The organism is Acetobacterium tundrae (assembly GCF_008086615.1).
Lineage (GTDB): Bacteria > Bacillota > Clostridia > Eubacteriales > Eubacteriaceae > Acetobacterium > Acetobacterium tundrae.
Window position 1 is genome coordinate 57672 of record NZ_RXYB01000005.1, and the last position, 57671, is coordinate 115342.

Genomic DNA, 57671 nt, shown 5'->3' on the forward strand with positions numbered 1-57671 from the left:
TACCTGGCTTTTTGACGGAACAATTGAAGAAAACATCGCTTATGGAAAAAGCGACGCAACCCGGGACGAAGTGATTCTGGCGGCAAAAAAAGCACAATGTGATGAATTTATAAGAAAGCTGCCGCTGGGTTATGAAACGCGTATTGGCGGAGATTTCACCACGTTGTCTGAAGGAGAATGCCAGTTACTTGCCATCGCCCGAACCATTATTGCCGATCCGAAGGTGTTAATTCTGGATGAAGCGACTTCATCGGTTGATACCCGGACAGAAATATTAATCACCCGGGCAATGGAGGAAATGATGAAAGGCCGAACAACTTTTATCATTGCGCATCGTCTCTTTACTATCAAAAATGCCGACAAGATTATTTTCATGCAGGATGGCGATATTCGTGAAGTTGGAAGTCACCGTGAACTGATGAATAAAAATGGTTTATACGCAAATCTTTATTTAAGTGCGTCAGATAATTAAAATACAGGAGGTTATGATGAAAGGTTGGTTATTAAGAAATCCCGGAAAAATGGACGATCCGTCAATTGTTAAAATAATGAAAGTAGTGGAGGCAAATAATATTGATCTCAAAGTGGTAGATCCGCTGAAAATCCATGTCATCTGCGATCATGATTTTGATGGGAAGATTTATGTCGGAGAAGAAGTCCTGGATGTTCCGGACTATGTGGTTGCGGCTTTCTTTACGGAAAAGAATTATCATACCGGATCGGTTTTGAGAATGCTGGAATCTGTCGGCGTTCTCTGCATCAATTCATATGATTGTATTAAGAACGTTGACGACAAACTCTTGACGTTTCAGAAAGTGGCTGAGTCCATTGAAGAAGTTGATTTTCCCAAAACGCTTTTAGTGACGGATGAAACCAGTGCCGAATTTGTCAGCAAACAATTCGACTATCCACTGGTTATGAAGGTTATGCACGGAAGCAAAGGAAAAGGGGTGGTGCTGGTCAATACCGAAAAAGAACTGGATAACCTAATTAGTATGAGCACAGCAAGTGAGGTTGGCGATGAAATTATTATCCAGGAATGCATTGCTGCTTCATCAGGACGGGATTTAAGAGTCGTTTTATGCAACGGCAAGTTTGCCAGTGCGTTTATTCGTCAAAATGAGAAAAGCTTCCGATCAAATCTTGCAAAAGGTGGAAAAATTGTGCAATATACACCGCCCAAATCGGTTATCGAAGCAGCGGAAAAAGTTGCCATCTGCTTGAAAATCAATATGGGCAGTGTGGATTTTCTGTTTGGTGAAAGTGATACCTTTTATCTTTGCGAAGCCAACGCTATGCCGGGAATCGCATTTGATCTCCAGGATATGTTTAAGGATTTAATAAAGCAGGTAGAAAGCATGCCGGAACCGCTTTGGAAGAAACGATTAAGAGAAGGAGGACAAACATGCTAGGTTGGTTTTTAGTCAATCAGGAAACACTTGATGAACCATCGATACAAACCATTATTCAGCTGATTGAAAAGATGAAATTAAACATCAAAACAGTTGAAGTGAGTGAAGTTCAGGTGTTGTGTGAACCGGGAACCAGTAAGAACTGCTTTATCGGAGGCGAGGCAACAGATATTCCGAATTTTGCCCTGAGTGCGTTCTTCGGCGGAAATAATTACCACAGCAAAGCTGTGGTTAAAATGTTGGAGTCTTTAAATGTCCTCTGTGTCAACAGCTCGGAAAGCTTAAACAATACTGCTGACAAATTACTGACCTTTCAAAAACTGGCGGCTGCTTCAAAAACGGTGCTGTTTCCAAAAACGGTGCTGATGAACCCTAAAACGAAAGCGTCGTTTATTGCCACTGAAATAGGATTTCCCTGTGTTGTAAAAGTCATGCATGGAAGCAAGGGAAAAGGTGTCGTGCAAATAAAAACCGAAAAAGAACTAGAAAACATTCTGGATATTTATGCCGCTATGAACTTTGATGATCATATTTTGATTCAGGAATGCATTGCTGCCTCTAAAGGACGGGATATGCGCATTATGTTAAGCGGCGGAAAATACTCAACCGCCTATATAAGAGATAACGGGGATCATTTTAAATCAAATCTCTCTCAAGGTGGAGAGCTTCAGTTTATTACTCCTCCAGATCAGGTCATTGAAATTGCCGAAAAAGCGGCAGAAGTACTGGACATTTATTTTGGCAGCATTGATTTTCTTTTTGGAAAAGATGATACCTACTACATTTGTGAAGCTAATTCGATGACGGGACTAACCTATTCGGCAGGAGCTTCATCGGATAAAAAAAGCAATCCGTTGCTGATAACGCTAAAAAGCATTATGGAAGAAGCCGAAAAAAGAAAGAAGAATTAGATTAGTATTTTGATAATGTGTAAGCGACAATACCTCCGGCATCGTATTGATGCCGGAGGTATTGTCACGTTCAAAGGCACTTTCGGCGAGTTTGGCAAGAATTATAAGCGATTGATCAGCATGTCATGAGCTGTTGCGGTTACCGGGATATTAATGGGCACAGATGTTTCTTTGTCGATAGAACGGATCTTTTATAGTCAGAATAGTAATAAGAATTTGCGCTTTCTGCTTTTTTGCGTTATTATATTGATTGATAAAGAAAAAGAGAACGAAAGAGAATAATACTGGGAAGTGATCATTGTGGGAAAAAAATGGTTTAAAAAATTGTTTCGCGGACGACTATTTGTAATGTTCCTCATCATTTTACAATTAGTCGTCATTATTTACTTAATTGAGAATGGCAGCGAGGAATCGGTGCTGATCAACTGGAGTTTCACCGGGATAAGTTTGTTAGTAGCACTTCATATTATTACCCAAAGAAACAAAGGCGCTTATAAACTGACATGGGTGTTTTTGATTTTGCTGTTTCCGATTTTTGGCGGTTTATTTTATTTGCTGTTTAAATTTCAGACTGCCAATAAAAAAATTCATAAAGAGCTGGAAAAAGTTCAAAGAGAAAGCAAATCGGTATTTTTTCTGCCGGGAAACCGGTATGATGAAGCTTGTGAAGAAGCACCAACTCATATTCCTCAAATCCGATATTTACAGGATTTTGCGGGGTTCCCGGTTTATCAGCATACAAAAACAAAATATTTAACGCCCGGAGAGGAAAAATTCAGAGCGCTTTTGGAAGAACTAAAAAAAGCGGAGCACTATATTTTTCTTGAATATTTTATTGTCCATGATGGTATTATGTGGAGCAGTGTTTTAGAAATTTTAAGAGACAAAGTAAACCAGGGAGTCGATGTACGGCTGATCTATGATGACGTGGGGTGCCTTTTTCTGTTGCCAAAGGATTATCCCAAACAACTGGAAAAAATGGGCATCAAGTGCGCCGTATTTAATCCGTTTCGGCCAATTCTAACGGCAGTACAAAATAATCGTGATCATCGGAAAATTGCCGTCATTGATGGTAAAGTTGCCTTTACTGGCGGGATCAATCTGGCAGACGAATATATTAATGTCATTGAGAAATATGGTCACTGGAAAGATGCTTCTGTTATGATCGAAGGGGAAGCCGCCTGGAGTTTCACCGTGATGTTTTTACAAATGTGGTCTATCTGTAAAAATATTAAAGAGAATTATCAAAGTTTTTATCCGTGGAAGCATGAGCGCTGTGAAATAGCAGACGATGGTTTGGTACAGCCTTATGCTGACAGTCCGATGGATCATGAAAACGTTGGAGAACACGTTTACCTGCAAATAATTAATCACGCTAAAGACTATATTTTTATTAACACGCCTTATCTTATTGTTGATGAAAGCATGGTTTCGGCATTGACGCTGGCAGCTAAAAGTGGGGTCGATGTTCGCATTGTGACGCCCCATCGATGGGACAAACGAATTGTTCATTTTACGACCCGTTCCTATTACCGAGAATTTATTTCTGCTGGTGTTAAAATATATGAGTATACCAATGGCTTTATGCATTCCAAGACCTTTGTTTCTGATGATTGTACCGCTACGGTGGGAACGACAAATTTAGATTTCAGAAGTCTTTATCTGCATTTTGAATGTGGCGTATGGATGTATCACAGTACCGCCGTAATGGAAGTAAAAAACGACTTTTTAAAAACCCTTGAAATTTGTCAAAGAATAAAAAAGCAGGATTGCAGCGAAAATGTTATCACACGCTTTTTTCAGGATGTTTTTCGCTTGTTTGCTCCGTTGATGTGATTGATAAAAGATAAATATTTGTCCTTGAAATGTAATTTTTTTAGTGCTTTGTACAGTATTTTATTGACAAATATAATTTTGCACTGTAAAATGGAAATAATATGAGGGAGTAATTTTCGCAATTTGTGTGATGCAATTTGCGTGATAAGTCAACACGCATGGTATCGTCGTATACCTGGTTTATCTTAATAAGTGAGACTCATGTACAGTTAGAAATCTGTACTTGAGTCTTTTTTTGACCAAGTGCAGATGCACTTGGTCAATTTTATTTAAGGGAGGAATCAAATGAAAGAGTATTTACAAACTTCTGAGGAAGTACTTCTGAAACTGAAATCCAGGTCGGAGGGCTTACTGGATAGTGAAGCTGGCAAAAGATTGGAAGACAACGGTAAGAATAAGCTCACGGAAGCAAAAAAAGACTCTTTAACCGTTCGCTTTTTAAATCAGTTAAAAGATCCAATGATTGTTATTCTGATGGCGGCAGCAATTATTTCAGGGATCACAGCGGTCTATTCAGGAGAATCTTTTGCCGATGTTATCATTATCCTGGCGGTTGTTATTATCAACTCGGTGTTAGGGGTGTATCAGGAGAGTAAGGCAGAAAAGGCCATTGAAGCACTTCAGGCGATATCGGCGGCGACATCAAAGGTTATGCGCGAGGGTGAAATTCAAGTCGTAAAAAGTGAGGATTTAGTTGTCGGTGATGTTATTCTTTTGGAGGCTGGAGATTCCATACCAGGTGATGCAAGATTGCTTGACAGTGCCAGCTTAAAGATTCAAGAAGCTGCGTTGACAGGAGAAAGCGTTCCGGTTGAAAAGGTGATTAATGCCTTGAATTTAGGAGATGAAAAAGATATTTCTTTAGGTGACCGTAGGAATATGGTTTATATGGGAAGTGCCGTTGTATATGGTCGCGGGTCAGCCGCCATAACAGCAACCGGCATGAGCACAGAAATGGGTAAGATTGCCGATGCGATTACCCAGGCCAAAGAAAATCAGACACCGCTTCAGATCAAACTCAATCAGTTAAGTGTGGTACTCAGCTGGCTGGTACTCGGTATCTGTGTATTCATATTTGGAATTAGTTTAATCCGTCTTAATATGGACGGAGGCATTACCGGCATCGGTATTTTAGGTACCTTTATGGTAGCCGTTTCTTTAGCTGTAGCGGCTATTCCCGAAGGCTTGGCGGCGGTTGTAACCATTGTATTGTCAATTGGCGTAACCAAAATGTCCAAGCAAAATGCGATCATTCGCAAATTAACGGCGGTCGAAACCTTGGGCTGTACCCAGGTCATCTGCTCAGATAAGACCGGGACGCTAACCCAGAATAAGATGACGGTAGTCGAGCATTTTGGCTTAGATGAACAGCTTTTAGGTCGTGCGATGACACTTTGTAATGATGCTTATTTAAATAATGCTGAAAAAGCAGAGGGTGAGCCAACAGAAGTAGCCCTTGTAAATTATGGATTTTCACTTGGCCTGACTAAAAGCGATATGGAAGCAGTGACGCCACGGGTAGGAGAAGCTCCTTTTGACTCGGGAAGAAAACTGATGAGTACGGTTCATCAAATGAAAAACGGCGCCTTTGAACAATATACAAAAGGTGCTCCAGATGTTCTGATATCCCGTTGCACGTCCTACTGGGATGGCAACAGCAAGCAGTCGATGACCGATGCAAAACGTCAGGAAATTAAAGAATTCAATAAATCATTAGCAGATCAGGCGCTTCGGGTGCTTTCGGCAGCATTTCGTTCCTGGGATTCGATGCCTGTCCAGCAGACCCCTCAGTATTTGGAACATGATCTTTGCTTCATTGGTTTGACGGGTATGATTGATCCGATCCGACCGGAAGTGAAACCGGCTATAGCAGAATGCAACGCAGCCGGTATTCATACAGTCATGATTACCGGTGACCATAAAGATACCGCAGTTGCGATTGCCAAACAGCTGGGAATCATTTCGGATATATCAGAAGCGATAACGGGAGCCCAGTTAAGTGAAATAAGTGATGAACAATTAGCAACAGATATTGGAAAGTATTCCGTATATGCTCGGGTACAACCCGAACATAAGGTCCGGATTGTAAAAGCATGGCAGAACAAGGGCATGATTGTCGCCATGACGGGAGATGGCGTCAATGATGCACCATCCATTAAGACGGCAAATATCGGTATTGGCATGGGAATCACAGGAACTGACGTGACTAAGAATGTGGCGGATATGGTTCTTGCAGATGATAACTTTGCAACAATCGTACAGGCGGTAAGAGAGGGACGTCGTATTTACGATAATATTCGTAAGGCCATTCAGTTCCTGATATCCTCTAATCTTTCCGAGGTATTGGCCATCTTCGTGGCAACTTTATTAGGTTTTGTTATCTTAAAACCGGTGCATTTATTGTGGATTAATTTGATTACTGACTCTTTCCCGGCGATCGCTCTTGGCATGGAAGCTGAAGAGGCAGACACCATGAATAATCCACCCCGTAAATCCAATGAAGGTGTTTTTGCCGGCGGACTTGGGATCGATGTTATTTGGCAGGGCGTGATGGTTACAATAGTCACCCTGGCAGCATATTTTATTGGACATTTTATGGAAGTGGGCGTTTGGGAAATCACCAACAGTCAGGATGGTGTAACCATGGCATTCTTAACATTATCCATGGCAGAAATGTTTCATTCATTAAATATGAGAAGCCGAAGACAATCAATCTTTAGGATGGGAAGTCATAATAAATTCTTATTCTTAGCGATGGCAGCATCATTATTATTAACAACGATTGTGATCGTGGTCCCTTCAATTAGAGCAGCCTTTCAGTTCGAGCCAATCTCGATTATCGAATACTTTACCGCTTTAGGACTAGCATTTTTAGTAATTCCAATTGTTGAAATAGTCAAATTTTTCCAGAGAAAACATGAACGTAAAATGACAGAGTTAATTGCAGAAAAATCTAAAAATTGCTTAAATAATTGTTAAACAGTGTTGACACAACTCATAAATAAACTTACAATATAACTGTTAGCACTCGAACTGTTAGAGTGCTAATAATAATTTAGTAATGAGAAAGGGTATATACAATGGAAAAAAAGGAGTTTAAGTCAGAATCTAAACGTCTAATGGATTTGATGGTTCATTCAATTTACACAAACAAAGAGATTTTCCTGCGTGAATTGATTTCAAATGCTTCAGATGCAATTGATAAAGTTTACTATAAAACATTAACAGACAAAGATAAGAATTTTAACAAGGATGATTATTACATTCGAATTCATCCAGATAAAGATAACAGAACCCTGACAATATCTGATACCGGCATTGGTATGACTGAAAAGGAACTGGAAGAAAATCTGGGGGTCATTGCAAAGAGTGGCTCTAATGATTTCAAGTCAGAACAGGAAATGGAAGAAGGCTTTGATATCATCGGCAAGTTCGGGGTTGGTTTCTATTCGTCCTTTATGGTTTCCGATAAGGTCGAAGTTGAAACAAAATCAATTGATGAAGATCAGGCATATTTATGGGTTTCCGAAGGCGCAGACGGTTATACAATTGAGCCGGGCGAACTGAAATCACATGGTTCGAAAATTACATTATATATCAAAGAAAATACCGAAGACAACAATTACGATGAGTATTTAGAACCTTATCACATTCAAAATCTGGTGGAAAAATACTCCAATTATATCCGCTACCCAATCAAGATGGTAACTGAAAAGAGTCGGGTAAAAGAAGAAACAAAAGATAATGAAAACCCAGAATACGAAACCTATCTGGAAGACGACATTCTCAACTCGATGGTTCCGATTTGGAGAAAAAATGCAAATGAGCTCACTGATGAAGATTACAACAATTTCTATCAGGAAAAAAGATATGGGTATGACGCCCCTCTGGCTCACATTCATTTAAATGTCGAAGGAATGATGAGCTACAAAGCAATTTTATATATTCCGGGACAACCGCCATTTGACTACTATACCAGAGACTATGAAAAAGGTCTGGAGCTTTACTCCAACGGCGTATTAATTATGGATAAGTGTGGGGAACTGCTTCCTGATTATTTTAGCTTTGTAAAAGGGGTTGTCGATTCAGAAGATTTATCCCTTAACATTTCCCGCGAAATGCTGCAGCAGGATAAACAGCTGCGTTTAATCAGCCGTAAGATTGATTCCAGAATTTCGGAAGAGCTTAAGAAAATGCTGGCGAATGATCGGGAAAAATATGAAGAGTTCTTCAAGGCCTTCGGCAATCAATTAAAAGTTGGAACCTATGACAAATGGGGACAGAATAAAGACAAACTTCAGGACTTCCTGCTCTTTTATTCTTCTAAAGAAGGCAAATTTGTCACCCTAAAAGAATATGTAGAGCGCATGCCGGAGGATCAGAAATACATCTATTTTGCTTCTGGATCTTCCGTGGAACATATTGAAAAACTGCCACAGGTATCCATCGTTAAGAACAAAAACTATGAAATACTTTATCTGACAGAAAATATTGATGAATTTGTATTCCAGACCATCGGTCAATATAGCGAAAAGGATTTCCGCTCTGTGTCCAGCGATAATCTGGGACTAGAGGCGCCGGAAGAGAATGAAGAAGAGGAAAACAAAGAAGCAACCGAAGCAGATGAAAAACTGCTTGAAAAGATGAAGGAAATTATTGGCGATGAAGTGGTCAAGGTAAAGACTACCGGTCATTTAAAAGACGATCTCGTCTATCTTTCGACAGAAGGAGATCTTTCCATTGAAATGGAAAAAACATTAAACTCCATGCCTCAGGGTGGCAAAGTCAAAGCCAAAAAAGTCCTGGAAATCAATAAAAACCATCCGGTTTATGAAAAACTAAAAGGATTTTATGAAAAAGATGAAGAGCAGCTCAAACTTTATACCGAGTTGCTTTATAATCAGGCAAGATTGATTGCCGGACTGCCGGTAGATGATATTGTTTTATTCACCCAAAATATCAGTAAACTGATGTAAAAAAAAAGACGTTTTGTGTTTCATCAGCAAAACGTCTTTTTATGTGGCGGCTATTTAAAAGGAGCATACTTTTGCATCAGCTTTTCGGCTGTTTTCACGCCATCCACGGCTGACGACATAATACCGCCGGCATAGCCGGCACCCTCTCCCATCGGGTAGAGACCGTTAATATTGGAACCATTATTTTCATCGCGATTGATCCGGACAGGGGAAGAGCTTCTGGTTTCAACACCGGTCATAACGCTGTCCGGCATGGCAAAACCATCGATTTTGGTATCAAAATACACAAGGGCTTCTTTCATTGTTTCGATGACATAATCCGGTAAACATTCTTTGAGCTGAACAAAAGTGAGACCCGGCTGATAGGTCGGTTTCACGTCTCCCCATTCGGTACTGGGCTGATCAGCAAGAAAATCGCCGACCAGCTGTGCCGGAGCATGATAATTTTCTCCCCCTAACTGAAAAGCCAGCCGTTCCCACTTTCTTTGGAATGCCACTCCCGCCAGGGGATGTTCACTGCCGAAATCAGAAGGCTGTACGCCGACCAGCAAGGCGGCATTGGCATTTTTCCCATTTCGTTGATGTTCGCTCATTCCATTGGTCACAACGCCTTTTTCCTCTGAAGCGGCAGCAACGACATAGCCGCCCGGGCACATACAAAATGTATAGGCAGACCGTTCGTTTGAGGAATGATAGGAAAGTTTGTAATCGGCGGCCACTAACCCAGGATGTCCGGCAGAATCACCGTATTGGGCGCGATCAATGATTTCCTGGGGATGCTCGATCCGGACGCCAATCGAAAAAGGTTTCGGGGACATGTCAATGCCACGAAGGTGCAAGACCTCAAAAGTATCTCTGGCACTGTGGCCGATTCCCAGTAAAGCGATCTTGCAGGGCAGTTCCTCTTTGTCATTGATGATGAGGGCATTCAGATGGCCATCTTGGATGATAAAATCGGTGACTTCCGATTGGAATCTAACCTCGCCACCGTGAGAAATAATCGCTTGTCTAATATTTTTTACCGTTTCTCTCAGCAGATCCGTTCCGATATGCGGTTTGCTCAGATACAGTATCTCTTCTGGCGCCCCGGCTTCAATAAAGGCTTCTAATATGGTGCGACAACGATTGTCATTGATTAGGGTCGTCAATTTTCCATCAGAAAAAGTACCGGCACCACCTTCTCCAAATTGGACATTGCTTTTTGTATCAAGTATCCCAGTCTGCCAAAATGCGTCGATTTTGGCAGCTCGTGTATCGACATCATCACCTCTTTCAAGAATGATTGGTTCATAACCATTCTTAGCCAGGATTAAGCCGGCAAAAAGACCGGCCGGACCCATTCCAATGATGACAGGTCTTTCGGCCAAACACTGATTTCCCGGTCGCACACCGCGATAGGATAAGTCCGGAGTGATGGCAACATCCTTTTTGCCATGCTTTTTCAGGATGTATTTTTCATTTTTAACATTCGCATCGATGGTATAGATATAAACAATCGCATCCTTTTTTCTGGCGTCGATGGATTTTTTGAAAATTTTGAAATCAATCAAGTCCTTAGGACTGAGCTCGATTCTTGAAAGCAGCGCATTTTGCAAAGCCTGCCTTTCGGCATCACGAGCCACGACTTTATTGATTCCTATTTTGATATTTGAAATTCGAATCATATAATCCTCCTGTGGTTTCTAATCATCAGAAACACGCTCCGGACCCCCAAAAATTCAAAATGCGTATTTCCCGGGGTGTGCGGGTGGTTTCCTTTTTAACTGATATTAAATGATTATAACATGTGCTGATATGAAAGCATAATCAAAAAGTCAAACCGAACACCGCCCAAAAGTCTTTCTAAAACAGCTGTTATTCAATAAAAAAGATTGACAGAGTAAGCGACAAATTGTAGTATGCAAAGATAAGATACAAACATGAATTGAAAGAGGGTAGTTTTAATGAGTACAAGATATGATTTAGCCATCGTCGGCAGCGGAGCGGCTGGTATATCAGCGGCAATAAATGCAAAACTGAGAAACAAGAATATCATTGTTTTTGGGAGTAAAGATCTAAGTGCTAAATTAATGAAGGCACCAATCATTGACAATTATCTGGGACTTCCTGAAATTACCGGAAAACAGTTAAAAGACAAATTTATCAACCATGCAACGGCAATGGGGATCGAAGTAATCCCGGAAAAAATTAATAACGTATATGCCATGGGCGATTATTTTGCTTTAATCGCAAATGAAAATAATTATGAGGCCGTCTCGGTGATTATTGCAACAGGTGTTGAATTCTCAAAAACCCTGCCGGGAGAGTTTGAGTATTTAGGTCAGGGCGTCAGTTACTGCGCTACTTGTGATGCTTCATTTTTCAAGGGGAAAGTTGTTACGGTCATTGGTTATAATCAGGAATCAATAGATGAGGCGAATTTTATCAGTGAGATTGTGGAAAAAACATATTTTATCCCAATGTTTAAGGGAGACTATGCGTTAAACCCTAATATCGAAATGGTTCAAGGAACACCGGTAAGTATTAAAGGAACCGATAAAGTTGAACTGCTTGAGTTGAAGGATCGGGAAATTACAACAGATGGGGTGTTCATTTTACGGGACAGTGTAAGTCCGGAACAGCTTGTGCCAGGACTTGAAATGGAGGGGAAGCATATTAAAGTGACCAGAAATATGGAAACAAACGTGGCCGGGCTTTATGCTGCCGGCGACATTTCAGGAAAACCGTATCAATATATGAAAGCCGCTGGCGAGGGTCAAGTTGCAACCCTTAATGCAGTCAGTTTTATTGATGATAAACGCAAAAATATATAGCGGCCAGTTTTGATTAAAATAGTAAAGGTAGAAGGAGAAAAATCGTGGATCAGGTTATTTTAGGAAAAACAAAAATAGTTGTCAACAAAAATGGATTTGGAGCACTGCCAATACAACGTATCGAAATAAAGGATGCCGTTTATTTACTGCAGAAGGCATTTTACAATGGCATGAATTACTTTGATACAGCCAGATGGTATTCCGATAGTGAAGAAAAACTGGGAGCCGCTTTTTCCTGGATCAGGGAAAAAATAATTATCAGCACGAAAACCGGTGCGCAGACAGCTGATGATTTCTGGAAAGATTTGGATACAAGTCTGCAGAACTTGAAGACGGATTACATTGACATCTATCAGTTTCACAATCCATCTTTCTGCCCAAAACCAGGTGATGAATCCGGTCTTTATGAAGCCATGCTTAAAGCAAAGAAACAGGGAAAAATACGTTTTATCGGCATCACCAACCACAGCCAGTCAGTTGCAAAAGAAGCCATCGAAAGCAAGCTCTATGATACCCTGCAGTTTCCATTTTGCTATCTTGCCAGCGATGAAGATTTGCAGCTTGTCAAGGCTGCTAAAACAAATGACATGGGCTTTATTGCAATGAAAGCCTTATCCGGCGGGTTGATAACAGACTCGAAAGCCGCCTATGCTTATCTGAGTCAGTTTTATCATGTTGCACCCATCTGGGGGATACAGAGAGAAACGGAACTGGATGCGTTTATATCCTATCAGGAAAGTCCACCAAGGCTTACTGAAGAGATGAAAGTGAAAATCGAAGGCGATCGAAAAGAATTATCAGGCAATTTTTGCCGTGGCTGCGGTTACTGCATGCCGTGTCCTGCCGAGATTGAAATCAATAATTGTGCAAGAATGAGTTTGATGCTGCGTCGTGCGCCTGCGGACAATTTATTATCGAAGGAATGGCAGGAAAAAATGAAAAACATCGAGAACTGTATCCATTGCAATCAGTGTAAAGAAAAATGTCCATATGGTTTGGATACCCCTGAACTGCTGCAAAAAAACTACGAGGACTATCAGACTTTTTTATAAGCTGTCAAAACAAAGCGAGCAAAGATAATCATGGCTCTGTAATTTTCGTTATGGGGCTTTTTTATGTGCGCCCGGCATAGGCGCAATCTAACGGGTGAAAGTTCCGAGCTACGGCTAGGTAGTGCCAAAGTGCATAGCTTAAGGCAAGGGTGTCCCCGGCGACGGGGAATCTGAAGGAAGCCGGCAGCAAACTTCCGGTCTGACGAACAGAAATCACATCAGGCACCATCAACTGGGTAAGATTGCTTAACAAACCGAAACCCTAAAACTACTCGGAATTTGATGGTGTAAATACTAGAAACCCATGAAATTAATGGAAAAAATTAAGCCATACAGATTTGATTTCATTGACAAATGTGTATTCGATGTGTATAATATAATTGTCAGGAGGATACTATGAAACGTAGAGACTTGATAAAAAAGCTGGAAAAAATTGGTTTTGAGTTTGATCGTTATGGAGGGAAGCATGATGTTTACCGAAGAGGTAAAGATTTAGAAGAAATCCCACGACATAATGAAATCAATGAACGTCTGGCAAAAGCAATCTTGAGGAAATGGGGCTTATAAACGCCCTGTTTCCACTTGCAAAATATACAAACCAGGAGGATAAACAAATGAAAGCCATTTTTCCCGTGATTTTCACACAAACAGATGATATTGTTCTGGTAGAGGTGCCAGATTTGGGAATTCTGACAGAGGGAACCGATATGGCCGATGCCATTGATATGGCCCGTGATGCCATTGGATTAAAGGGGATCACGATTCAAGACGATGGTGAAGATGTTCCAGTACCTTCAAAGTTCAATGAAATTGACCCCTTAAAAGGCACTTTTGCTCCTGATGGGAGTGGGATTGTGTCATTAGTTGATGTGGACTTTTCAGAATACCGCCGCCGAATTGACAATAAAACAGTTAGACGGAATGTAACCTTACCCAATTGGTTGAATCTTGAAGCAGATAAGGCAAATGTCAATGTTTCCAGAGTATTACAAGATGCTCTTATGGAAAAGCTGCACGTTTCCAACCGAATGTAATCCAATGAGCCGATATATTGAAATAAATGGCGTTGTCAAAGTGCTAGACAATGTGGATCATGACCAGTTTTGAAATGAATTCATACACATTCATTCACTCCTGCACACAAACGCATCCATATTAATTGCAAGCGGTGTGGATCTAAAAACGGTATCCTCACGGCTGGTTCATTCAAATTTGTCCACAACCGGCAATATTTATGCCCATGTGATTAATTCAGCCGATGCAAAGGCGCGTGATGCTCTTGACCATATTCTAGTCACAAAAGCCCGTAAAGCTCAGTAACTTTTGTTATTGGGCTTTAGTTTTTTTAAAAACTGTCCCCAAACTGTCCCCAAGGTAGGGGTATTTCGACCTCTTCCAGCATCAGCACATAAAAAAAAGAGAACCTCAACAGCTCTCTTATGCAATTCTTATTGGTGGAGATGAGGGGACTCGAACCCCTGGCCTTCTGACTGCCAGTAAATTAATCTGAGATTATGCATTTTAATGAAACAGATATATGGCTTTAATAAGCCATTGTTCGTAATTTAAGTCTTAATGTTTTAGTCTAAAAATCTTCAAAATATCACTAATTTTTACAAGCAGTCCCCAAATAGTCCCCAGAACGTGGGTTATTTCAGACTATTTTTGCTCTTACGGGAGAAAGACGTTTTTAATTAATTTGTATTAATATTTCTTTAAATTTATTTCGCAAATCAACTTCGTCTTTTGAATCAAATATAAGTGATCTAAACGAATCAGTCTTATCTTCCATTTTACATTTTTTGATTAAACCATTCAAATTTTTATCTATTTTACTTTCGGCAGGTTTCCAATCGTCACTAAAATCATAATATAGTGAAATTATTTGGAATAATAATGCATCTTGATACTTTTTCTCTTTCCGGAGAACTTTTGACTGAAAATCTCTAATTTTTGAAATTAATTCCGGGTGTTCAACCCCTATTTTATTTAAATATCCCCAAGCTTTATCTAATTGACCTGTTTTATAATAAAGTTCAGCAAGATTTATATAATAACCTTTTCCATTAAAACACAGACCTTCATTTAGAAGTACATCCTCATAAACTTCAATTAATTTTTGAACATCTCCGGTTTCTTTTGAAAATTGAGTTTCTTTTTTCAATCGCTCAAGTTGTTGGTCTCCTTTTTTATTGTATTCATTTATTGGTTCCATAATTTTATCAAACGCTAATGATGTCGCAATACTTCTTTTCTCAATTTCTTTTAACGCTTGTTTCGCTTGTTTTTCTTCAGCAACCATTTTATTTATTTTAGAAAAAAGCCCCATATTAGTCCCCCAATCCCTCAAATCATATATTTTATTGTTACCCTAATCAGCTATTTATAATGACAATATTCAAAAAAAACTAGTGTTTAAGTCAGCTATGATCACTGTCGTGTATATATGGTCGTCTGAACATTGTCACCTGTATGTTTGTATTTTGTAATTGTATTATTTTCAAAACTGTAGGTGTATACATCTGGTGGATTTACATCTATCTCTATTTTTTCATGGCCACCTGAAGTAAATTTATAATAATTCATTTTGTAAGCTTCAACTGTTCCGGATTTTCCATTACGGTTTATATCTGTTATATGGTATCGATACTCATACCACTTAGCCCCAAGCCATAATAATCCAGCATCAGTATTAGGTGCTCCAATCTTCAGAGAAATATTATTTGTTTCATCGTGCCAATCCCCTTTAATAGTGCTTAAAAAAGCATCTGCACTTATATATGAAGATTCTGTTGATCCCGGTGCCTCTGAACCTTTTGGAAGGATAACAATTCTTATTGCTTCCAGTCTTAGTGATAAACCGGCGGTCCCAGCGCTTTCTCCATTTTTTGCCCAATCCAGCCATCCATAGTTTTGAGCATGAACCTGGTAATAAATATCGAACTTATCAGCATCAGTTCCTGTGAGCTTGATCTGAATAGCTTCAAGCCGTTTAGACTCACCTTGCGTACCGCTCATCACTCCGTTACTTTTCCAGCCTCTGCCTGCATCAGCTTCCCAGCCAATATCTTGAATATGTGTTTGATATGATACGCCTAGATCATAGCCCTGTGAATCAAGATTGATCTTAATACCTTCAAGTCTTAATGATCGGCCAGATGTACCGCTTGTGTCTCCATTACTTTTAATCCCAATACCAGCATCGGCTTCCCATCCGATGTTTTCAATCTGGGTTTGGTATGAAACTCCAGGACTTTTCGTTGCAGCTGATACACTGGCTGGTACCAAACCAACGCACAACAGTAAAGCAAATGCTAAAACGAATCCTTTTTTTACACAATTCTTCATTTTTCCACCCTCTCAAAGTATTTAGTTTGCTTAAGAATATATTATCTTCGTTTCGATTTTAATTCAAGTTATTATAAATTTTTGCAAGTCTTATGAAACAAAAAATAAAAAAGCAACGAACCCTCGGTTGGCTCGTTGCTTTTTTCATATTAGGAATGAAAAGAAAAAGAAATTTTTGTTGTGTACTGGTTGTGTACATCTATGATGATACGCATTGAAACTTTATGAAACCTTTGAATCATGTTAATGGTGGGTTAATTAAGAAACTGCTAAGGTTTTTTGTATGATTTGGTTCTGTTTGACTCAGCTTATGATTGATTTAAAACAGGATGTCTAATATACTTGCTAAATTAGTCTATATTATGTCACTTCTATGAAGAGGAAACCATGGGTTTGTTTCCGACGCTTCAGGTGAAAAAATTTGAGAACCCCACATAGTGCCAATGATTTAATGGTTATACGCGCTGTAACCAAAATCGGAATATATAACATAGAATCAATTGGTATTATACCCTTTTGTTTACCCGGTAAAGACATTTTTTAAAAAAGTTGCAACGCTGAATATTATTTTATTATTCTTCATTTATCAAAAAATCAACGAATCTGTCGGGGATCCGCTGCCATTGAGCTTTGGTGATATCGCGCGGAATACAGTTTTCCACTCATTGGGTCCGCTCATTTAAAGATATTGCTCTAAATCTTCAAAATAAACTTCTAAATCTTCTAAACATTCTGGTTTAACTATAATTTCTTGTTCTTCACGGCAATTGGTATAAAATAAAACATCGTTTAAATGTACTTTAGTCTCAAATACTTCCGCATAGTCATTTTCATTAAATTTAAAACGATTGGCAAACCATTCTGCCATTTTTCTATCAGCAGTATAGCTTATTGCATATTCTTCACCTAAATTACGTTCGCCAACACCTCTGTAAACCGTCAAAAAGTTGTCCTTGTCAAGAAAGCCTTTTAACAATTTCTGATTAGCTTTGAACCTTTTTTTAAATTGTTCTGGAGTTTCTTCGTCTAATGTTTTTTTAAGATATATATAAAACTCCGTAAAATCAAAAGGGTAATGAGTGTAAATACTTTCTAATTGAATGTGTAACCGCTGCTCTTGTGGGATTTCATCATAAACATTTTTAAAATATTCCCACGCTCTCAAATCTGGTTTACCATTTAAAGAATTTCCATATTGACAAATAAAACTTTCAAACTTATCAATCATTGGTCTATGCCACCTCGTTTTCAACTCTTTTTATTTTTTGTTCTTCATCATATTTTCTTATATAACCCCTCACAAGCCCTTTTAAGACCTGTGAGGGGCATACTTGATTAATTACATGTATTTTCTAATCGTATTGATTAACGCTTCTGATTCTTTTTGTTTGGCTGCTTCTTCGGCTGCCGCCTGTTCCGCTACTGCTTTATCAGTTTCGGTTTTTTCTGCTTCTGCAATTTTGCTTTTTAAAAATTCCGCTGCCATTTCTTCAGTGGTCATGTTGTTATAACTCATTTCGGTTACCTCCTCTCTTGAGAATCTGATCTTCTCTCTTAATAAATTTTAGGGGCGCTATTCCCACACTGCCCTACTTTAAATCTTCTTACTTCCATTTCTCCTTGGTTCACGTCCATTTCGTCATAACAATAAAACAATTCCGTATGTTTTTCCAGTGCGCTTCTAACAGCATATTTATCAACATTAACGCTTGCTATATCTTCTTTAAAAGCACTTATTTTTTCAATTTGTTCACCAAAAATATCTATGCTTTTATAGAAGTCTTGTTTTGCTTTTTCAATATTGTCTTTAAATTCCTGGAGTTTCAAGCTGTCTATGAAATTATCGATATCACGGGTGATCTCTTCTGGATCCACATGTTTTACAGGTGGAATTGTAATTATTTCATCCGCTGATTTTACATCTAATTCCAATGCTGCCAACTCTTGCTTAAGCTTTAAAAGCGTTTTAAACAAAGTATCAGAAGGCTTCTTGTTATATTCAGCCTGTTTAATGTCAATCTCCTGTGCCTTGTCCGCTGCTTTTTGTTCTAATTTCTTGATTATTTCATTCTTATCTTTAATCGCCTGAGCCACATCATTTTCATATCCTTGCATTTTTTCTACAAAACTAATCATTTATTATCTCCTTTTCAATTTGCTAATTTTATATAATCCGGAATTCTCTTTTTATTGAAAATCCTCATCTTCGTCAAGCACTTCATTTAAAATGTCTACGTCGATAACATCTCTCTCACGTTCTGCGTCAGCATCGACCTTGTTTGACATTTTTCCAAGGCTACGATCCACAAGGTATTGAGCAGCCATTAAGGCGGTTCGCTTGTCTGTGTTGCTAATAGCAATCTTATGGATAACCTCGATGTGGCTTAGGGTATAGGCCGTTATATAGGCGTTGCCTTCTTCCACGATCTGTTTTTTTCTGGCTTCCATCTCATCTTTGAATTCTTTATCACTCAACCAATTGTAAATGGTCGACCGTGATACATTGACCGTCTTTGCAACTGTGGTAATTTCGTTACCAGCGATAAGACCGGTAATAGCATCTTCTTTAATTTTATTTAAAATAATAATCATCTCCTCTTTTTAATAATTTATACTTCTTTTATGCGGTGACAATAGTTACGGTCCAATTTTAGGCCAATGTTCAAATGTTTTTCTGTTTTCGCTCCATCAACCATGGCCAAAATGCGTCCAAATTGATCACCCAACTTCTGCCCTCTTTAATAGCGGGGCAAGTAGGGTCTTGCAATAGATTCAGCATTTTTTTACCACCGATTTTATAAATTTTCATTGCCTGAGATTTGTTTACGATATTTGGTATCATGACATTCACCTCCTCTGATACACCTTCACCCATACCGGCTTCTTTTGCAAGTTGCTTTCGGGTGGAACCTTTAGACGAATTCGTCTTAATGTTAAGATCCGTTCTGGCCCCTTGATTTTTCTTTGCCATTTCAGCCACCACATCTTCCAGTTTTAATATCAGTAAACCCCTCTGCATCAGACCTAGATTCCTTCTCCCAAACTGGTTTCTGATAATCCACTCAATAACATCGCCTCTTTCGGGCTTTAAAAAAATGTGGGAAAAATGTGTTGTCGAAGGTAGGAATGATCTCATCGTCCTGAAAAAGAAGGGCACCCCCTATGAAGTATTTTGAACATCATGTTGTGGATATGATCAATCAAAAACACTATATACTGTGTTTATAGTTTCAACCACCAACTTATCAAGAAATCAGTTAAAAGGTCTTAAATGGCATCCTGTGATCAATTAAGACCATATACACTTACTATTGTTCTTCCTTGCCGTCCATACTCATGTGATTACCTTCAATTTTTCTATTGTATTGTTTAATCAATTTATAGAACGTATTCTTCTTTAAGTTGAGCAACTCCATTGCCTTGACACTGGTAATGTCCTTACTCTTAACCTGTTCATATACTTCTTTAAAGTTATCAGGATATTCTATCTTAGGTCTGCCAATACCATGACCGTTGTTCTTACTCTTCAGTACGGCAATGCCTTCTGCCTGTCTTTGTCTGATACTTACCCGTTCATGTTCTGCCATTGTACTGAGTACTTCAAGTAATAGATTGTTAATCATATCTATTAACCACTCTTGACCTTCTTGTATATCCATCATTGTTGTTGGTATATCGAGTATCTTTACTCTTACACCTTCTGACTTATAGTATTCTAACTCAACCTTTATCTGCTGCTTATTGCGGCCTAATCTGTCAAGAGACTTAATATATATAACATCATCAGTCTGCACTATCCTTTTCAACAGCTGGTATTCTGCTCGATCCATATCTTTGCCGCTCTGTTTATCAGTAAAGATATAAGCAGAATCAACATATTTGCTTAGTTCTACTAATTGCCTGCCTAGATTTTGTTCTTTAGTACTCACCCTTGCATAACCATATGCTCTCATATCAATCAACCTCCGTATACTTTATAGTACAATTATATACTATTCGTTTGTAAAGGTCAATGTTTATTTACAAACGTTTATAAATATATAATTGTACCTTTGCAAACATTACGAATGGCTTAGAATGGTTAATTGCATTCTATCCTTTAAGGTATACCTTTATAAACAACTACTTTCCCCAAATGATGATAAGCGGTTATTTATGGGTTTCTGGTATTGAATTACCAGGTGGGGGAGTGCTCGATAGAATCAACCTTATTTGATGGCCCATATTGCCGTTTTAAAGGGTTTTTATTCCATTGGTGATGTAGTTGCACATTCCAACGGCTCTATGGGCTTATGATTGGCTATGGTCTTTTAAAGTTCATGGTAATTACGGGAAGAATCTTGACTTGACACCTAAACAGCTGAATCATTATGATACTTATGTTAGTTTCGCCTTACAATATGCTGTTTTAACGAGCTTTTATCTTTAATTGAGATTTAGGCGACGTGTCCACGTCTGTTGGGCTTGGCCTTCATCCATCCCTAATATAATTAGAATCCTCAATCATTGATTATTCAGCACTTCATCACTTTCCAATACATTATTATCATCCATAAATTCTGCCGCCGTATCAAAACCAAATTTAGCAGCCGTTTCTTCTGCTTCAACAACCTGGGCTTCCACCATGCCAACCAATTGATTATTTTGTTCGGCACTTAATGGCAATGATTTTATAAAAGCGCTTAAACCCTGCGCCATCTCATGGAACCGGCTTGATCTTGTGATGGTTAGGGCAATATTTTCTCCAACTTCCATTTCTATGTAAGGCAAATCTACTGCTTCATGTATTGCTTTTTCCAGTTTAGATTCTTGTTTCAATTCAGCGCCTAACGATTTTTCACTTCCCATATCATTACAAAGATCGGCAAAATCAAACATTGCACTTTCCAGAAAATCATGTGCGACCTCCGCATTATTTTTGACCATTTCATCTGTTGACGCTGCACCATTTCTAATTGCTTCAACACAATCTTCTGCTGCAACAATAGCATCTTCAATGTTTTTGGCTAGTTTATTAATATCATTCATTACACTAATTCTCCTCTTTCATATTTTTCATATACTTCTGGGTGATTTCTCTTTGATTCTGCTGCTAACTCATGCCATCTTTCGTCAGATATTTGTGGAAGATCAATCAATGGAACCATGCTTCCCGCTACTTCCGATTCAACCATTTTGTGATCGAATTTTGATTCTCTGACTTTTTCGTACTCATCATTTATAAATTTATTGGCAGCCTCAATGGCTTTTTTTATACTACAAATATAATCTCCAATAATATCTGCTCTGGTCGAATAGTCTGCATATTCGTGCTGAATTTGCCATAAGTTTTCTTTCAAGTCCTCTGGTCGGGTCGAAAAATAATTTTCAGTTAGATCCGAGAGAATGCACCCTGCACGTTCGACCTTTAGCGATAAATCAATCATAAAACCTTCCATTTTGCTCAGTTTTTCAAAAGATATTGTATCTGCTGGTTTCATTTGTTTTCCTCCATATATTCATTAAATGCCGCTGCCATTTTAACACCTTCTCGGTAAGCATTGGCTTCTGCCTCGGTTACTTGTTTGACCATCAGATATACCAGGTCATCATTCTGCTTTTGATCTAAAGGCAATGTTTTAATTAAATCACCTAAATCATGAGCGATCTCAACAAATTCTTTTGACCTTGTAATCTCAATTTCAAAATCTTCTATGTTTCCTGCTTCCGGGAAATTCACTATCTTTTTCAATTGCTATTCTCCTTAAAATTATTTTTGTAAACTGCTGTCGTATTTGTCGCAATTGTCGTAATTAAAAAAGAATTATTAATTTGCGACATTTACGACAATTACGACATGGTTTCTAAAATCTGAAATGCAACGGATTTAACTTGTACTCTAAATCTGGCTTCTTGCCTGGTCTAACAACTACTTTTTGAACAACTTCATACAAATAACCATATTCAACTAGAATTGATAGTGGCTGTTCAATATCCGCTGTAACATTTATTTTTGAATTTCGGCTGATAAGATATATATCATGCTTCTTATATTTTTCTTTTGGCTTCTGCTCCAATCTCTTTAGAACGAATTTTGCCAGTTGAATATTTTCATCTACCCCCATAAGCTGATAGGCTGCTCTTGAATGTTCAATATAATAATTGGCAATATTAATCGCATTGATCATGGTGTCAATATCTACCGGAACATTATTGATCAATTTTTCATAATCCATACAATGAAGTATGCCTGCAATTCTAAGGGTGGCCCCGATAAGTTTTCCTGCCCAATCTCTCATTTCTTCAAACTCACCGACTAATTCCGGCTCAATTAAATCAAAATAAGATTTCAGCATTGAATAAGCAGCAGGGGATAGGGTTATTGTCCTGGGCGCTTCACCTGTTATAATAGGGATATCATGTAGTTTGTACAAAAGCTCCTTATATAGTATTTTAGATTCTTCAGGTATTGGCTTTGTTTCAAAGCTTCGAGTGCCAATTTTTGAAATTGGCTTACTGTATAAGAACCGGGCGTTCAATCCACGACCTTTAAAGGTCCCATTATCAAACAGCCCTCTAATTACGTCATTTTGCACAGACAAAAGTATTGTCAATGCTGGGCTTCTAATGTATTCTTTTGGCCGCCCTTTCCTGTCAACATTTATATCGTCGCCGGGATGCGCTTTCAAAATCGTATCAATACATATGGCATTTGAATATCTGCCAGCCAACGTATCGAAAAAGCCGCCCTCACTCGACATTACAGATAAAGCTCCATTATTTTCTGCTAATAAAGTAGTCAATGCTTCCGGAGTAATATCATCAGCAATTAACCTTAATGGCCTTATCGCTTGATCTTCTAATTCTCTACATTGTTTTTTTAACTCAATCGCCTCGCCAACTTCTCCATTTTTTTCGCATTTTGAAATTTGGTTCAGCTTTGAGTTGATTTCAATCGTTTGGCGGTCGATGATTTCCCGTCTATCTTGGTTGACCTCTCGCTCATATTCCTTTGTATATTTTGTCATTTCACGCATAACGCTAGATTTGCGCTCTGCCGGATCTGCGATGATTAAGGTATAAAGATTCAGCGGCTCAAAATAATCCGGTTTCCCTCTAATTTGATACTTTTTCTGTACTGCGCTGGCGACAACCGCTAATGCAGCCACCGCCGCCATATCAATTGCTGTCGCTGTGCTTTCGGCAACCGCTTCCACATAGTTTCTGATAGTTTCTGGTAGAGATTCTAAGGGGAAGTGGGGAAGCACTCGTTCTTTCTCCAATGGTTTAGGCTGCTGCCATTCAAAGGCCTTTTTTTCTTGTGCTTCCTGATCATCCGTGGTAAAATTCGGGTGTAAAATGATTGTCAGATCATCATTACCCTGACCGTCCAATTCGACTGGATGGTCTTTTTTTTCCATTATTTCTTTTAGATTCCTAATATCGCTTTCATTCATCAACCGCTTTCTCACCTCCTTTTATTGCTAAATCTTTGTATAAATTAATCTTGTCCTGATCGCTGCCTTCGAATAAAACATCAAGAATGAAATTTATTGTTGGAAGTCTGTGAACAGCCTCCACATATTTTGGATGGTATGTTCCATCATCTAATACCGGTTTATATCTCTTCATGTTTTCAATATAATGTTTCGCTAATATCGCATATGACGAGTATGTTTTATCAATCCATTTCTGAAAGGACTTAACAATTGCCTGATCTTCCCTATGTGCTTGTATTTGCTCCATATTCGCCGTATAATCGGTTTTTAGATCAAGCCCCAACGAGAAGTCGTCTGAAATCTTTTTAACGGCTTCAATCGGCTCTAAATTAAACAACTTCATCACGATATCAATTGAAGAACCTTTGGCACCACATCCAAAACAGACGAAACGATTATTTTTAAAACTTAAACTTGGCGTATCCTCTGTATGGAAAATACAGAGTGCTTTTTTCTGACGATTAATTTCAATGCCGTATCTTTCCGCCACATCTAATATATTAAGATTGTCTTTTACACATTCAAATGGGTCTGAAATAGTTCATCACCTCTGTTTCTGTTTTTCTTTTGCAATGATGTTTGCCACGGCGAGCCTTGGGGTAGGATCGTTTTTCCCGTACTCGTTTTTTCGCTCAAGGGCTTCTTCAGCTTTCTTTTTTTCCCGCGATCTTCTTCTTGATTTTGACATATAATTATCCTTTCATGCTCGAATACCTTATCAGGCATCTACAAGACTTATTTATCTCATTCCAATATTTTTTTTGAATTCTTGCATCCTATCCATCGGCACATGGCTTTTTTCATCTGGGGTAGTATTGATTATTGTTACTGGTGGTGGTGTGTTTAGAAATTCGATAACAGAATCCAAATTGATTAAGTGTCGGTTGCCAATTTGAACACTTTCTAACTTTCCTTCCTTCACAAGCCGCCTGATAGAGCTTTCACTCAATCCTGTGTTAGGATCTAAAGCCTTTATTTCTTTGGCGATTTCTTTTGCTATACGCATTCTCGGAATATCCATGTTGTTACTCTCCTTCCTTTAATTTTTTAATTGCTAATCTCTTCCAGTAATTAGCATTGTTTTTTTTAACCTTTTCCTTATTTTCGGCTCTCCATTTTTTATGATATTCTCGTTTAGCTTCAGCCGCCAATTCATCAAGATTTAAATTCTTTTCTAAGCATTCATTTATTTTTGTTTTCATTAATAGTGCTCCTTTCTCTTTATTTTTTTTCTTGCTTATGTTCGTCTTTCTTGCTATACTCATTATAAGGCAAGATAAAGTAAAACGCAAGCATAAAATGCGTAAAATTTATAGTGCAAGAATATATAACATTTAGGAGGGCTAAAATGGATAAAGTTATTATTACTGGACATGATGGAATTTTTGCGGTTAGACTAAGAAAATTGATGGAGGAGCCTAAAACAACACAACAAGAACTTGCTAGTAATGTTGGAGTAACGAGACAAGCTATTTCACAGTATATGGATGGTTCTGTTCAACCAAATATAGAAAAGTTTTATAAAATAGTTGATTATTTCAAAGTTTCAGCTGATTATTTATTAGGAAAAACTAATGTTAAAACACTTGATACGGATATTCAAGCAATAAGCGATAAAACAGGCTTATCAGAAGAGGCAATTGGAAATATTAAAGTAACTGCAAACACCCCGGAAAGAAAAGATATACTAAATCAATTTCTAAAAAGTGCACAGTTTAATAAATTGATATTAGATATTGAATATGCTGGAAAAGATTATATTTTAGCGCAAGAAGAGAAAAACACTATGGAAAACGCAGCAGTCCAAATTTTACCCAACGCAGTGGTTGATGGATATGAAATAAAACTATGGATCGCAAATAAAACTGCTAGTGAACTCATTTCTTACGTCATAAGATGCTATACTTCAAAAAAATGAGATATAAGTGTAACACGCTGAGGAGATAACAAATGGCTAATATAGAAAAAAGAGGTAACTCTTATAAAATAGTAGTATCTGGCGGTTATGATGTTACTGGCAAAAAGATACGTCACTCTAAGACCTACAAGCCCCCTGAAGGTTTAAACCAAAACCAAATTGATAAAGAACTCAATAAAATAGCCGTGGAGTTTGAAGAGAAATGTTCTCTGGGGTATGTCATGGATAGTAATATAAAATTGATTGATTTTATTGAAATCTGGTTTAGGGATTATGTAGGAAATCAAAATCTTTCTCCGGTAACGATAAAAGGGTATCAAGACAACTCTTTAAAAATAGCTGAAGAATTAGGTCATATCAAAATAGGGAAGATCACTGCAAAACAGGTTCAAGACTTCTACGCAAAAATAAAATGTAGTACAGGGGTAAGAGGTGGAGAAAAGTTCATGGTTACGGCTGAATATTTGGAAATTGTCTCTAAACTCAAACAAAAAGATATTTCCAGTAAAGCTAATATTAATGATGATACCCTTAGACGATTAAAAAAAGGCGGTCATACAACGCTTGAGGTTGCTCAAAAAATAGCTGAAGCAATAGAAACTGATTTTGATATACTGTTTACTTCTACCAACGAGAAAAAACCTGTTTCTAATAATACAGTCCTCCATTATCATAAGTTATTAAATAATATTATGAATACGGCGGTTAGGTGGGGTGTGATCCCCTTTAATATTATTGAAAAGCGTGTAGAGCTACCAAAATTAGAAAAAAAAGAAGCTTCATTTCTTGACGATAAAGAAGCCCTGGAATTTTTAAAGCTGCTTGATAAGGAACCTATAAAATATAAAACGGCTTTATATCTATTGATTTTTAGTGGATTGAGAAGGGGAGAAGTGTGCGGATTAAAATGGTCTGATATCGATTTTGATAGTAATGTTCTTTCTATTAAACGTGCGTTGAAGTATGTGCCAGGAGAAAAGGCTTTTGAAGGCAATACTAAAACATATAAATCAATGAGAAGTATTAAATTGCCATCATTCATTTTTGATATGTTAAAAACTTATCAGTTATGGCAATTAGAACAAAAAATTAAGGTAGGGGATCAATGGAAAAATAAGGATTATGTTTTTACCGGGTGGAATGGTGAAGCTCTGAACCTAGACACAATTGGTAATTATTTAAGAAGGTTTATTGCCAAACATAATCTAAAAAATATTCATTTGCATTCATTAAGGCATACGAACGCTTCTATATTAATAGCGAGTGGTGTAGACCTAAAAACAGTTTCCACCCGGCTAGGCCATTCTAATGTTTCGACAACTGGTAATATATACGCTCATGCAATCAATACGGCTGATGCAAAAGCAAGCGATGCCCTAGAAAATATCTTAATAAATCCTGATAATAAAGCTCTATAACTTAGGTTGTAGAGCTGTTTTATTTTGTAAGTAGTCCCCAAACAGTCCCCAACACGTGGGTTATTTGGCTAAATAATACTTTCAGACAATAAAAAAAGAGAACCTAATCGGCTCTCTTATACAATTCTTATTGGTGGAGATGAGGGGACTCGAACCCCTGGCCTTCTGACTGCCAGTCAGACGCGATCCCAACTTCGCCACACCCCCACAAGGTACGATCTTCAAGACACTTTTATAGTATAAGTGAGGTGTCTTTTATTTGCAAGTGTTTTTTGATAAATATGAATTCTTTTGACGAATTGATGTCGGAAAAAGGATTGGCTTATGAAAACGATATCGTATCCAAAAAATATCAGTTTCACCTAAAACAGCATTAAATTCAAAAATGTAATACAATATAATGCTACTTGGAAGCAAAATATTCTAAAATTCTAAAAAATATGCCAAAAATTTCCTGCATGTGTTATAATATTATACATTAGAAACCGTTTTGCATTAGAATTATGAGATTATTGTTTAAAGGGGTTGTTTTATGAGAGTCTTATTAAAGATCACTGACATTATTGACGTAGAAGTCTTGCAAAAAATACAGGATTCATTCTCTGACGCGACTGGACTTGCCGCAGTTACCGTTGACTACAAGGGCAATCCAATTACAAAGTATAGCAATTTCTCGGAATTCTGTAATTGTGTCAGAAAAGATAGTAACAATCGAGATTGCTGCTATCATTCGGATGCCCATGGTGGCATTGAATCAGCACGATCGGGAAAACCATCAATTTATCTTTGTCATGGCGGTCTGGTTGATGTAGCCGTTCCGATCATGGTAAAAGGTAATTATCTCGGGGCGATTATGGCTGGTCAGGTAAAAATTGACGCGGAAGAAATGAAACGGCTGCCATTAGGTGCAGGCCACGAATTGACAGATTTTTCCGGGCATTCTGAAATTACGGAACTGTATGAAAAAGCAATAACGACAACATTGACACAGGTAAAGTCAGCGGCTGATCTTCTTTATACCATCGCAAACTATCTTGTGGAAAAACAGATGATCCATATCATTCAAGAAGAACTGCACAATAAAAATATTGAATTAATGGAAGAAGTTAAACTGCGAAGTGAAGTTGAGGCATCCTTAAAAGAAGCGGATCTGAAGGCTCTCCAGGCCCAGATCAATCCGCATTTTCTTTTCAATGTTTTAAACACGATCGGTCGTTTAGCACTTCTCGAGGGAGCTGAAAAAACCCAGGACATGATTTACGCCTTTTCAGATATGATGCGGTATACGCTGAAAAAGGAAAAAAATAATGTTGTGTCACTAAAAGAAGAAATAGAACATGCTCAGAATTATTTATCCATTCAGAAAATGCGTTTAGGAAACAGATTGAATTATTCAGTCCAAATAGATGAGATGACAGAAGATATTTTATGCCCGTTTATGACAATTCAGCCATTTGTGGAAAATGCAATTATCCACGCTATTGAGCCTAATGCCAAGGGTGGAACAGTTAAGATAACGGCAGAGATTCAAAAAGAAGGTGCTATTTTAAAAGTTATCGATGACGGAAAGGGAATTCCCAAAGATCAAATACAAAAAATACTAGAGGGAACATACGAAGCAGACGGACGGGAAAAAAATACTGGAATTGGTATTAACAATGCGAACAAGCGGCTCATGTATTATTATGGTGTAGATTACGGGGTTGAAATAAAAAGTGAGTTAGAACAAGGTACCGAAATCACCATTAAAATACCCCGGAAATCTCTAGTAGGGAGGGGATTATAAAAATGTATAAACTGTTTATAGTTGAAGATGAACATTTGGAGATTGAAGCGATTAAACTTATTATTAATCAACACAGCGATAATATTGAAGTTATTGGGGAAGCATACTCTGGGTTAGTAGCAATAGAGGAAATTCGCCGTTTGAATCCAGATATTATTCTTTTGGATATTAATATTCCTGAAATTAATGGCATTGATGTTTTGAAAATGATCAAAAAAGAGGATCATGAAAAGAAAGTTATTCTCATTACAGCATTTAATGAGTTTGACTTTGCTCATCAAGCTATTAAAGCACGGGTAGATGATTTCCTTCTAAAACCCATCCGTCCGCAACAACTAATGGATTCAATCAATCAGAGCATCGCATCATTAAAAAATAATGCCAAAGAGCGATTCGATGAAAAGATGAATGAAGTTATTTTTGCAGTTATTCAAAAAAAATACAGTGATGCAAGAAATGCCCTAATCAATTATCTGGATATGATTTATGATTATTACACTTACGATATCATATCCGTTCAAGTCGAGATTCGCCATTTCATGGAAGAACTTAATATTGTGACTAAGGATATGTGTGGTTATGAACTGACAAGTCCGCTATGTTCCAATAACAATATGCAAGTTATTAACGGATTTAAAAATCGTTATGATTTAAAGATAGAAATCATGAAAACAATTGATAAAGTATTTGATAAAATGCTTGATAATAAGGAAACAAGGAAGAATAATATCGAAGATATTCTAAATTATATTGACCGGAACTGTTACAAAGACATTTCTTTGGATCAAGTGGGGGAATATGCAAATATGAGCTCTTATTATCTGAGTAAAATTTTCAAAAAAGAAACCGGTGTAAACTTTGTGACTTATCTCACTGAACGAAAAATTGAAATAGCAAAGGATATGCTGGCCAATACAGACGTTCCAATTATTAACATTGCTTTGGATCTTTCGTATCATGAACCAAATTATTTTAGCAAAGTATTTAAAAAGAGTACCGGCATGACGCCAACTGAGTATCGAAAGGAACGAAGAGGTGAGCTGCTGGAAGAGAACAACATGGGAAACCTTGCAAAAGACGAAAAGTATTCAGAAAAGCAACGAGAAGTTTCCTAATTAAGTCGCAAATTAAAAAGTTGAAAATACAGGACAGGAAAGCCTTTAGGCAGACCTGCCCTTTTTTTTCCTGTAAAAAAAAAACGACTGCAATAAAGTGTAAGTAACAGACAAAATATTCCATGTGTATTTTGACAAAGATAATAAAAAAGAGGTATATTTTGAAGTTTTCATGGCAATCAAAAGAAAGGGTCAATAATTTTATAAGAATAGCACAAGTAATTACCATAGACTTTGCATTAAAATATAGGTAGTTTCAGAAACAAAATCTTGAAATTAAGGAGGATGAAGCTTATGACAAACGAAGCTTTAGGGATGATTGAAACCAAAGGTTTAGTTGCTGCAATTGAAGCAGCAGATGCTATGGTAAAATCAGCCAATGTATCATTAATGGGCTACGAAAAAATCGGTTCAGGATTAGTAACCGTTATGGTTCGTGGAGATGTAGGAGCTGTTAAAGCAGCTGTTGATGCAGGTGCTGCTGCAGCTGATAAAGTTGGACAAGTTGTTTCAGTACACGTAATCCCAAGACCACATGGTGATGTGGAAAAAATTTTACCAAGCATATAAAATTTTATAATTACGGAGGTGTAAATTAATGAAAGATGATTTAATGAACAAATTGATGGAAGAAGTTATGAAGAAAATGGATGAGGTTAAGGAAACGGGCACGGTTGCAGCTGCTACTGGTACTGGTGTTTCCGGATTGACTGAATTCGTTGGAACAGCAGTTGGAAACACGATTGGTTTTGTAATTGCAAACGTGGACAAAAGCTTGCATGAAGCGATGAAAATTGATCCTAAATACAGATCTATCGGTATCCTCTCCGCTAGAACTGGTGCTGGTCCTCAAGTTTTCGCTGCTGATGAAGCTGTAAAAGCTACCAATTCAGAAATCGTATCAGTTGAATTTGCAAGAGATACTGAAGGCGGCGCAGGTCATGGCTCTTTAATTATCTTTGGCGCTGAAGATGTATCTGATGCTAAACGAGCTGTTGAAGTCGCATTAAATGATTTAAACAGAACCTTCGGAGATGTATACGGTAATGCTTCAGGCCATTTGGAATTCCAATACACAGCAAGAGCAAGCTTTGCTTGTAACTACGTATTCGGCGCTCCTATCGGAAGAGCTTTCGGTATCATTGTTGGCGCTCCAGCTGGTATCGGCGTTTTAATGTCTGATGCTGCTTTAAAAGCTGCTAATGTAGATCTTGTTGGTTATTCTTCACCTGATAATGGCGGAACAAAATTCTCAAACGAGTCAATGATCTTCATAACAGGCGATGCTGGTGCAGTCCGTCAAGCAATCTATGCTGCTAGAGAAGTTGGAAAACAAGCTTTAGAAGCTCTTGGCGGTCCATGCCCATCTACTACAACTCCTTATATTTAAGTAGCTGTTTGTAAGTTTTCGATAGAAAGAAGGAGGAATGAAGACAATGAAGTCAAAAAGATTTGAAGCTTTAGCAGCTCGTCCAATTAAAAAGGACGGTTTCGTTAAAGAATGGCCAGAGGTTGGTTTAATCGCTATGAATAATCCTGGAGATCCTACTCCAAGTTTATGCATTGAAAATGGTGTTATCGTAGAAATGGATGGTAAAAAACGAGCAGAATTTGATATGCTTGATACTTTTATCGCTAACTTCGGTATCCGCAAAGAAAAAGCAGCAGAATATATGGCAATGGATTCTCTGAAAATTGCCAATATGCTTGTTGATATAAATGTTCCAAGAGCAATATGTGTTGATATTACAACATCCATTACTCCTGCTAAAATAACAGAAGTACTTGGACTTATGACAGTATTAGAAATGATGATGGCTCAAAGTAAAATGAGAGCGCGTTTAATGCCTTCTAACCAATGTCATGTTACCAATGTAAAAGATAATATGGTTCAAATCGCTGCTGATGCTGCTGAAGCTGCTATCCGTGGATTTGATGAAATGGAAACAACCGTTGGGATCGCTCGCTATGCACCATTTAATGCTTTAGCTATTATGGTCGGTGCAAATGTTGGACGCCCAGGTATCTTAACACAATGTGCCGTTGAAGAAGCGACTGAACTTGATCTGGGTATGAGAGGCTACACCGCTTATGCTGAAACTATTTCTGTATATGGTACAGAAGCAGTTTTCATGGATGGTGATGATACGCCTTACTCAAAAGCTTTCTTAGCATCATGCTACGCTTCTCGTGGCTTGAAAATGCGTTTTACATCTGGTTCTGGATCAGAAGTACAAATGGGTTATGCCGAAGGTAAATCAATGCTTTATCTGGAAGCAAGATGTTTATATATTACTAAAGGTGCCGGCGTGCAAGGCAGCCAAAACGGTTCTGTTTCTTGTATCGGTGTTCCAGCAGGGGTTCCAGGTGGTATTCGTGAAGTATTAGCTGAAAACTTATTAGCTGCATGTTTAGATTTAGAATGTGCTTCTTCTAATGACCAAACTTTTACACACTCTGACTTAAGACGAGTTGCTCGTTCATTAATGCAGATGGTACCAGGAACTGATTATATCTGTTCTGGTTACAGCTCAACTCCAAACTATGATAATATGTTTGCCGGTTCTAACTGGGATGCAGAAGATTATGATGATTGGAATGTCATTCAACGTGACTTAAAAATCGATGGTGGTTTGCAACCTGCTGATGAAGAAACTGTTGTTGCTGCTCGTGCTAAAGGTGCCCGTGCAATGCAGATAATCTTCAAAGAATTAGGCTTGACAGAAATCACTGATGCAGAAGTAGAAGCTGCAACTTATGCAAATGGTTCAAAAGATATGCCTGACCGTGATGTCGTAGCTGATTTAAAATCGGTAGAAGATTTATATGGACGCGGCGCTACTGCAATTGACTTTATTAAAGCTTTGGAACGTGGCGGCATGCATGATGTTGCTGAATCGATCTTTAATATCCAGCTGCAAAAAGTTGCTGGTGACTACCTACACACCGCTTCAAAATTAAGTTCTTCATGGGAATGTATTTCTGCTGTTAATTATCCAAACGATTATCATGGAGTAAAAACTGGTTATGTTATCAGTGATGAAAGATGGGCACAAATCCAGGATATTCCATGGGCTATTGACCCAGCAAGCATTTAAGGAAAGGGGTGTAAAAAAATGGCTATAAATGAACAAATGTTAAAAAGCATTATTGAAGATGTATTAAAAGAAATGACTGGCGCCGCTCCAGCCGCAAGTGCTCCTTCTAAAGTTGCCGCTGCTGCAGGTTCTGTTAAGCTTACTCCAATTGGAGATGCAAAACAAGGCGTTGCATCCGATGAAGTTATCATTGCTGTGGCTCCTGCTTTTGCAGAATACCAACATGAAACAATCGTTGGTATACCACATGACAAAGTTCTTAAAGAACTGATCGCCGGGATTGAAGAAGAAGGTCTTAAAGCTCGTGTGATTAAGGTTTATAGAAGTTCTGATGTTGCTGTATGTGCTCATACCGCTGCAAAATTAAGTGGATCAGGTATCGGTATTGGCATCCAGTCAAAAGGAACGACTGTAATTCATCAGAAAGATCTTCCGCAATTAAGCAACTTGGAATTATTTTCTCAAGCACCATTGATCGATTTAGAAACATTCCGAGCAATTGGGAAAAATGCTGCTAAATATGCTAAGGGTGAAAGCCCAGCGCCAGTTCCGGTTAAAAATGACCAGATGGCTCGTCCAGCCTATCAAGCTAAAGCAGCATTGTTGCATATTAAAGAAACAGAACATGTTGTAGAAGGCAAAAAGCCTGTCGAACAACAAGTTTCATTCGTATAAGTGGAGGTGACCAGAATGACACAAGAACAAATGTTGGAACAAATTGTTAAACAAGTTATGAGTTCTATGGGTACCGCTGCAGCTCCCGCTACATGTGCTACAGGAACTGTTACCAAGGAAGATTACCCAATCGGAGATAAAAGACCAGAATTGATCCACTCTGCAAGCGGTAAAGGATTCAAGGATCTTACATTAGATAAATTATTATCTGGCGATTTAAAAGCAGAGGATTTAAGAATCAGCCCTGAAACCCTTGAATTGCAAGCACAGGTTGCTGAATCAGTAAAACGTGGCGCATTCGCATTGAATTTAAGAAGAGCTGCTGAACTGATCGCGGTTCCTGATGCTCGTTTGCTGGAAATCTATAATGCAATGAGACCTTACAAATCTACTAAAGAAGAATTGCTTGCTATTGCTGCTGAACTAAAAGATCAGTACAAAGCACCTATTTCGGCATCATTAGTAGCTGAAGCAGCAGAAGTATATTATGCAAGAAAGAGATCAAAAGAATTCTATTAAGATTATCAGTATAGGATTTGTTTGGAGGAATAAAATATGATTATTGCAGGAATTGATATTGGCAACGCAAGTACTGAAACAGCGCTTGCCCGATATGTCGACGGAAAACCTGAGTTCCTTGCCAGTGGTATCGTGAATACTACCGGCATGAAAGGAACACGCCAAAATATTCATGGAGTTTTCGCCTCATTAAAACAAGCCTTAGAAAAAGCTGGTTTGGCTGTAGAAAATGTTGATTTAATCCGTATCAATGAAGCTGCACCCGTTATTGGTGATGTAGCCATGGAAACAATTACTGAAACAATCATTACGGAATCCACCATGATCGGTCACAATCCCTCTACACCAGGGGGATTGGGGATCGGTGTTGGTGTGACTGTAGACATAAGGGAAGTTAATAGTTGTGATAAAGGCGCATCAGTGATCGTTATTATCCCGAAAGAAGTTGATTTTGACGCTTCTTCTCAAATTATTAACCATGCTGTGAAGAATGGCATATTTGTGAATGGTGCCATTGTCCAACGTGATGATGGCGTTTTAATTAATAACCGTGTTGACAAAAAGATCCCGATTGTTGATGAAGTTTCGCTTATTGATAAGGTACCGATGAACATGCGTGCTGCTATTGAGGTAGCTGCACCGGGTGCGGTAGTTGAACAATTATCAAACCCATATGGCATTGCCACCGTATTTGATTTAACTTCTGATGAGACAAAACAGGTCGTTCCTGTTTCCCGAGCGCTCATTGGAAACCGTTCAGCAGTTATCATTAAAACTCCGGCAGGAGATGTAAAAGAAAGAAAAATACCAGCCGGAAAAATTATTATTCAGGGAACTAATAAAAAGGCCGAGATTAATGTTGATGATGGTGCTGAAAAAATTATGGAGGCAATACGCTCCGTGGCTCCGATAGAAGATATTAAAGGTGAAGCTGGCACAAATGCCGGCGGAATGCTTGAAAAGGTTAGACAAGTTATGTCAAATCTGACAGAGCAGCTTCCCAGTGCGATCAAAATTCAAGATTTATTAGCTGTCGATACGTTTGTTCCACAAACCGTAAAGGGTGGAATGGCAAATGAATTTTCGATGGAAAATGCAGTAGGAATTGCTGCCATGGTAAAAGCCGATAAATTACAGATGAACATGATTGCACATGAATTGGAAACTGAACTTGGCGTGAAAGTTGAAGTAGGAGGCGTTGAAGCCGATATGGCGATTCGCGGCGCACTTACAACACCAGGCAGTGACAAACCTTTAGCAATTATCGATATGGGTGCTGGATCGACAGATGCAGCAATAATAAATAAGGCTGGCGAAATCAAGTCTATCCATTTAGCAGGTGCCGGCAACATGGTTACCCTGCTGATCGCATCCGAATTAGGATACGAGGATATGGGCTTGGCGGAAGATATAAAAAAATATCCATTAGCAAAAGTTGAAAGTTTATTCCATATTCGTCATGAAGATGGAACCGTTCAATTTTTTGATAAACCACTTGATCCAACGGCATTTGCACGTGTTGTTATCTTGACACCTAATGGAATGATGCCGATCCCAGGCAATGTTTCCCTGGAACGGATTCGAACGATACGTCGAGATGCGAAAACAAAAGTGTTTGTTACAAATGCAATTCGTTCATTAGAACGAGTTAGTCCCACCGGAAACGTGCGTGATATTGAATTTGTTACTTTAGTTGGAGGTTCAGCATTAGATTTTGAAATTCCCCAATTGGTAACCGATGTTTTGTCGAAACACAGCATTGTAGCAGGTCGGGCAAACATTAGAGGGATTGAGGGCCCACGTAACGCAGTAGCCACTGGCTTAGTTCTTGCTTACGAAGAAGGTGTGTAATATGCGTATGAATTTCGATGCCCCAAAACCGGAAATTATGGTATTGCATGGTAAAAATATTACTTATCAAAAGGTCGTTGACAATGTATTAAATGGTATTGAAGAGGAAGGCATACCCTTTTTAGTTGTAGAAATGGAAGAAGCCGATCCCGTGGAGCTTGCCTTTAGAGGAGCAGAGTTATCAAATCTGGGGGTTGGCATCGGGATTACTGAAAAAGAAGTGGTCCTTCATTTTATCAAATTAAAAGAAGATCAACCAATCTTCAGAATACCGGCTTACAGTGATGATACGACGCTTCGCGCAATTGGAAGCAATGCGGCTCGTCTGGTAAAAAGGATGCCATTTAAAAATCTTGATAATACAGAACTGTCGTAAGGAGGGGCTAATTTGAGTAGAAAAGAGGCTGTAGGCCTAATTGAAGCTATCGGGTTGGCCACGGCAATAGAAGCAGCAGATGCGGCAGTAAAGTCAGCAAATGTAAGACTTCTTGGTTATGAAGCGTGTCGCGGTGATGGTATGTCAACCATAAAAGTGGTTGGCGATATTGGCGCCGTAAAAGCAGCTGTTGAAGCTGCCACCGCTGCTTGTGCAAAAGGTCGAGGCTGCTTTACAAGTATTGTAATTGCACGACCGAGTGAAGACATTGAAAAATTAATTTACAATAGCCAAACAGTTGGATATACATTGCCTGAAGAGCCAGAAGCAGAAGTCGCCATTCAAGAAAAAAGAGAAGAAACTGAAGAAGAGTAAAATGTTAATTGCTATTCTCAGCGATTCAGACATAAGTGATCTTTTGTAGAAGAGGTGTTAATTATGAACGAAAATGAAAAAAAAGTAATTGAACAGATCGTCATTAATACGGTCAAAAAACTAATGAATGAAAAAGATAGTCCAAATCGAGTCGTTTTAGGAATATCAAACAAGCACATTCACCTATCTCAAGAGGATATTGAGACATTATTTGGGGCGGGCTATCAGCTAACCAATATAAAAGACCTAAAGCAGCCCGGACAATATGCAGCAAAGGAAACTGTCAAAGTTATCGGATCAAAAGGGTGCTTTGAAAAGGTTCGGATTTTGGGGCCGGCCAGGCCAGAAAGTCAAATTGAAGTTTCTTTAACAGATGCCAGAATTTTGGGTATCCAAGCACCAGTATGTGAATCAGGTAAACTTGAAAATACACCAGGAATTACTTTAGAAGGTCCAAACGGAAAAATTGCACTTGATAAAGGCGTGATAGTCGCACTTAGACACATTCATATGCCTCTTGATATAGCAGCTAGGCTTAAAATTAAAGACAAGGACTGGGTCAGTGTAGAGACATGTGGTGTTCGTAAAACAATTTTCTGTAATGTGCTGGCAAGGGTATCGGATAAATATGAGTATGAAATGCATCTTGATACGGATGAGGCAAATGCAGCAGGACTAAAGAATGATGATTATTTAAAAATAATCCCCAACAGGTGAAATAATGGATTGGAAATCTGGTAATGACGCAATATTGGAGTTTGCAGAACTAATCCGTGAAAAAAAAGCCAACCCTTATACCGGCGAACTGAAAGTTGGCGTGGATCTTGGTACTGCAAATATCGTTATCGCAGTGGTTGACGAGAATAATCGTCCCATTGCCGGAGCTACTCAAAGAGCGTCAGTTGTCCGCGATGGGATTGTCGTTGACTATATCGGAGCGAGTCAAATTGTACGAAAACTCAAAGCTGAGGTAGAAGCAATAATAGGTGTAGATTTATCTTATGCCAAGGCCGCCACAGCCATCCCACCTGGAATCATGGCCGGAAATGCAAAGATTATCTCTAATGTTGTTGATTCAGCAGACTTCATTGTCACAAATGTTGTCGATGAACCAACGGCTGCAGCTACAGTTCTCGGCATCCAGGATGGTGCTGTTGTAGATGTCGGTGGTGGAACCACCGGGATCAGCATTCTCAGACATGGTGACGTAATTTTCACAGCCGATGAAGCAACAGGGGGTACTCATATGAGTCTTGTACTGGCCGGTTTTCATCATATAAGCTTTGAAGAAGCAGAGGAACTTAAGAGGAACGAAGAACAAAGAAAAATATTTCCGATTATCAAACCGGTTGTAGAAAAGATGGCATCCATTGTCAATCGTGCTATTTCGGGATATGATGTCGATGTGATTTATGTGGTTGGCGGTGCCTGTATTTTCGATGATTTTGAAAAAGTATTCGAAGCCGAAACGGGTATTAAAACGATCAAACCAGTAGAACCATTATTGGTAACTCCATTAGGGATCGCCTTTAATTGTCAAAGGTAAGAAATGTGGTGATAGAATTTGGACATGAAGAAAATGCTCGACGACAGTTTGATGGATATTTTAATCCAGAAGATTGTTGATGAGGTTATCAGGCGAATAAAAAATCAGCCTAAAAAAGCAGTTGTGTTCTTTACCGGAGGCGCAATTGGTTTTAGGCAGTCGATGGATTCACTGTTGAAATTACAAAAAGATGGTTGGCAATTAAAAGTTGTCCTTTCTGACGATGGCATGAAGGTATTAAATCCGGATGCTATTCAAAAAGAATTAAATCTTGATAGTGTTTATCACAGTGGAAATATCAAAAGCCAAAAGGAACTGTACAGTTCCGCGGAAGTTCTTATTATTGGAACAATGAGCATCAATACTGCTGCAAAAATTGCAACAGGGGTAACGGATTCGGTTTTCCTAACAATTATTAACCATGGCATTATGGCTGGTATTCCGGTGATTGCGGCGAAAAATGCCTGTGATCCCGATGATCCGCAAAGAGCGGAACTGGGAATGGGAAAATCGTCTCAGAAGTATCGACAAATGTTAATCAATAATATGGATACACTTTCTGATTTTGGAATGCAATTAGTAAATGGTGAAGACTTATACACTACTTGTGTTAGTGGAACCCCCACAGTAAACAAAAAATTAATTGTAGCAGGCACAGCTGTTCCAGAAAATATAGAACCAGCAGTAAGACCAGCGGTCACCGCAAAAAGTGGCGAATGTGTTTTAGATAAAAAAGTTATCTCGCGTTCGGACATTTTAAAAATACGGGATGCAGAAGTGGTTAAAATACCGGCTGGATCGATTGTGACAGAATATGCTGTAGAAGCCATTAATACATTTGGACTACAAATTATAAGGATTTAACGAGGGTGGTGAATTTATGCAGTTAGCAAAAGTAGTTGGAAACGTAGTATCAACTCAAAAAGATAAAAATCTGGTGGGCTGTAAACTATTGATAATTAAAAAAATTGATGAATATGGCGAATATGAAAAATATTCAAGTCAATCAACAGCCGTTGCGGTAGACTCCGTAGGGGCAGGCATTGGCGAAACAGTTATTGTGACATCAGGCAGTAATGCCCGCTATGTTTACGGTGATAAGATGGCGCCACTGGATATGACTATCGTTGGTATTGTTGATGAAATTCAGATCGTTTAGTGAGGTGAAATAATGCCGAATGTGTACACCCGAAGCGGGGACAAAGGTGAGACAGGCCTGTTCGGGTCGAGTCGGACACCGAAGGATGATATCCGTGTTGATGCATATGGAACCATGGACGAAGCAAATTCAGCCATCGGGCTAGCCTATTCACTAAGCGAAGACCAGGAAATCCGTGAAATTCTGCACTATTTGCAAAAGCGAATTTTTGTATTAGGGGCGGAGCTTGCCAGTGATGAAAAAGGGAAGTTGATGTTAACGGATAGAATTACCCAGGACGACGTTGATTATATGGAAGATGTTTTGGATCATTATTTAGCAATCATCGGACCGCAAAAGAAATTCATTATACCCGGTGCTAACCCATCATCGGCAGCACTCCATGTTGCTCGAACCGTCGTAAGAAGAGGCGAGCGATTAATTGTAACATACAATCGCGAGAGTGAAGGTAGCCGACCGGAACTGGTGAAATTTGTGAACCGATTGTCGGATACACTTTTTGTTTTGGCGCGCACAGAAGAATTTTACGGGTTGATCAAAGAAGTTGTCAGCCGGGTTGAAGATAAATTAGCAGCGTTAGGACAAACCGAAGAAGCTGAAGTTGATTCAAAATGTCAGAAGTTTGACTATTCATTACTGACATTAGCAAAGAAAATGGCTGCGGCAGCCAGAGTTAAAGCAATAGAAATAAATGTCCCAATCGTTTTTTCAGTTGTTGACACGGGTGGAAATCTGGCCTACTTCGAACGGATGGAAGATTCACTGTTGGGAAGCATTGATATTTCAGTGAACAAGGCATTCACAGCCAATGCACTGAAAATGCCAACTGATCAACTTCCCGGACTTGTAAAAGAAAAGGGTTCTCTTTACGGTATTCAATGGACGAACAATGGTCGCATGGTGGTATTTGGCGGAGGATATCCGTTGAAATATAATGGCAAAATCATTGGCGCGATTGGTGTCAGCGGGGGAACGGTTGATGAAGATATGACCATTGCACAAGCTGGACTAGCAGCATTAAAATAAGACAAAAAAATTAACTTGATCCAGGAGGTACCTAGTATGAATATTGATACAACAGGTATAGAATATATTGTAAAAAAAGTGATGGCAGAAATTGATTGTGCAGAGGAAAGTGACAAGGCCTTAAAAGATGGTGAGTTAGGTGTATTTAATGATATGCAAAACGCCATTGATGCAGCATATATTGCACAAAAGTCATATATGCAAGAGACATTAGCATTCCGAAGTAAATTAATTGCAGCCATGAGAGCAGAAATGCTGAAAAAAGAAAATATGGAAACAATATGCCATATGTCTGTTGAAGAAACAGGCATGGGTAATTATGAACATAAGTTGATTAAACACCAGCTGGCGATTAATAAGACACCAGGTGTCGAAGATCTTGTTGCTGAAGCGTGGACCGGAGATAATGGTTTAACTTTAAATGAACAATCTCCATTTGGTGTGATCGGTGCTTCAACCCCTTCAACAAACCCCAGTGAAACAGTTATTAATAACTCAATTGGTATGTTGGCTGGCGGAAACACTGTCGTATTTGCTCCCCATCCAAGTGCGAAACGAACAAATGCTTTGTGCGTAAAACTTTTAAACAAAGCGATTATAGCAGCAGGCGGACCGGAAAACTTAATCGTAACGACGGCTAATCCAACGCTTGAAAGTGCTAATTTAGTATTTTCAAGCGATAAGATCACCATGCTTTGTGCAACCGGTGGTCCTGGGGTTGTAAAAGCGGTATTACAAAGCGGCAAAAAAGGAATTGGAGCAGGTGCAGGTAATCCTCCGGCATTAGTAGATGAAACAGCAGATATTGAAAAAGCGGCTAAAGATATTGTTGATGGATGTTGCTTTGATAATAATCTTCCCTGTATCGCTGAGAAGGAAGTTGTTGTTGTTGATCAGGTGGCGGACTATCTTATCTTTAATATGAAAAAGAATGGCGCTTACGAATTAAAAGATGCTAAAAAAATTGAAGAATTAGCTGAGCTTGTTTTTCCAAATGGCCGCTTAAGCCGAGATTATGTTGGCCGAGATGCAATAACAATTCTTAAGGGCATTGGCATTGAAGCAGATCCTTCAGTTCGTGTTGTCATGATGGAAACAAGTAAAGATCATATCTTTGCTGTTGAAGAGTTAATGATGCCGATTCTGCCGATTGTTCGAGTTAAAGATATTGAAGAAGGCATCGAAGTTGCCGTTAATTTGGAACATGGAAATAGACATACAGCGATTATGCATTCGACAAATGTTAACAACTTAAGTGAAATGGCAAAAAGAGTGCAGTGTACTATTTTTGTTAAAAATGCTCCTTCTTATGCTGGTATCGGTGTTGGAGGTGAAGGATATACAACCTTTACAATTGCCGGACCTACAGGTGAAGGTTTAACATCTGCTAAGACATTTACTCGAAAAAGAAGATGTACATTAGTAGGAGGATTTCATATTAAATAATAGAGGTGTTGTTCATGAGCGCAAATTTAGTTGAATTGGTACAAAACGCCGGCATCGTTGGTGCTGGCGGGGCGGGGTTTCCGACCCATGTCAAAATAAATTGTACAGTTGACACAGTTGTTGTCAATTGTGCAGAATGCGAACCATTATTGCGCGTTGATCAACAATTAATGGCGTTGGAGACTGTTAAAATATTAACAGCTCTTCAAGCTGTTATGGATCACACACAAGCAAAAGAAGGTATCGTTGGTCTAAAAAAGAGTTATAAACCGGCAATTGAATCATTGAACAAAGAATTGTCCGCATTTCCCAGAATTAGAATGCATCAGCTTAAGAGCTTTTATCCGGCAGGTGATGAACAGGTTCTTGTTTATGAGACCACAAAACGAATTGTACCAGAAGGTGGAATTCCGTTAAACGTCGGTACTTTAGTCATAAATGTCGAGACACTTTTGAATATTTATGATATACTAATCGACAATATTCCTGTTACGGATACTTATCTAACACTAACAGGAGAGGTTAAGAATAAGATCACAACAAAAGTACCTTTGGGTATCACTGTTCGTGAAGCATTGGAATTAGCCGGAGGAACGACCATTGATGATTATGTTGTAATAAATGGTGGCCCAATGATGGGAAAAATCGTTGATATAGAGTCAATGATTACAAAAACCACAAAAGGACTTATTGTATTACCAAAGGATCATTCTTTGATTCTTTCCAAGACAAAGTCTATAAAGGAAACCATGAAAATGGCGGGAATGGCTTGCATGCAATGCAATTATTGCACCGAATTATGTCCACGATATGCATTAGGACATGATCTGCAACCGCATAAACTTATGCGAATTGCTGCCTATGGTTCAACCTGTGATACGACCACCCAAGCTACAAATGCATTTCTATGCTGTGCATGTGGCTTATGTCAATATGCATGTGTAATGGACCTACAACCTTGGAAGTTCAATACCATGCTCAAACAAGAACTTGGAAGCAAAGGGATAAAAAATCCTCATCACAATGCTCCGACGGAAACCGAACCATTCAGAGAAGGCAAACAGTTTGATGTTCACCGTTTAATATCACGATTGGGACTGACGAAGTATGATCTTCCGGCGCCAATGGTTGAAACGGATAAAACATTCACTAAAGTCAACCTATTATTGTCACAACATATAGGTGCTCCTGCTATGGCTGTGGTAAAAGTTGGAGATCAAGTGGAAAGAGGACAACTCGTCGCTGACATTCCAGACGGGAAACTAAGCTCAAAAGTTTTTGCAAGTATTAGCGGTAAGATTATTACCGTGGATAGTGAAAAAATCACTATCGAGGCCTGAAATTTTATTTTTAGAAGGAGGATAATTATGGACTTTACTTTATTAATCGCTGCTTTTGGTGGCGGTCTGCTGGCAACAATGCTTGGTGGGTTAAACTCATTCATTTTCTGTGGTCTTCTTGCCCTGGCAGCAATTTTGGGCGGACAAGCTGGCGCACCAGCGATTGGAATTTTTGCTTTCGGTCCTGTATTCGGACCACATGTTGCATTTGCTGGTGGCGTAGCCGCTTCAGCATTTGCAAAAACAAGAAATCATATTGAAAACGGTCAAGATATCGTAACACCACTTTGTACAACTGGTGATCCGATGGTATTACTCGTTGGTGGTATTTTCGGTATGATCGGCTTTATCATTCAATACATTGTTTCTGCACTGCTGGGACCAGTTCTTTTCTCTGGTATCCTTGGTACTGGAGCAACATCTTGGACTGATACTGTTGCTTGTACCGTTGTACTTTCCGCTATTATTGTTCGTTTAGTATTTGGCAAAACTGGCCTGACAGGAAAAACTCCGGCTGGAGAAACGCGTGAATACGTAGCTAAAGGTCAACGTTTAGGATTTGTTCTTTTAATGGGTCTGGGTCTTGGACTTCTAAGTGGTGGCGTTGTTTCTGCGTTAGGAAACCTTGGTTTTGGCGGATCTGAAACAGCTCTGTATCTATTTAAAATGTCACCAACAATCTTCTTTGCTATTGCTGCTATTACTCTAATATTTATTACTTGTGGATTTGGATTTGAATGCTGGCATCATGTTGGTTATCCAGCTGCGTCAACTGCAGTTATCATATTCACAGTAACAAGAAGCCCATTTGCAGCAATTATTGGTGCAGCAATCACAGGAATGTTCACAATGTGGTTCGGTGATTTTGTTCTTAGAACTTTCAATAGTCATGCAGATACTCATATTGACCCCCCTGCCTGCACAATCTTTGTTATGCAAACAATCAACTTATTAATTTTAGGCGGATTAATTTTCGTCGCATAGACAAATTTGTTATTGATTTAGTCTAAATTCATTCACAGTATAGAAAGAAGTGGTATTTTGAATAAAGCAGTTGGTTTTATGGAATTTAAGAGTATTCCACTTGGCATAGAAGCCACTGATGAAATGCTGAAATCCGGAAATGTTGAGCTGCTGATGGCGTCACCTCTTTGTCCAGGTAAATATGTAAGTATTATTGCTGGAGATGTTGGGGCCGTTGAAGCGTCAATAAAGAATGGATCGCATGTAGGCGGTATCTTTGTATTGGAATCCTATGTAATACCAAATATTCATGATGATGTTTTACCCGCCATGTTAGGTGCAGGTGAAATCAGCGATGTGAAGTCTCTTGGTATTGTTGAAACGATTAATGCAATCTCTTCTATTTTAGTAGCCGATATTTGTGCGAAAGCCGCAAATGTCGAGCTTATTGAAATACGAATTGCTAGAGGCTTGGGTGGTAAAGGCTTTGTATTAATCACTGGTGAAATATCTTCTGTTAAATCAGCCATACAAACGGCTAAAAATGATATGGCGGAATCGAACCTCATAACGAGTTACTCGGTTATCGCATCTCCTCATAAGGATATTCGAAATATCCTGTTTTAACAAAGATAACAAATTATAATGTAAAAAAAACAAATGGCTTCGGTCATTTGTTTTTTATACACAAGATTTTTATTTTTTATAAATGCTCCAAGGCCATTTATAAAAAATAGAACGAAATAAATATAAAAGCATATAAGGAGATTATCATGGCTAGAAAAAGCAAACCTAAATCACAATTAATTAAAGAAACGGCTGTTCAAAATAGTTCTGAAACAACGAATTCAAGTGAAGTGGGGAATGAAGAAGTGGGGAAGTTTGATGATTTTCTAAAAAAAGTAGGAAGTACTTTTAAAGTCTATGATGAAAAGTCTGAAGCAGCCATTGACAACAATTCGAAAACGGAAGAAGCAGAAGAAAAAAAAGCGGCGAAAGCAGAGGCAAAAGCGAAAGCAGAGGCAAAAGCGAAAGCAGCGGCAGAAGCGAAAGCAGCGGTAGAAGCGAAAGCAGCGGCAGAAGCGAAAGCAGCGACAGAGGCGAAAGCAGCGGCAGAAGCGAAAGCAGCGGCAAAAGCAAAGGCAGCGGCAGAAGCAAAGGCAGCGGCAGAAGCCAAAGCAGCGGCAGAAGCGAAAGCAGCGGCAGAAGCAAAGGCAGTGGCAGAAGCGAAGGAAGCGGCAGAAGCAAAGGCAGCGGCAGAAGCGAAAGCAGCGGCAGAGGCGAAAGCAGCGGCAGAGGCGAAAGCAGCGGCAGAGGCGAAAGCAGCGGCAGAAGCGAAAACAGCGGCAGAAGCAAAGGCAGCGGCAGAAGCAAAGGCAGCGGTAGAGGTGAAAGCAGCGGCAGAGGCGAAAGCAGCGGCAGAGGCGAAAGCAGCGGCAGAAGCGAAAGCAGCGGCAGAAGCGAAAGCAGCGGCAGAAGTGAAAGCAGCGGCAGAAGCCAAAGCAGAAGCCAAAGCAAAGGCAGAAGCTAAAGCAAAGGCAGAAGCTAAAGCTAAAGCTAAAGCTAAAGCGAAAGCTGAGGCAGAGGCCAAAGTTAAGGCACAAGAAGAGGCTGAAGAGAATAGCAGAAAAGAGCTAAAAAGAAAAGCGAAAGAATTGCAGGAAATGACAACTAAAGCGAATGAAAGAGCAATTGCGAAAGAAAAGAAGATTAGGGAGGAATTGGCTCAGAAACGTCAAAAAGCACAAGATGAAAAAGAACGTGAAAGACAAGCCAAAAAAGAAAAAGAATTACCTTTCTTTCTAATGTAGCGATTCATTTATAATTGATCGGTATGGTGAAGATCATCATCAACTTGAAGTTCCTTGGATAATGGGGAGCTTCTTTTTTATTGATGAACTATACAAATAAAGGGGATTGTAATATAATTAAAGAAAAGAAAAAAAGAAGAAGAGGAAAATATGGCATATTTAGCACTCTATCGAAAATATCGACCCAAAACCTTTGATGAAGTTGTGGGACAGGATAGTATAACACGGATATTAAAAAATCAAATCCAGTATAACCGTGTCGGACATGCCTATCTTTTTTCTGGCATCCGGGGTACTGGAAAAACGTCATTAGCTAAAATATTTGCGAAGGCAATTAATTGTCCCAATAGCATTGATGGAAACCCCTGCAATAAATGCGAAGTTTGCTTAAAAGTAGATCGTCCCGGGGTAATGGACATCATTGAAATAGATGGGGCATCCAACCGAGGCGTCGATGAAATTCGTGAAATTCGTGAAAAAATAAAATACCCCCCAACCGTTGGGCAATACAAGGTCTACATTATTGATGAAGTGCATATGTTAACAAAAGAAGCATTCAATGCCTTGCTGAAAACATTGGAAGAACCTCCGGTACATGCCGTATTTATATTGGCAACCACGGAACCAAATAAATGTCCGACAACGATTTTATCACGATGTCAACGCTATGAGATTCGTCCTATTCCGAAAGCATTGATCATTGGACAAATGAAAAAGATCTGTAATGATCTGGGCGTTACCATGAGTGAACAAAGCTTTGATTTTATTGCAACTCGTGGCGAAAATTCCATGCGTGATGCGCTCAGCTTATTGGATCAAATCATCGATTTAAAAGACAGTGAAGGGTGCGTTTCATTTGATGAATTACTGGCATTTACCGGTATGGCGGATAAAACGAACATTCATGATCTGGTATTAAAAATAATAAAAGGCGATAGCAGCGGCGTTTTAGTAAGTCTCAGAGATTTAGTCAGTCATGGTAAAGAAAGTCTGTTATTAATGGATCAACTGATTGAGTATCTCAGGGGGATATTAATTACAAAAACAGCTAAGGAGACAGCGAAAGATATTTTGATTTGTACGACCGAAGATTTTGAAGCTTACCGGGAAATAGCCGAAAAAATAACCTTCGCTAAGCTTTATCAAATGATTACCCAATTAATTGATGAAAAAAATAAATTGAAATATAGCAGTCTGCAAAGTATAATCGTAGAAATGGCGTTATTAAAACTCTGCCTTGAAGATGAAGCGCCAGATACTGAAAAACAAAAAAAAATGCATAGTACAAAAAAAGAAATAAAAACAATTGAAGAAGAACCAAAGGCAAATTATAAAATTGATCGTTTGACAATTGATGAGAAACATAGCGATACACAAAAACCAAGTGCGGAGGAAATCTCACCTGAAATCATCAAGATTGAAAACGATGAAGAAAAGAAAGAAATTCCACAACAAACAAAGGCAATAGCGGAATCACAAAAGAAAGTTCAAAATGAAGAAAAGAAGCTTCCCCAAAAAAATGGGTCAAAACATGATGAAATGAGGCTTTTCAAAAAATTATGTGATGAAATAGGAAAGACAAATTCAGCTCAGGCCATGTTTTTAAAACGTGGTGAAGCAATATTACAAAATGATGATCACCTGGATATTATTTATACAGCTGAAAATAAAAATTATTTTCAGTTTGTCAACAAACCGGAATTTATCAAAAGTTTCGAAACCATTTTATCAGAAGCAACAGAGAGAAAAATAACAGTTGCGGTAAGACTTGAGGAAGACAATTTCAGCAAAATGGATTTGACTGAAAAAACACGACGCATTGTGAATAATGATGACGTAAAGATAATAAAAAACGAATGAGTAAAGAAGAAATCTGCTAAAAAAAAGATAGTGATATCCGTGATGCTTTAGTGATATAATAGTCTCGATATTAAGATTGAAAAAGAACGTAGGAGGATATATAATGGCTAAAAGAAAAATGCCTGGCAGTATGCCCGGTGGTATGGGTGGCGGAAATATGAATAATATGATGAAACAAGTGCAAAAAATGCAACAAGATATGGAAAAACTTCAGAGTGAATTGGAAGAAAGAGAAGTTGAAGCCACTGCTGGTGGTGGCGCCGTTAAAGTAGTGGCCACAGGAAAGAAGACCGTCCTGTCAATAAAAATCGACCCTGAAGTTATTGATGAGAATGATATTGAAATGCTGGAAGATCTTATCATAGCAGCAGTCAATGAAGCAATAACAAAAGCTGAAGACATGGTCAATACGGAGATGGGAAAAATCACCGGTGGTATGAACATTCCGGGTCTTATGTAGGTTTATTGATGGGTTATTATCCGCAGACCCTGGAACGCTTAGTTCTTGAACTAGGAAAGCTGCCTGGTATTGGCGAAAAAACAGCGCAGAGACTGGCGTTTCATATTATTAATTTATCTGACGAAGAAATATTAAGCCTCTCTGAAGCGATCGTATCAGCAAAACAAAAAATTGTATTGTGTAAAAAATGTTTTAATATTACGGATAAAGAAATCTGTGATATTTGTGAAAATCCCAAGCGTGATCAAGAAACAATTTGCGTTGTGCAAAATAGTCGGGATATCTTCGCAGTTGAAAAAACACGAGAGTACAACGGTCTGTATCACGTGCTGCACGGTGCAATTTCACCTTTAGACGGTATTGGTCCACAGGATATCAAGGCTAGGGAACTTTTGCTGAGAATCGGAGAAAACGATATTAAAGAAGTTATTATGGCAACAAACGCAACTGTTGAAGGCGAAGCGACGGCCATGTATTTAGGTAATCTTATCAGCCCCCTGGGAGTAAAGGTGACACGTCTTGCTAAAGGGATTCCTATCGGAGCTGATTTAGAATATACAGATGAAATTACATTGATCAAAGCATTTGAAGGAAGAAGCGAGATCTAAATACCTTTAAAAAAAGGAGCGTTAAAAAATGTTTGTTAAAGAAGGAATTATTGCATCACCTGGAATTGCGATTGCAAAAGCATTTGTTTACGAAAAAAGTGTGGTAGAGGTCAATCAGAACAAAGTAAATGATGCTCAGAGAGAACTGGAAAGATTTCATTGTGCATTAAAGGAAAGTCATAAACAAATTGAAACCATAAGGCAGAAGGCTATCAGTGAGTTTGGAGATGAAGAGGGCGCTATTTTTGAAGCACATGCCATGGTTTTAGAAGACCCGGAGTTTACAGATGGTGTCGAAGCTGAAATTAATGATAATCATTTAAGTGCAGATTATGCTGTTAAAATTGTGACTGAGCGATTTTGTGCGATCTTTGATCAAATGGATGACCCTTATTTTAGTGCCAGAGCACTCGATATAAAAGATGTTGGGACGCGGGTATTGCAAAACATTTTGGGTATTGTTCAGGCTGATTTATCAAGGCTGGATGAGGATGTGATCATCATTGCAGATGATCTTACCCCATCGGATACAGCTCAGATGGATAAAAAACGAGTCAAAGGTTTTGCGACAAATATTGGGAGTCGGACATCACATACGGCTATCATTGCAAGAAGCTTGGAAATACCTGCTGTACTGGGACTATATGATATCACAAAAACAGTAAAAACGGGAGATATCGTTGTAGTCGATGGACTGGCAGGTAAGGTGACAGTAAATCCAAATGCAGAACAAACGGAAAACTTCAAAATAGAAAAGAAGAAATATCAAGAATACCGCAAAGAATTAGATGAGCTGAAAGATTTTGAAGCGATCACTCTGGACGGACACAAGGTAGAATTAGTGGGAAACATCGGCGAAACAAACGATATTGATGGCGTAATAAAAAATGGTGGAGTAGGAATTGGTCTCTTTCGCACCGAGTTTTTATACATGAACAATGATACGATGCCAGGGGAAGAAAAACAACTAGCAGCCTATCGCTCGGCTTTGGAAGCATTTCCCAATGGCCCGGTTATCATCAGAACATTAGATATTGGTGGTGATAAAAAACTTCCATATTTATCGATGGATGATGAAGCTAATCCATTTTTAGGCCTTCGCGCAATCCGTCTTTGTTTCAAAGAGGTGGAACTTTTCAAAATTCAACTTCGGGCAATATTAAGAGCAAGTGTTTATGGAAATGCGCATATCATGTTTCCGATGATATCCTCAATTACAGAAGTTAGACAGGCAAAAGCAATTTTAACAGAGTGTATGAAGGAATTGGATGAAGCCAATATATCCTATGATAAAAAGATTAAAATTGGCGTCATGATTGAAATTCCATCGGCAGCCATTGCTGCTGATATTATTGCAAAAGAAGTCGATTTCTTCAGTATCGGTACCAATGATTTATGTCAATATACTCTTGCTGTTGATCGGATGAACCAGAATGTGGCCTATTTATACGATCCATTTAATCCTGCGATTTTACGCCTTGTCAGGCAGGTAACGAATGTTTCGGAGAAAAAAACCGATTGTTTTACAGGGATGTGTGGCGAAATGGCGGGAGATCCCATGGCCGCCATTCTGCTATTGGGACTGGGTCTTGACGAATTTAGTATGAGTGCCCTTTCCATTCCGAAAATTAAAAAAATTATTCGCAGTGTTCGATTTGAAGACGCCAAAGCCATTGCGCAAACAGCCCTAAATCTGGAAACCGGCGAAGAAGTGACGAACTATATTCTGGCAGAAATGAAAAAATTAAAAATAGATATTTAAATAAAATCATGAGGAGGAAATACAATGATAAAAAAAGAAGTGACGGTGTTGAATGTTACTGGTTTACATGCCCGACCTGCTTCGATGTTTGTTCAAACAGCAGGTAAATTTAAATCAAAGATTTTCGTCATAAAAGAAGGTAATTCAATTAATGCAAAAAGTATCATGGGGATTATGGCCGGAGGAATTGCCCAAGGAACGACAATTGAGATTCAGGCTGAAGGGGAAGACGAAACTGAAGCAGTGGATGCATTGATTCAATTGATAAATGATAAATTTGGAGAATAGTTGCAACCAAATAAAAAATAAAATAAAATGCTGTCAATTAGAGGTTTGTTAGGGTAAAATGTAGTCAATATCACAATGAAAAGTGGAGGAATAAAAATGAGCAGTAACAAATTATATTTTGTTGGTGGACTTTTTCTAGGAACCATCATCGGCGGTACTCTAGGTGTGTTAATGGCCCCTACATCAGGGCTGGAAACTCGAAAAAAACTGGCAGAAGGTACAGAAGAAGTTCTGGGAAATGCTTATGATCAAGCCGTAGAATATGGGGAAAACCTCAAAGAACAATTCCAGGATATGCAGGAACAATTTACCGAACGTGTAAATGAATACAAAAATCAGATTGAAAACAAAATACAGGAAATTCAAGATGAAGTTGAACAGGATATTGCAGATTTAAGCGACGAACTTGAAGCGCTTGAAAAAGAAGATAGTGAACTGGCTGCCGGTGCTAAAGTTATCACAAGCGAAGATACTAAACTGGATGCTGAAGCAATAAAAAAAGAAGCAGAGTAAGGGTAAATAGGAAATCATAGATGATAACATTAAATTTCAGCTTGTGGGAATTGGCTATATTATTAGTGGGGATTGCCTTTATCATTGGAACCATTTATTTGGTGAAGCTGTTTAAAAGTATCGCAATGACCTTTGACATAACCACGAAGCTTATGGAAGATAACCGTTTGGTGCTTCAAAGGATCATGGAAAATACTGATGATATTACAAAATCCTCAGCTCATGTGGTTGAAACGGCAAGCGACATGGTCGATGAAGTGGGAGACGCCTTAAACACGATCAAACAGGATATCATTGATCCCGTTGTAAAAGCGGCGTCGGTACTTAAAAAAGGATTAGGAATTTTTCAGACGAAAAGTAAAAAAGAAAAAATATAGGCCGTGATTTATAGCTCTGGGCCCAATGATGGTAGTCGCCCTCATTGGGCCTAGTTTCAAATTTACGCCTACCCATGACCCCAAAAACTCTTTGGCGGTATTATGTGAGAAATGGAGTTCTATATGGATAAAAAAAACAAAACAGGAACCGAACAGGCAACCATGATTAGCATAAAAGGTGAAATTGATATTTATTCTATTGGAAAATTCAGGGAATTGATTGAAAAAAAAATTGCAACACAGGCGCCTCAAATCATTTTGGATTGTACGGAACTATCCTATATGGATAGTACTGGGATGGGCGTGCTGATTGAATTAAGAAATAAAGCAAAAGAAATGGGTCAAAAGATTATCATGATGAATCCGCGCCCCAATATAAAAAAATTATTGAACATCACCGGCGTTGACAAAATTATCGATATTATTGAAAACCCGATTAATCAAGCATAAGAGAAGAGGGATGAAAATGGATAGGATTAGACTGACACTGCCAACAAAGCCGGAATATGTAAGTCTTGCACGTCTTACAATAGCGTCAGTAGCAAACAATATGGGCTTTTCCATTGGCGATGTTGAAGATCTTAAGGTTGCCGTCTCTGAAGCATGCACAAATGCTTTAAATCACAGCATGAATCCAGACTCGACCTATGATTTGATCTATATTGTCGAAGAAAATAAGAAACTTAGTTTCACCGTTACAGACAGAGGGGTTGGTTTCGAACCGGAGACAGTGGTTGAACCAGATCTAAACGGAAAAAAAGTAAATGGTTTTGGACTGTTTATCATCAAATCACTAATGGATAGGGTAGACATTGTTAGTGAGAAGGGAGCAGGAACCTCTATAACCATGATTAAAAACCTATCGACGGCCAATGAAATATGAACGCAAGATCAGTAAAGAAGATGTCAAGAAGTTATTTGTCGAGTATGAAAAAACCAGAGATCGAGAATTAAGAGATCGATTGATTGAGAATCATCTGTACATACCTAAAATACTTTCAAGAAAATATGGACATAAAAATGGCGATAATGATGATATATTTCAGGTGGCTTGTTTAGGCTTGATGTATGCCGTAGAACGGTTTGATGTAAACCGGGGATATGAGTTTGATACCTTTGCGACGCCGACGATTGTCGGTGAAATCAAACGCTATTATCGGGACCGGGAGTGGTTGATCCGAATCCCGAGAAAAATTCAGGACCTGAATCGGGAAATTAATCAAACCCGGACGATGTTGGAACATAAATTGATGCGCTCACCGACGATTACAGAAATTGCTGTTTATCTTGAAATTTCTGAAGAAAGTATCATCAAAGCAATGGAAAGCAGCAATGCCTATTATCCAAAATCTCTTTCAATGGAATATGAAAGCAATCAAGACGGACAAGAAGTAAGCTTGATGGATTTATTGGGCAACCTGGATAATAATATGGAAAATGTTGAAAACATCGACCTCTTGAAGAAAAAGATACAAGCTCTAAATCCGGTGGAAAGAATCATTGTTGAACAACGCTTTTTTCAGGGGAAAACTCAAAAAGAAGTCGCTGAGTACATCAATAAATCACAAATGACAGTATCGCGGATCGAAAAAAAAATAATGATAAAGATAAAAGAGGATTTATAAACAACGCTTGTTGAACTTTTATAAATCTTTTTGTAGATTATTTTTACAAAATATTATAGAATAGCATTATATAAAAACCAATAGAATCATTGGCAAAAATAAGCGAGGGGGAAACATCATGAAAACGTATCCAACTAGAAGCATTCGTAACATTCTTATACTAGGTCACGGAGGAAGCGGTAAGACAACTTTGACCGAAGCATTGGCATTTAATGCCGGTGCCATTGATCGTATCGGAAGAATTGACGAGGGAAATACCCTATCGGACTTTGATCCAGAAGAGAAGAAACGAAAATTTTCAATTTCTTCAGCTATTATTCCATTAGAATTTGGTGGACACAAGATCAATCTTATTGATGTGCCTGGTTATTTTGATTTTATTGGTGATGCCTATGCAGCTCTGCGCATAGCGGATGCCATTGTTATTGTAATTGATGCCCTTTCAGGCGTGCAGGTAGGAACCGAAAAAGCGATTGAATTATTAGAAAAAGCAAATATACCGGCATTTATTGTGGTTAATAAAATGGACCGAGAAAATGCCACCTTTGCCAAAGTAATGGACGAACTAAAAGAAACCTTTGGAAACAAGGTGGTCCCGTTTGAATTACCAATGGGCGAAGCTGAAAACATGAATGGGGTTGTTAACATCGTTGACATGACCGGGAGCGAACGAAAAGAAAACCGTTGCTTTGATGTCGCCATTTCAGATGAGATGAAAGCAGAATTAGAACCATACCGGGACATGATTATGGAATCAGTTGCGCAAACCAGTGAAGACCTGATGGAAAAATATTTTGAAGGGGAAGAGCTGACCCAGAATGAAATACATACGGGTATTCGTAAAGGAATTGATAATGGTGAATTAATACCGGTATTATGTACATCTGCGACATTAAACATTGGGGTTGAAACGCTGGAAAACATGATCATCGAATATCTTCCTTCGCCTGGCAACGGAAAATTTGAAATAGGTAAAGATCCCCGAAATAAAAAAGAAATTGAACGAAAATGCAGTAATAAAGAATCATTTTCAGCATTGGTGTTTAAAACCATTGCGGATCCATTTGTTGGCAAACTGTCTATTTTCAAAGTCATGTCCGGGGTTCTTGATCATTCCATAGAAATATATAATTCGACCCAGGAAATCAAGGAAAAGACCAACCACATTTATGTCCTGAGAGGAAACAAACAGATTGAAGTTGAAAAGCTGGAATCGGGGGACATCGGCGCATTTTCTAAATTAGGCAGTACGATTACCGGCGATACATTATGCAACGTTAAAGATCCGATTGTCTATGATAAAATTGATTTTCCGAAACCGATTATTTCAATGGCAATTGAACCAAAAACAAAAGCCGATATCGATAAATTATCGACGGGACTCCACCGCTTGGTTGAAGAAGATCCGACAATGACATTTGGGCGAAATAGTGAAACCAAACAAACTCTGATTTCAGGTTTGGGAGAAATGCATCTGGAAATTATTTCGCAGAAGCTGAAACAAAAATTTGGCGTTGAGGTAAACCTGGTCGATATGAAGGTGCCGTACCGAGAAACCATTAAAAAGAAAGCAACAGCTGAAGGTAAACATAAAAAACAATCTGGCGGCAGCGGTCAATTCGGACATGTTTGGATTACATTTGAACCTGGTGATTCACCGAATGCGCCATTTGAATTTGTCGATAAAGTAGTTGGCGGAGCCGTTCCCCGAAACTTTATACCAGCGGTTGAAAAGGGCCTTGAAACCTGTATGCTTGAAGGCGTTCTGGCAGGGTATCCGGTTACCGGAGTAAGAGCCATTCTTTATGACGGTTCATATCATGCGGTAGATTCTGATGAAATGTCCTTTAAAAGTGCGGCCACTTTGGCTTATCGAAAAGCGATGAAAGAGGCATCACCCGTTCTGCTCGAACCCATTTATCACATCGATATCGTGATACCGGAAGAATACATGGGGGATATCATGGGGGATTTAAACAAAAAACGCGGACGTATTATGGGAATGGAACCGACGTCAGGCGGAAAACAGCGAATTCTGGCAGAAGCGCCGTTAGCAGAAATGTTTAAGTATGCAACTGAACTGCGATCGATGACACAAGCCAGAGGCGAATTTTCAATGGAATTTGTTCGTTATGAAGAAGCCCCAATTCTGAATGCGGAAAAGGTTATTGCCGAAGCACAAAAAGAAAAAGAACAAAAATAGAGTCAAGGCAGATGTATTAAATGGCATCTGGGTTTTAAGAAACCCAGATGCTGTTTGGTTTTAATAAAAGTTTAATTGTTAATTCCTTGAGGCTAAAATAAATTATTTTGCCGAGAGTCTCAGAGACGTGAAGAAATTCACGTTATTTTTTTTATTTAAAAACCTTTGGATTATGTTATAATAATGCGATCAGGTTATGAAGGAGTTGCGAATGGAATTATTAGAAGAAAAAATTAGAACAGAAGGTTGTGTTAAAGGTCAGGGAATACTTAAGGTTGATTCGTTTTTGAATCACCAGTTGGATGTGGCCTTATTTGAAGAAATGGGAAAAGCCTTTGCCAAACGCTTTGCCGGAGAGGGAGTCAATAAAATCTTGACAATTGAGTCATCAGGAATTGCGATTGCAACCAGCACGGCCAGATATTTTGACTATTGTCCGGTGGTTTTTGGAAAAAAGGTTGTTTCACTAAACCTCGACAATGAAATCTATTCCAGTGACGTGTATTCCTATACCAAGCAGCAAGCCTATAAGATTATGGTGTCAAAAAAATATATTAATAAAAACGATCGTATTTTAATTATCGACGATTTTCTGGCCAACGGAAAGGCGGTCGATGCATTAATTAATGTGATCAATCAGGCCGGGGCAACATTGGTGGGCGTTGGCATTGCCATTGAAAAAGGATTTCAAGAAGGCGGTGCGTTGCTGCGACAACAGGGAATTGCCTTGGAATCGCTCGCAATTGTGGATGAGATGAGTGTCGAAAAAGGAATCATATTTCGTGATCAATTGGAAAAGAAGTAAAAAAATGGAAAAAAATGGACCCATTGGACTCATCGATTCAGGTATTGGCGGCTTCACCGTTTTGAAAGAACTGCAGGACCGTTTACCCAATGAAAACTATCTCTATTTTGGAGATTCAATGCGCATGCCTTACGGTGAGCGAGAAAATGACGAGATCATTTTTCTAGCCAACGCAATCATCAGAGAGCTGGAAAACAGAGGCGTTAAAGCAATTGTTTTAGCCTGCAACACCATTTCATCCTTAATATCCGAACTAACCTCCCGGGTTCCCTTATTCAGCGTGATTGAAGCCGGTGTTCAGGAAACGCTCAATTGGCGAAAAAGTGGTCTGGTTGGGCTTATTGCCACCACCGCGACGGTGAAAAACAGAGGATATGAACGGGAAATGGAACTTTGGACAAAAGACGTGAAATACATTGCCCAGGGAACATGCACACTAGGCAAAGTTATTAATGACGGCAATGGAAATTTGAAATTATTAAAAAAAAATATTGAGGAAGCGGTCGAGCCGATTATTTTGAAGGGAATCAAAAGAGGAATCGTCATTGAGGAGCTTTTGCTGGGATGCACCCACTTTCCCATTGTGTCCGGCACGATCCGGCAAATGTATCCGGAACTGACGCTCATTAATCCGGCCAACGGTCTGGTCAGACAACTGGATAAGCATCTTAAAGAATTTGATTACTACAATACCGAAGAAACAGCTGAATCGGGCAGCACCAAAATTCTTACGACCGGCGATTATGATATTTTTGAGAGAATGATTAAAGAACTTGACCTCAACTGTGATGCACTGGAAATGACAGAATTGAAATTATCTTAAGAAAAAAGGAGTTAGATATGGAAACACCAGCAAAAAAAATAGTATATAGCGGCATACAGCCGTCAGGAACCTTTACCATCGGAAATTATTTTGGAGCCA

64 protein-coding genes and 1 tRNA gene (2 of these 65 cut by a window edge) are annotated in these 57671 nt (G+C 38.8%); 47 read left to right on the top strand and 18 right to left on the bottom strand.

Translation table 11 applies throughout. The features are described from left to right. The 6 genes from FZC40_RS05745 to htpG form a co-directional block, all read left to right on the top strand. Nucleotides 1-472, top strand: partial view of an ABC transporter ATP-binding protein gene (locus tag FZC40_RS05745; protein WP_243135761.1) — the end only. Its footprint begins 1307 nt before the window's first position; the window shows 472 of its 1779 coding nt (coding positions 1308-1779); the start codon falls outside the window, past its left edge; its stop codon occupies nucleotides 470-472. Between the two features lie 16 nt (nucleotides 473-488). Further along, nucleotides 489-1412 (top strand): ATP-grasp domain-containing protein, encoded by a 924-nt coding sequence (locus FZC40_RS05750; protein ID WP_186843802.1) that lies wholly within the window; start codon nucleotides 489-491, stop codon nucleotides 1410-1412. Beyond that, nucleotides 1406-2323 (top strand): ATP-grasp domain-containing protein, encoded by a 918-nt coding sequence (locus FZC40_RS05755; protein ID WP_148602971.1) that lies wholly within the window; start codon nucleotides 1406-1408, stop codon nucleotides 2321-2323. The genes FZC40_RS05750 and FZC40_RS05755 overlap by 7 nt, the downstream gene beginning before the upstream one ends. Before the next feature lie 348 nt (nucleotides 2324-2671). Next, on the top strand, nucleotides 2672-4159 hold the full coding sequence (cls, locus tag FZC40_RS05760; protein WP_186843803.1) for a cardiolipin synthase: 1488 nt from the start codon (nucleotides 2672-2674) through the stop codon (nucleotides 4157-4159). Nucleotides 4160-4444: 285 nt separating this feature from the next. Next, the gene (locus tag FZC40_RS05765; protein WP_148602973.1) at nucleotides 4445-7138 is read left to right on the top strand and encodes a cation-translocating P-type ATPase; all 2694 of its coding nucleotides are present in this window, start codon (nucleotides 4445-4447) and stop codon (nucleotides 7136-7138) included. A gap of 101 nt (nucleotides 7139-7239) precedes the next feature. After that, nucleotides 7240-9135, top strand: a complete 1896-nt coding sequence (htpG, locus tag FZC40_RS05770; RefSeq protein ID WP_148602974.1) for a molecular chaperone HtpG — start codon at nucleotides 7240-7242, stop codon at nucleotides 9133-9135. Nucleotides 9136-9185: 50 nt separating this feature from the next. Here the strand turns inward: htpG and FZC40_RS05775 are convergent, their stop codons facing one another. Further along, complete coding sequence (locus FZC40_RS05775; protein ID WP_148602975.1) at nucleotides 9186-10799, bottom strand: NAD(P)/FAD-dependent oxidoreductase; 1614 nt, start codon at nucleotides 10797-10799, stop codon at nucleotides 9186-9188. Between the two features lie 279 nt (nucleotides 10800-11078). Between FZC40_RS05775 and FZC40_RS05780 the strand changes: the two genes are divergently transcribed. The 5 genes from FZC40_RS05780 (at nucleotide 11079) to FZC40_RS05800 (ending at nucleotide 14320) form a co-directional block, all read left to right on the top strand. After that, complete coding sequence (locus FZC40_RS05780; protein ID WP_148602976.1) at nucleotides 11079-11948, top strand: NAD(P)/FAD-dependent oxidoreductase; 870 nt, start codon at nucleotides 11079-11081, stop codon at nucleotides 11946-11948. A gap of 44 nt (nucleotides 11949-11992) precedes the next feature. Next, nucleotides 11993-13000, top strand: a complete 1008-nt coding sequence (locus FZC40_RS05785) for an aldo/keto reductase (protein WP_148602977.1) — start codon at nucleotides 11993-11995, stop codon at nucleotides 12998-13000. A gap of 396 nt (nucleotides 13001-13396) precedes the next feature. Beyond that, complete coding sequence (locus tag FZC40_RS05790; protein WP_148566423.1) at nucleotides 13397-13567, top strand: type II toxin-antitoxin system HicA family toxin; 171 nt, start codon at nucleotides 13397-13399, stop codon at nucleotides 13565-13567. A 47-nt stretch (nucleotides 13568-13614) separates the two neighbouring features. After that, nucleotides 13615-14034 carry a type II toxin-antitoxin system HicB family antitoxin gene (locus tag FZC40_RS05795; RefSeq protein WP_148602978.1) on the top strand — a complete coding sequence of 140 codons (420 nt, stop codon included), beginning with the start codon at nucleotides 13615-13617 and terminating at the stop codon, nucleotides 14032-14034. Between the two features lie 88 nt (nucleotides 14035-14122). After that, the gene (locus FZC40_RS05800) at nucleotides 14123-14320 is read left to right on the top strand and encodes a tyrosine-type recombinase/integrase (protein WP_279233315.1); all 198 of its coding nucleotides are present in this window, start codon (nucleotides 14123-14125) and stop codon (nucleotides 14318-14320) included. Between the two features lie 370 nt (nucleotides 14321-14690). Here FZC40_RS05800 and FZC40_RS05805 read toward each other — a convergent pair whose 3' ends face one another. The 16 genes from FZC40_RS05805 to FZC40_RS05870 form a co-directional block, all read right to left on the bottom strand. After that, nucleotides 14691-15329 carry a hypothetical protein gene (locus FZC40_RS05805; RefSeq protein WP_148602980.1) on the bottom strand — a complete coding sequence of 213 codons (639 nt, stop codon included), beginning with the start codon at nucleotides 15327-15329 and terminating at the stop codon, nucleotides 14691-14693. Nucleotides 15330-15430: 101 nt separating this feature from the next. Next, entirely contained in the window at nucleotides 15431-16348 is a 918-nt protein-coding gene (locus FZC40_RS05810) for a hypothetical protein (protein WP_148602981.1), read from the bottom strand. Between the two features lie 679 nt (nucleotides 16349-17027). After that, the gene (locus FZC40_RS05815) at nucleotides 17028-17576 is read right to left on the bottom strand and encodes a hypothetical protein (protein WP_148602982.1); all 549 of its coding nucleotides are present in this window, start codon (nucleotides 17574-17576) and stop codon (nucleotides 17028-17030) included. 111 nt (nucleotides 17577-17687) lie between these two features. Further along, nucleotides 17688-17864, bottom strand: a complete 177-nt coding sequence (locus FZC40_RS17055) for a hypothetical protein (protein ID WP_186843734.1) — start codon at nucleotides 17862-17864, stop codon at nucleotides 17688-17690. Between the two features lie 38 nt (nucleotides 17865-17902). Continuing rightward, entirely contained in the window at nucleotides 17903-18484 is a 582-nt protein-coding gene (locus FZC40_RS05820) for a hypothetical protein (RefSeq protein ID WP_148602983.1), read from the bottom strand. Nucleotides 18485-18535: 51 nt separating this feature from the next. Continuing rightward, on the bottom strand, nucleotides 18536-18940 hold the full coding sequence (locus FZC40_RS05825; protein ID WP_148602984.1) for an IS630 transposase-related protein: 405 nt from the start codon (nucleotides 18938-18940) through the stop codon (nucleotides 18536-18538). Nucleotides 18941-19010: 70 nt separating this feature from the next. Continuing rightward, on the bottom strand, nucleotides 19011-19367 hold the full coding sequence (locus FZC40_RS05830) for a hypothetical protein (protein WP_148602985.1): 357 nt from the start codon (nucleotides 19365-19367) through the stop codon (nucleotides 19011-19013). Nucleotides 19368-19656: 289 nt separating this feature from the next. Beyond that, a complete protein-coding gene (locus FZC40_RS05835) occupies nucleotides 19657-20301 on the bottom strand; it encodes a recombinase family protein (RefSeq protein WP_148602986.1) in 645 nt (214 codons plus the stop codon). A 550-nt stretch (nucleotides 20302-20851) separates the two neighbouring features. Continuing rightward, nucleotides 20852-21376 (bottom strand): hypothetical protein, encoded by a 525-nt coding sequence (locus FZC40_RS05840; RefSeq protein WP_148602987.1) that lies wholly within the window; start codon nucleotides 21374-21376, stop codon nucleotides 20852-20854. After that, on the bottom strand, nucleotides 21376-21828 hold the full coding sequence (locus tag FZC40_RS05845; RefSeq protein WP_148602988.1) for a hypothetical protein: 453 nt from the start codon (nucleotides 21826-21828) through the stop codon (nucleotides 21376-21378). The genes FZC40_RS05840 and FZC40_RS05845 overlap by 1 nt, the downstream gene beginning before the upstream one ends. Further along, nucleotides 21825-22079 (bottom strand): hypothetical protein, encoded by a 255-nt coding sequence (locus tag FZC40_RS05850; protein WP_148602989.1) that lies wholly within the window; start codon nucleotides 22077-22079, stop codon nucleotides 21825-21827. Before FZC40_RS05850 ends, FZC40_RS05845 begins: the two co-directional genes overlap by 4 nt. A 112-nt stretch (nucleotides 22080-22191) precedes the next feature. Next, nucleotides 22192-23784 carry a YfjI family protein gene (locus FZC40_RS05855; protein WP_148602990.1) on the bottom strand — a complete coding sequence of 531 codons (1593 nt, stop codon included), beginning with the start codon at nucleotides 23782-23784 and terminating at the stop codon, nucleotides 22192-22194. Beyond that, a complete protein-coding gene (locus tag FZC40_RS05860; protein WP_148602991.1) occupies nucleotides 23777-24364 on the bottom strand; it encodes a CHC2 zinc finger domain-containing protein in 588 nt (195 codons plus the stop codon). Before FZC40_RS05860 ends, FZC40_RS05855 begins: the two co-directional genes overlap by 8 nt. 6 nt (nucleotides 24365-24370) lie before the next feature. Then, nucleotides 24371-24514, bottom strand: coding sequence for a hypothetical protein (locus FZC40_RS17060; RefSeq protein WP_186843736.1), 144 nt, complete (start codon nucleotides 24512-24514; stop codon nucleotides 24371-24373). Nucleotides 24515-24565: 51 nt separating this feature from the next. Further along, nucleotides 24566-24847 carry a helix-turn-helix domain-containing protein gene (locus tag FZC40_RS05865; RefSeq protein ID WP_148602992.1) on the bottom strand — a complete coding sequence of 94 codons (282 nt, stop codon included), beginning with the start codon at nucleotides 24845-24847 and terminating at the stop codon, nucleotides 24566-24568. A gap of 4 nt (nucleotides 24848-24851) precedes the next feature. Next, nucleotides 24852-25028 (bottom strand): phosphatase, encoded by a 177-nt coding sequence (locus FZC40_RS05870; protein WP_148603087.1) that lies wholly within the window; start codon nucleotides 25026-25028, stop codon nucleotides 24852-24854. 146 nt (nucleotides 25029-25174) lie between these two features. Here FZC40_RS05870 and FZC40_RS05875 point away from each other — a divergent pair, with 146 nt between their 5' ends. Together FZC40_RS05875 and FZC40_RS05880 are read left to right on the top strand one after the other, a co-directional pair. Continuing rightward, on the top strand, nucleotides 25175-25744 hold the full coding sequence (locus FZC40_RS05875; RefSeq protein ID WP_148602993.1) for a helix-turn-helix domain-containing protein: 570 nt from the start codon (nucleotides 25175-25177) through the stop codon (nucleotides 25742-25744). 32 nt (nucleotides 25745-25776) lie between these two features. Then, nucleotides 25777-27162: a tyrosine-type recombinase/integrase gene (locus FZC40_RS05880; RefSeq protein ID WP_148602994.1), complete on the top strand. Its 1386-nt coding sequence runs from the start codon at nucleotides 25777-25779 to the stop codon at nucleotides 27160-27162. 131 nt (nucleotides 27163-27293) lie between these two features. On the opposite strand, the gene FZC40_RS05885 is transcribed toward FZC40_RS05880, so the two are convergent. Beyond that, nucleotides 27294-27369: transfer RNA gene (locus tag FZC40_RS05885), tRNA-Ala, on the bottom strand. Nucleotides 27370-27694: 325 nt separating this feature from the next. On the opposite strand from FZC40_RS05885, the gene FZC40_RS05890 reads away from it, so the two are divergent. The 34 genes from FZC40_RS05890 to trpS all read left to right on the top strand — a co-directional run. Further along, nucleotides 27695-28948 (top strand): sensor histidine kinase, encoded by a 1254-nt coding sequence (locus tag FZC40_RS05890; protein ID WP_148602995.1) that lies wholly within the window; start codon nucleotides 27695-27697, stop codon nucleotides 28946-28948. 2 nt (nucleotides 28949-28950) lie between these two features. After that, entirely contained in the window at nucleotides 28951-30063 is a 1113-nt protein-coding gene (locus FZC40_RS05895) for a response regulator transcription factor (RefSeq protein ID WP_148602996.1), read from the top strand. A gap of 294 nt (nucleotides 30064-30357) precedes the next feature. Continuing rightward, nucleotides 30358-30633: a propanediol utilization microcompartment protein PduA gene (gene pduA / locus FZC40_RS05900; protein ID WP_148602997.1), complete on the top strand. Its 276-nt coding sequence runs from the start codon at nucleotides 30358-30360 to the stop codon at nucleotides 30631-30633. Nucleotides 30634-30661: 28 nt separating this feature from the next. Beyond that, on the top strand, nucleotides 30662-31453 hold the full coding sequence (gene pduB, locus FZC40_RS05905; protein ID WP_148602998.1) for a propanediol utilization microcompartment protein PduB: 792 nt from the start codon (nucleotides 30662-30664) through the stop codon (nucleotides 31451-31453). Between the two features lie 46 nt (nucleotides 31454-31499). Further along, nucleotides 31500-33161, top strand: coding sequence for a propanediol/glycerol family dehydratase large subunit (locus tag FZC40_RS05910; protein WP_148602999.1), 1662 nt, complete (start codon nucleotides 31500-31502; stop codon nucleotides 33159-33161). A gap of 18 nt (nucleotides 33162-33179) precedes the next feature. Next, nucleotides 33180-33836, top strand: coding sequence for a propanediol/glycerol family dehydratase medium subunit (locus FZC40_RS05915; RefSeq protein WP_148566391.1), 657 nt, complete (start codon nucleotides 33180-33182; stop codon nucleotides 33834-33836). A 15-nt stretch (nucleotides 33837-33851) separates the two neighbouring features. Then, complete coding sequence (locus tag FZC40_RS05920) at nucleotides 33852-34355, top strand: diol dehydratase small subunit (RefSeq protein WP_148603000.1); 504 nt, start codon at nucleotides 33852-33854, stop codon at nucleotides 34353-34355. Nucleotides 34356-34391: 36 nt separating this feature from the next. Further along, a complete protein-coding gene (locus FZC40_RS05925) occupies nucleotides 34392-36206 on the top strand; it encodes a diol dehydratase reactivase subunit alpha (RefSeq protein ID WP_148603001.1) in 1815 nt (604 codons plus the stop codon). Between the two features lies 1 nt (nucleotide 36207). Beyond that, the gene (locus FZC40_RS05930; protein WP_148566388.1) at nucleotides 36208-36582 is read left to right on the top strand and encodes a glycerol dehydratase reactivase beta/small subunit family protein; all 375 of its coding nucleotides are present in this window, start codon (nucleotides 36208-36210) and stop codon (nucleotides 36580-36582) included. A gap of 12 nt (nucleotides 36583-36594) precedes the next feature. Beyond that, nucleotides 36595-36957: a BMC domain-containing protein gene (locus tag FZC40_RS17545; RefSeq protein ID WP_148603002.1), complete on the top strand. Its 363-nt coding sequence runs from the start codon at nucleotides 36595-36597 to the stop codon at nucleotides 36955-36957. Between the two features lie 63 nt (nucleotides 36958-37020). Beyond that, entirely contained in the window at nucleotides 37021-37674 is a 654-nt protein-coding gene (gene pduL / locus FZC40_RS05940) for a phosphate propanoyltransferase (RefSeq protein ID WP_148603003.1), read from the top strand. Between the two features lie 4 nt (nucleotides 37675-37678). Continuing rightward, entirely contained in the window at nucleotides 37679-38503 is an 825-nt protein-coding gene (gene eutJ, locus FZC40_RS05945; protein ID WP_148566385.1) for an ethanolamine utilization protein EutJ, read from the top strand. Between the two features lie 24 nt (nucleotides 38504-38527). Next, entirely contained in the window at nucleotides 38528-39367 is an 840-nt protein-coding gene (locus FZC40_RS05950) for a flavoprotein (protein WP_243135765.1), read from the top strand. Nucleotides 39368-39383: 16 nt separating this feature from the next. Further along, nucleotides 39384-39662 (top strand): EutN/CcmL family microcompartment protein, encoded by a 279-nt coding sequence (locus tag FZC40_RS05955; protein ID WP_148566383.1) that lies wholly within the window; start codon nucleotides 39384-39386, stop codon nucleotides 39660-39662. Between the two features lie 12 nt (nucleotides 39663-39674). After that, complete coding sequence (locus FZC40_RS05960) at nucleotides 39675-40688, top strand: cob(I)yrinic acid a,c-diamide adenosyltransferase (RefSeq protein WP_148603005.1); 1014 nt, start codon at nucleotides 39675-39677, stop codon at nucleotides 40686-40688. 36 nt (nucleotides 40689-40724) lie between these two features. Beyond that, entirely contained in the window at nucleotides 40725-42134 is a 1410-nt protein-coding gene (locus tag FZC40_RS05965) for an aldehyde dehydrogenase family protein (RefSeq protein ID WP_148603006.1), read from the top strand. Nucleotides 42135-42148: 14 nt separating this feature from the next. Further along, nucleotides 42149-43474, top strand: coding sequence for a 4Fe-4S dicluster domain-containing protein (locus tag FZC40_RS05970; RefSeq protein ID WP_148603007.1), 1326 nt, complete (start codon nucleotides 42149-42151; stop codon nucleotides 43472-43474). 27 nt (nucleotides 43475-43501) lie between these two features. After that, complete coding sequence (locus FZC40_RS05975; RefSeq protein WP_148603008.1) at nucleotides 43502-44458, top strand: DUF7973 family transport facilitator; 957 nt, start codon at nucleotides 43502-43504, stop codon at nucleotides 44456-44458. Between the two features lie 57 nt (nucleotides 44459-44515). Next, entirely contained in the window at nucleotides 44516-45064 is a 549-nt protein-coding gene (locus FZC40_RS05980; protein WP_170253861.1) for a BMC domain-containing protein, read from the top strand. 146 nt (nucleotides 45065-45210) lie between these two features. After that, nucleotides 45211-46248: a hypothetical protein gene (locus FZC40_RS17065; RefSeq protein ID WP_186843737.1), complete on the top strand. Its 1038-nt coding sequence runs from the start codon at nucleotides 45211-45213 to the stop codon at nucleotides 46246-46248. 150 nt (nucleotides 46249-46398) lie between these two features. Next, entirely contained in the window at nucleotides 46399-48108 is a 1710-nt protein-coding gene (dnaX, locus tag FZC40_RS05995; protein WP_148603009.1) for a DNA polymerase III subunit gamma/tau, read from the top strand. Between the two features lie 103 nt (nucleotides 48109-48211). Then, nucleotides 48212-48568: a YbaB/EbfC family nucleoid-associated protein gene (locus tag FZC40_RS06000; RefSeq protein WP_148603010.1), complete on the top strand. Its 357-nt coding sequence runs from the start codon at nucleotides 48212-48214 to the stop codon at nucleotides 48566-48568. Between the two features lie 8 nt (nucleotides 48569-48576). Then, nucleotides 48577-49176, top strand: coding sequence for a recombination mediator RecR (recR, locus tag FZC40_RS06005; RefSeq protein ID WP_148566376.1), 600 nt, complete (start codon nucleotides 48577-48579; stop codon nucleotides 49174-49176). Between the two features lie 28 nt (nucleotides 49177-49204). Then, nucleotides 49205-50938 carry a phosphoenolpyruvate--protein phosphotransferase gene (gene ptsP, locus FZC40_RS06010; protein ID WP_148603011.1) on the top strand — a complete coding sequence of 578 codons (1734 nt, stop codon included), beginning with the start codon at nucleotides 49205-49207 and terminating at the stop codon, nucleotides 50936-50938. Nucleotides 50939-50962: 24 nt separating this feature from the next. Continuing rightward, nucleotides 50963-51226, top strand: coding sequence for an HPr family phosphocarrier protein (locus FZC40_RS06015; RefSeq protein WP_148566374.1), 264 nt, complete (start codon nucleotides 50963-50965; stop codon nucleotides 51224-51226). A gap of 96 nt (nucleotides 51227-51322) precedes the next feature. Beyond that, a complete protein-coding gene (locus FZC40_RS06020) occupies nucleotides 51323-51739 on the top strand; it encodes a YtxH domain-containing protein (protein WP_148603012.1) in 417 nt (138 codons plus the stop codon). A 20-nt stretch (nucleotides 51740-51759) separates the two neighbouring features. Continuing rightward, nucleotides 51760-52116: a DUF948 domain-containing protein gene (locus FZC40_RS06025; protein WP_148566372.1), complete on the top strand. Its 357-nt coding sequence runs from the start codon at nucleotides 51760-51762 to the stop codon at nucleotides 52114-52116. 123 nt (nucleotides 52117-52239) lie between these two features. Then, nucleotides 52240-52566, top strand: coding sequence for an STAS domain-containing protein (locus FZC40_RS06030; protein ID WP_148603013.1), 327 nt, complete (start codon nucleotides 52240-52242; stop codon nucleotides 52564-52566). A 16-nt stretch (nucleotides 52567-52582) separates the two neighbouring features. After that, a complete protein-coding gene (locus FZC40_RS06035) occupies nucleotides 52583-52999 on the top strand; it encodes an ATP-binding protein (RefSeq protein WP_148603014.1) in 417 nt (138 codons plus the stop codon). Continuing rightward, complete coding sequence (locus FZC40_RS06040) at nucleotides 52989-53741, top strand: SigB/SigF/SigG family RNA polymerase sigma factor (protein WP_148603015.1); 753 nt, start codon at nucleotides 52989-52991, stop codon at nucleotides 53739-53741. The genes FZC40_RS06035 and FZC40_RS06040 overlap by 11 nt, the downstream gene beginning before the upstream one ends. Nucleotides 53742-53859: 118 nt before the next feature. Then, nucleotides 53860-55944, top strand: a complete 2085-nt coding sequence (gene fusA, locus FZC40_RS06045) for an elongation factor G (protein WP_148603016.1) — start codon at nucleotides 53860-53862, stop codon at nucleotides 55942-55944. A gap of 211 nt (nucleotides 55945-56155) precedes the next feature. Next, entirely contained in the window at nucleotides 56156-56749 is a 594-nt protein-coding gene (locus FZC40_RS06050) for a xanthine phosphoribosyltransferase (RefSeq protein WP_148603017.1), read from the top strand. Between the two features lie 4 nt (nucleotides 56750-56753). Further along, nucleotides 56754-57572 carry a glutamate racemase gene (locus tag FZC40_RS06055; protein WP_207724254.1) on the top strand — a complete coding sequence of 273 codons (819 nt, stop codon included), beginning with the start codon at nucleotides 56754-56756 and terminating at the stop codon, nucleotides 57570-57572. Nucleotides 57573-57589: 17 nt separating this feature from the next. Continuing rightward, nucleotides 57590-57671: the 5' portion of a tryptophan--tRNA ligase gene (trpS, locus tag FZC40_RS06060; RefSeq protein ID WP_148603018.1), read on the top strand. The gene runs 923 nt beyond the window's last position; 82 of the gene's 1005 nt are visible here — the first part of the coding sequence; it begins with the start codon at nucleotides 57590-57592; its stop codon lies off the right edge, out of view.

Coding starts and splice junctions, on each gene's coding strand:
- FZC40_RS05750 (WP_186843802.1), top strand. CDS start 489: ATGAAAGGTTGGTTATTAAGAAATCCCGGAAAAATGGACGATCCGTCA.
- FZC40_RS05755 (WP_148602971.1), top strand. CDS start 1,406: ATGCTAGGTTGGTTTTTAGTCAATCAGGAAACACTTGATGAACCATCG.
- cls (WP_186843803.1), top strand. CDS start 2,672: ATGTTCCTCATCATTTTACAATTAGTCGTCATTATTTACTTAATTGAG.
- FZC40_RS05765 (WP_148602973.1), top strand. CDS start 4,445: ATGAAAGAGTATTTACAAACTTCTGAGGAAGTACTTCTGAAACTGAAA.
- htpG (WP_148602974.1), top strand. CDS start 7,240: ATGGAAAAAAAGGAGTTTAAGTCAGAATCTAAACGTCTAATGGATTTG.
- FZC40_RS05775 (WP_148602975.1), bottom strand. CDS start 10,799: ATGATTCGAATTTCAAATATCAAAATAGGAATCAATAAAGTCGTGGCT.
- FZC40_RS05780 (WP_148602976.1), top strand. CDS start 11,079: ATGAGTACAAGATATGATTTAGCCATCGTCGGCAGCGGAGCGGCTGGT.
- FZC40_RS05790 (WP_148566423.1), top strand. CDS start 13,397: ATGAAACGTAGAGACTTGATAAAAAAGCTGGAAAAAATTGGTTTTGAG.
- FZC40_RS05795 (WP_148602978.1), top strand. CDS start 13,615: ATGAAAGCCATTTTTCCCGTGATTTTCACACAAACAGATGATATTGTT.
- FZC40_RS05805 (WP_148602980.1), bottom strand. CDS start 15,329: ATGGGGCTTTTTTCTAAAATAAATAAAATGGTTGCTGAAGAAAAACAA.
- FZC40_RS05810 (WP_148602981.1), bottom strand. CDS start 16,348: ATGAAGAATTGTGTAAAAAAAGGATTCGTTTTAGCATTTGCTTTACTG.
- FZC40_RS05815 (WP_148602982.1), bottom strand. CDS start 17,576: ATGATTGATAAGTTTGAAAGTTTTATTTGTCAATATGGAAATTCTTTA.
- FZC40_RS17055 (WP_186843734.1), bottom strand. CDS start 17,864: ATGAGTTATAACAACATGACCACTGAAGAAATGGCAGCGGAATTTTTA.
- FZC40_RS05820 (WP_148602983.1), bottom strand. CDS start 18,484: ATGATTAGTTTTGTAGAAAAAATGCAAGGATATGAAAATGATGTGGCT.
- FZC40_RS05825 (WP_148602984.1), bottom strand. CDS start 18,940: ATGATTATTATTTTAAATAAAATTAAAGAAGATGCTATTACCGGTCTT.
- FZC40_RS05830 (WP_148602985.1), bottom strand. CDS start 19,367: ATGCAGAGGGGTTTACTGATATTAAAACTGGAAGATGTGGTGGCTGAA.
- FZC40_RS05835 (WP_148602986.1), bottom strand. CDS start 20,301: ATGAGAGCATATGGTTATGCAAGGGTGAGTACTAAAGAACAAAATCTA.
- FZC40_RS05840 (WP_148602987.1), bottom strand. CDS start 21,376: ATGAATGATATTAATAAACTAGCCAAAAACATTGAAGATGCTATTGTT.
- FZC40_RS05845 (WP_148602988.1), bottom strand. CDS start 21,828: ATGAAACCAGCAGATACAATATCTTTTGAAAAACTGAGCAAAATGGAA.
- FZC40_RS05855 (WP_148602990.1), bottom strand. CDS start 23,784: ATGAATGAAAGCGATATTAGGAATCTAAAAGAAATAATGGAAAAAAAA.
- FZC40_RS17060 (WP_186843736.1), bottom strand. CDS start 24,514: ATGTCAAAATCAAGAAGAAGATCGCGGGAAAAAAAGAAAGCTGAAGAA.
- FZC40_RS05865 (WP_148602992.1), bottom strand. CDS start 24,847: ATGGATATTCCGAGAATGCGTATAGCAAAAGAAATCGCCAAAGAAATA.
- FZC40_RS05870 (WP_148603087.1), bottom strand. CDS start 25,028: ATGAAAACAAAAATAAATGAATGCTTAGAAAAGAATTTAAATCTTGAT.
- FZC40_RS05875 (WP_148602993.1), top strand. CDS start 25,175: ATGGATAAAGTTATTATTACTGGACATGATGGAATTTTTGCGGTTAGA.
- FZC40_RS05880 (WP_148602994.1), top strand. CDS start 25,777: ATGGCTAATATAGAAAAAAGAGGTAACTCTTATAAAATAGTAGTATCT.
- FZC40_RS05890 (WP_148602995.1), top strand. CDS start 27,695: ATGAGAGTCTTATTAAAGATCACTGACATTATTGACGTAGAAGTCTTG.
- FZC40_RS05895 (WP_148602996.1), top strand. CDS start 28,951: ATGTATAAACTGTTTATAGTTGAAGATGAACATTTGGAGATTGAAGCG.
- pduA (WP_148602997.1), top strand. CDS start 30,358: ATGACAAACGAAGCTTTAGGGATGATTGAAACCAAAGGTTTAGTTGCT.
- pduB (WP_148602998.1), top strand. CDS start 30,662: ATGAAAGATGATTTAATGAACAAATTGATGGAAGAAGTTATGAAGAAA.
- FZC40_RS05910 (WP_148602999.1), top strand. CDS start 31,500: ATGAAGTCAAAAAGATTTGAAGCTTTAGCAGCTCGTCCAATTAAAAAG.
- FZC40_RS05915 (WP_148566391.1), top strand. CDS start 33,180: ATGGCTATAAATGAACAAATGTTAAAAAGCATTATTGAAGATGTATTA.
- FZC40_RS05920 (WP_148603000.1), top strand. CDS start 33,852: ATGACACAAGAACAAATGTTGGAACAAATTGTTAAACAAGTTATGAGT.
- FZC40_RS05925 (WP_148603001.1), top strand. CDS start 34,392: ATGATTATTGCAGGAATTGATATTGGCAACGCAAGTACTGAAACAGCG.
- FZC40_RS05930 (WP_148566388.1), top strand. CDS start 36,208: ATGCGTATGAATTTCGATGCCCCAAAACCGGAAATTATGGTATTGCAT.
- pduL (WP_148603003.1), top strand. CDS start 37,021: ATGAACGAAAATGAAAAAAAAGTAATTGAACAGATCGTCATTAATACG.
- eutJ (WP_148566385.1), top strand. CDS start 37,679: ATGGATTGGAAATCTGGTAATGACGCAATATTGGAGTTTGCAGAACTA.
- FZC40_RS05950 (WP_243135765.1), top strand. CDS start 38,528: ATGAAGAAAATGCTCGACGACAGTTTGATGGATATTTTAATCCAGAAG.
- FZC40_RS05955 (WP_148566383.1), top strand. CDS start 39,384: ATGCAGTTAGCAAAAGTAGTTGGAAACGTAGTATCAACTCAAAAAGAT.
- FZC40_RS05960 (WP_148603005.1), top strand. CDS start 39,675: ATGCCGAATGTGTACACCCGAAGCGGGGACAAAGGTGAGACAGGCCTG.
- FZC40_RS05965 (WP_148603006.1), top strand. CDS start 40,725: ATGAATATTGATACAACAGGTATAGAATATATTGTAAAAAAAGTGATG.
- FZC40_RS05970 (WP_148603007.1), top strand. CDS start 42,149: ATGAGCGCAAATTTAGTTGAATTGGTACAAAACGCCGGCATCGTTGGT.
- FZC40_RS05975 (WP_148603008.1), top strand. CDS start 43,502: ATGGACTTTACTTTATTAATCGCTGCTTTTGGTGGCGGTCTGCTGGCA.
- FZC40_RS17065 (WP_186843737.1), top strand. CDS start 45,211: ATGGCTAGAAAAAGCAAACCTAAATCACAATTAATTAAAGAAACGGCT.
- dnaX (WP_148603009.1), top strand. CDS start 46,399: ATGGCATATTTAGCACTCTATCGAAAATATCGACCCAAAACCTTTGAT.
- FZC40_RS06000 (WP_148603010.1), top strand. CDS start 48,212: ATGGCTAAAAGAAAAATGCCTGGCAGTATGCCCGGTGGTATGGGTGGC.
- recR (WP_148566376.1), top strand. CDS start 48,577: ATGGGTTATTATCCGCAGACCCTGGAACGCTTAGTTCTTGAACTAGGA.
- ptsP (WP_148603011.1), top strand. CDS start 49,205: ATGTTTGTTAAAGAAGGAATTATTGCATCACCTGGAATTGCGATTGCA.
- FZC40_RS06015 (WP_148566374.1), top strand. CDS start 50,963: ATGATAAAAAAAGAAGTGACGGTGTTGAATGTTACTGGTTTACATGCC.
- FZC40_RS06020 (WP_148603012.1), top strand. CDS start 51,323: ATGAGCAGTAACAAATTATATTTTGTTGGTGGACTTTTTCTAGGAACC.
- FZC40_RS06025 (WP_148566372.1), top strand. CDS start 51,760: ATGATAACATTAAATTTCAGCTTGTGGGAATTGGCTATATTATTAGTG.
- FZC40_RS06030 (WP_148603013.1), top strand. CDS start 52,240: ATGGATAAAAAAAACAAAACAGGAACCGAACAGGCAACCATGATTAGC.
- FZC40_RS06035 (WP_148603014.1), top strand. CDS start 52,583: ATGGATAGGATTAGACTGACACTGCCAACAAAGCCGGAATATGTAAGT.
- FZC40_RS06040 (WP_148603015.1), top strand. CDS start 52,989: ATGAAATATGAACGCAAGATCAGTAAAGAAGATGTCAAGAAGTTATTT.
- fusA (WP_148603016.1), top strand. CDS start 53,860: ATGAAAACGTATCCAACTAGAAGCATTCGTAACATTCTTATACTAGGT.
- FZC40_RS06050 (WP_148603017.1), top strand. CDS start 56,156: ATGGAATTATTAGAAGAAAAAATTAGAACAGAAGGTTGTGTTAAAGGT.
- FZC40_RS06055 (WP_207724254.1), top strand. CDS start 56,754: ATGGAAAAAAATGGACCCATTGGACTCATCGATTCAGGTATTGGCGGC.